The sequence below is a fragment of the Brevundimonas sp. FV1ye28 genome, from assembly GCF_058681135.1.
Window position 1 is genome coordinate 3,065,896 of the sequence record NZ_CM178731.1, and the last position, 56,763, is coordinate 3,122,658.

The window sequence follows — 56,763 nt, forward strand, 5'->3', positions numbered from 1 at the left end:
CGCTCCGTCTCGGCCTTCGCGCCGATCGCGTCCCCGACCCGCTGCGCCTGGGGCGAGAAGGCCTTCAGCGCCTACCTGGGCGACGACCGTTCCGAATGGGCGAAACACGACGCGGCCCGGCTGATCGAGTCCGGCGCGGCCCGAGGCCATTACGACGACATCCTGGTCGACCAGGGTGGCGCCGACACCTTCCTGGCCGATCAGCTCAAGCCCGAACTTCTGATCGCGGCCGGCGAGGCGGCGGGGCAGGGGATCACCGTGCGGATGCAGCCCGGCTACGACCACTCCTACTTCTTCATGGCCAGCTTCATCGCCGACCATGTCGCCTTCCATGCGGAAAGACTGAAGCGATGACCGACGCGACTGCCTACGACGACCTGTTCGCCGCCCTGTGCAGCGAGCTGGGCCACTGTCTGCATGACAAGGGTCAGAAGAAGGTCATCGCCGCCCTGCCGTCCGGCCTGGATGCCGCGGTGAAGGTGGTGCTGGAGGCGGACGGCGTTGATTTCCTGAACGCCCCCGGCAGCCTGAAGCGCGCAGTGCGCGACTGTCTCAAGGCCAACCTGCCGATCCAGGAATAAAGTCTCTGCATCGGCCTTGATCGAGCCCTCGGCCCACCCATGTCTCGTCGATGGCCCATGAAGACGTCAGATTGACCGGCGCGACTCTGTCGACTCTGTCGACTCGCTTTTTGGAGTCGCGCCTCCCAGCATGTTGTCGGGATCGCGCTTAATATTCGTCGTCGACTTGGGCGGCCGGTATTCGAATGCCGAAAGACAGGCGGCCATTATGGTGATGAATTTGACGCCATTCACAGACATCGGGGCTAGATTTCGCTCTTCGTTCTCTTTCGAGACTGGATGAAAGATTGGAATTCCTTCCCGGGATATTCCCGTTCGAAAGAACAACGGGTCACGGATACCGATGTTCCATCTTTTGTTTGCGGCGCCGTACATGACCCGGGCGATTTCGACGCCGTAAGGCTTTGGCTGCGGACGCGGGACGCCTACATGCGCGTTACGGACTCATCGATCACAAGGAGACTTCCCCATGGCCTTCACCCTGCCGCCTCTGCCCTATGCCTATGACGCGCTGGAACCCGCCATCGATCAGGAGACGATGACCTTCCACCACGACAAGCACCACCAGGCCTATGTCGACAACCTGAACAAGGCCGTGGACGCCGACGCCTCGCTGCAAGGCAAGTCGCTGGAAGAACTGTTCGCCGCCATCTCGACGGCACCCAAGGCCGTCCGCAACAACGGCGGCGGTCACTGGAACCACGCCCTGTTCTGGGAACTGCTGGCCCCGGCCGGTCAGGGCGGCGCGCCGTCGGCCGAGCTGGCCGCCGCGATCGACCGCGACCTGGGCGGTCTCGACAAGTTCAAGGAAGACTTCAACGCCGCCGGCGCCGGCCAGTTCGGTTCGGGCTGGGCCTGGCTGATCGTCCAGGACGGCAAGCTGAAGGTCACATCCACCCCGAACCAGGACAACCCTCTGATGGACGTCGCCGAACAGAAGGGCGCGGTTGTCCTGGGCGCCGACGTCTGGGAACACGCCTACTACCTGAAATACCAGAACCGCCGTCCGGAATACCTCAAGGCCTTCTGGACCGTCGTGAACTGGAACAAGGCCAACGCACTGTTCGCGGCCGCCACGGCCTGATCGCGGCCGTTCTGCAACAGGCGGCGGGCCGTGACCAGGCGTCACGGTTCGCCGTCTGGCGCTCCGTGCGCGCGGACCTATCTAAGCTGCGCCGTTCCTTCTCCCCCGAGGATTCCATGACGACCCAGTTCAAGCTCGCTGCCGCTCTGATCCTGTCCGGCCTGATCGTCGCAGGGTGCCAAAGGCCCGCCGAGAAGGCCGATGCGCCTGCCGCCCCGGCCGCCCAGCCGGTCGCCAGCGTCGACGTCTATCCCTTCACCATCGGCACGCTTCAGGCGGTCGCTCTCAAGGATGGCGATATCGTTCTGGAAAACGTCGCGGGCCAGAGCCCCTGGGCCGACAACGCCGGCGTCGCCGAGGCCCTGCGTCCGACCGGCGACGCCAAGATCCACCTGTCGATCCAGCCGCTGCTGGTCCGGGGCGACGACAAGGTCGTGCTGATCGACACCGGCGCGGGCGGCGGCATGGGCACCCAGAACAAGCTCCCGGCTTCGCTGGCCGCGGCCGGCGTCCAGCCTGCCCAGGTGACCGACATCCTCATCTCGCACGGCCACGGCGACCATGTCGGAGGCCTCGTGGCCAACGGTGCGCTCGTCTATCCCAACGCCACCATCCGCATGAGCTCTGCGGAGTGGACGGCGCTGCAGGCCGATGCCGAACTGGCGGCGCTGATCCCGGTCATCACGCCCAAGGTCGAGGCCTTCGAGCCCGGCGCCCAGGTGACGCCCTCGATCACCGCCGTCGCCCTCCAGGGCCACACACCCGGCCATACGGGCTACGAGATCGTCTCCGGCGACGCCCGGCTGCTGTATTTCGGCGACGCCCTGCACAGCTCGATCATCTCGGTCGAGCGGCCGGACTTCGTGAACGGCTGGGACAACGATTCGGACGCAGCGATCGCAACCCGCTTCGCCCTGCTGGGTCGGGGCGCGACCCAGTCTCTGCGCACCTACGGCGTCCACTTCCCCTTCCCGGGTCTGGGCACGTTCCGGCGTCAGGCCGACGGTTTCGTCTGGGTCCCGGAAGTCGCCGGATCGGTACAGGATTGACGCATCGGTAACCCTGCCTGTTGCGGGCTCGGTTAACTCTCACCCCCTAGAGGCGGTCGGCTGAAAATCGATCCCACAGGGCTGTAGCCGCGTATGCGTATTCTCGACTGCCTGACGCAAGACCACAATCTGGCTCTGGTCGCCTTGGCCGCAGTGATCTGCATCGCCGGTTCCATCGTCATCAGCCGGCTTTTCGAGCGAACCCGTCGAGGCGCCGCGCGTGACCGTCTGCCGTGGATCTTCCTGGGCGCGGTGTCCGGCGGGGCGACGATCTGGTGCACCCATTTCGTGGCCATGCTGGCTTACAAGCCCGGCGTCGAGATCGCCTACGCGCCGCTGCTGACCGGGGTCTCTCTTCTCGTGGCCATGGGCGCCTGCGGGGCCGCCACCGCGCTCGGCGCCATCCGCAGGACCTGGGCCCCGGCCGTGGGCGGAGCGGTGTTCGGGCTCGGCGTGGCGGCGATGCACTATATCGGCATGGCGGCCTTCACCGCCGAGGCCTTCGTCCATTGGGACCTGACCTATGTGGTCGGATCGGTGGTGGCGGCGGTCGTCGGTGGCGCGGCCGCTTTCAGCGTCGGATCGAGCACCAGCCTGCGTCACCGCGCCGTGGTGACCCCGCTGCTGCTTGTCCTGACCATCGTCAGTCTGCATTTCACCGGCATGGGGGCGATGACGGTGCTGCCGTTCGCCCCGTCCGAACAGGCCTGGACCCTGACCGAGGCCGAGGCCCTGCTGGCCCTGGGCGTCACGGTCGTGGGTTTCCTGATCCTGGGAACGGCCGTGGCCAGCTACGCTCTGGAGGCCCAGGCCGACCGTATCTCCCGCAATCGTCTCGCCAGCCTGATCGAGGGGAGCGTCGACGGCATGCTGGTGGAGGCGGACGGCAAGGTCGTCATGGCCAATCGCGCCTTCGCCGACCTCTGCGGCGTGGCGGATGAAGCGGTCGTCGGGCTTCCGGTGGTCGGCTGGCTGGAAGACATCGACACCATGCCGAACGGGTCACTGGTGCAGAGCCGCCTCGTCAGCGTTGACGGCTCGATCCCCGTGGAGGTCGCCGTGCGGGTCGAGGTGACGCCGGACCAGACCTTCCGGATATTCGCCGTTCGAGACCTTCGGTCTCGTGTCGCCCAGGACCGTCGCATCGCCCACCTGGCGCGGAACGACAGCCTCACGGGCCTGCCGAACCGCGCCTCCTTCCTGGAGAAGCTGGAGCGCGTGCTCGCCACGGCCGAGGGTCGGTTCGCCCTGCTGGCGATCGATCTGAACCGGTTCAAGGAGGTCAACGACCTCTATGGCCATGCCGTGGGTGATCAGCTTCTCGTCCACGTCGCGACGAACCTGAAGGCCGCCATCCTGGCCGGCGAGTTCGTGGCCCGTCTCGGCGGTGACGAGTTCGTCGCCATCATACCTGTGTCGGACCAGGATCGCGACGGTGCGCATGCCGCGGCCGAGCGGCTGCGCCAGGCGATCATCCAGCCCCTGGAGGCCGAGCATGCCGAACTGCAATGCGGCGCGGCCATCGGCATCGCCCTGTGGCCCGACGATGCGTCCGAGCCTTCGGTCCTGATCAATAACGCGGACCTGGCCATGTATCGGGCCAAGGCCTCGCTGGTGACGGACATCTGCTTCTACGAAGAGGCCATGGACGAGGCCGTGCGTCAGCGCCGCCGGGTGACCCTGGGCCTGCGCGAGGCGCTGGATAACGACCGGTTCGAGCTGCACTACCAGCTTCAGGCCTCGGTCGAGACGGGCGCGATCACGGGCTACGAGGCTCTGCTGCGCTGGCGTCAGCCGGATGGTTCCTACATCCCGCCGATCGACTTCATTCCGATCGCGGAAGAGACGGGCATGATCCTGCCGATCGGCGAGTGGGTGCTGCGCCAGGCCTGCATGGAGGCCGCATCCTGGCCGGACGCGCATCGCATCGCCGTGAACCTGTCGCCGATCCAGCTGTCGCACGTCGACCTGCCGCGCATGGTGCACCAGATCCTGATCGAGACCGGCCTGTCGCCCCATCGCCTGGAGCTGGAGATCACCGAGACCGCGATGATCTCGGACATGGAGCGGACCACCCACATCCTGCGCCAGCTCAAGCTGCTGGGGGTGTCGGTGGCGATGGACGACTTCGGCACCGGCTATTCGTCGCTGTCGACCTTGCGCGCCTTCCCGTTCGACAAAATCAAGCTGGACCGGACCTTCATGTCCGAACTGGACGGCGGACCGCAGTCGAAGGCCATCATCCGCGCCGTCCTGGCTCTGGGCGAGAGTCTGGAGATCCCGATCCTTGCCGAGGGCGTCGAGACCCAGGAGCAACTGACCTTCCTCAAGGAACAGGGCTGCGACGAGGTGCAGGGCTATCTGCTGGGCCGTCCCGCGCGGGAGGTTGCCCCGTCCGGCAAGCGCAGCAAGGCGGCCTGAGGTTGACTCCTGCCGGCCGGGAGTCGATAAGCCCCGCCTTCACGTCGCTGGCTCCGGTCCGCGGCGCGAACACACTACGGACGATGCGTGGACCGCCGTTGAGATCGTCCCTCCATTCGCGGAGGGGCCGGGCCGCATCATTTAAAAGAGAACAGAATGTCGAAGCGCCATAGCGCCAAGTATAAAATCGATCGGGCCATGGGTGAGAACCTGTGGGGCCGCGCCAAGTCGCCGGTCAACAAGCGTTCCTACGGTCCCGGCCAGCACGGCCAGCGCCGCAAGTCCAAGGTCTCCGACTTCGGCCTGCAGCTGAAGGCCAAGCAGAAGCTCAAGGGCTACTACGCCAACCTGACCGAAAAGCAGTTCCGCAAGACCTATGACGAGGCTGCGCGCCGTAAGGGCAACACCTCGGAAATCCTGATCGGCCTGCTGGAAGCCCGTCTGGACGCCACGGTCTATCGCGCCAAGTTCGTGCCGACCCCCTGGGCCGCCCGTCAGTTCGTCAACCACGGCCACGTCACCGTCAACGGCAAGAAGGTGAACATCGCTTCGTATCGCCTGCGCGTCGGCGACGTCGTCGAGGTCAAGGAAAAGTCCCGCAGCATGGCTCTGGTGCTCGAAGCCCAGCAGTCCGGCGAGCGCGACATTCCCGACTACCTGGAACTGGGCGACCGTGGTTTCTCGGTCCGCTTCGTCCGCTTCCCCGAACTGGCCGACGTGCCGTTCGCGGTGAAGATGGAGCCGAACCTGGTCGTCGAATACTACTCGTCCTGATCGTTTTCCGATCTGGACTGGAAAGGCCCCGGAGACATCCGGGGCCTTTTCTGTTTCGTGATCGCGCCTTTCGAGAAATTTACGTGCGAAAGACGCCAATTTCGGCGATCATGAATCGGCTGAACAGGATGACAGGGACATGAGGTCCATCCGCACGCTCGCTCTGACCGCGGTCGCCGCGCTCGCGACGTCCGGCTGCGCCCTGATCCAGCGGGGCGAGCCGATGCGCACGGTCGCCATGCCCGGTGAGGTCGAGCCGATCCACGCCGCCGCCATCACGCGCGATCTGGCCGTCTTCTGGGTCAGTTCGAACGGCTGCACCGTCAAGGACGACCTGCGCCCGATCGTGGATCACATCGGCGCCGACTCGACCATCACCCTGCGCCGTATCGAACAGGACGACTGCGAGACCCCCATCGCCGATGGCGTCGAGGTCATCTGGTCGTTCGAGGAGCTGGGGCTGATCCCGGGCTCGCGGGTGTCGGTCAACAACCCCTACCAGCTGCCCTCGACCATCCCTACGACCTAGAGCGTCAGCGGCGCTCGAAGGTCGGCAGCATGTCCGCCGGGATGCGGGTGGGCCGCATGGTCTTCGCATCGACCAGGCACCATTCAGAAACGCCCTGGGCGCACAGACGGCCCTCGCCGTCCTCGATCCGCACATAGCGAGCGAAGCGCGGCCCCTGCGGATCCCCGACCCAGGTGCGGGCCAGCGCGGTGGCGTCGGGCATCAGCGGGCGCAGGTAGTCGATCTCGTGGCGCAGGGCGACCCAGGACCATCTGGCGCGCGTCGCTTCGTCGAACCGGGCGTTCCAGTGGCTGGTTCCCGCCTCCTGCAGCCAGCCGACATAGACCACGTTGTTCACATGGCCGTTGTCGTCGATGTGCTCGGGACGGATGTCCAGCGGGACTTCGAAGACCTCCCGGTCCTCGCGCGGCGTCAGGGTCTGGCGCGCCACCCGGCCTATTCCTGACCGAGCGGCACGCCCTTTTCGACCATCAGGGCGGTCAGTTCGCCGGCCTGGAACATCTCGCGCACGATGTCCGAACCGCCGACGAACTCGCCCTTCACATAGAGCTGGGGGATCGTGGGCCAGTCGGTGAAGGCCTTTATGCCGTCGCGCAGACCGTCGTCCTGCAGCACGTCCACGCCGACGAACGGCGCGCCGACGTGATCGAGGATCTGGACGGCGAGCGAGGAGAAGCCGCAGCGCGGGCTGTCCGGCGTGCCCTTCATGAAAAGGACCACGTCATGCTCGGCCACGGTCTGGGCGATGAAGGCGTGGACCGGATCGGCGGCGGTATCGATAGCTTGGTCGGACACGGGGAGGGACGCCTTTCGTTGCAGGCGTCAGCTAGGGACGGCGGCGGGATGGGTCAAGGGCGGGTGCCCTCAAGCCTGCGTGTGGCCAGGCCGCGAGATCAGGCCGCGACCCGGGCCATTTCGATCTGGGCGGACAGGCCCGGAGGCATGTCTCGCTCGGGCACCGAGGCCAGCGCGTTGAGGCGTTCGGGCTCGCGGGCCGTGATCAGGACGCTAGAAATGGCGGGGTCCGTCATGGCGTGCGCCAGACAGATGGCCTCGGCCGTCCAATGCGGCGTGCGATGCAGGAAGGCGAAGGTGCCGGCGTGAGCCAGCGGGTCGTTCTTCGGCTTCGACCCGCCGAAACCAAACAGGCCCTTTTTCGGCTGGCTCAGTTCGACCGTCTTCTTCTCGGTGTCGAGTTCGGCCGGGAAATAGTCGTAGGCCAGGATGGCCATGTCCTGTTCTCGCGCGGCGCGGAGGCGCGAGCGGATCTTCCAGTCGACATTGACGTGGAACGGCGTGCCCAGCACGTCGAAGGCGCCGGTCGAGACATAGGCGTCCATCACTTCGCCCGCGCCCGAGACCCCAAGGTAGCGGACCCGCTCGGTCGCACGCAGGGCCTTCAGGGCGTTCAGGGACGACTGCGGCAGCTCATCCTCGCCGGGCTCTTCCAGCAGGGCGACGTCGATCCAGCCGAGGCCGGAGACGTGCAGGCAGCGGTCGATCGCCCCGGTCATGCCCTCGGCCGAAAAGTCGCGCGCCGAGCCCTTGCGGCCGTCCCCGGCGCCGAGCTCGAGACTGACGTTCAACAACTTCCTGTCCACGTTGGACAGAGCCTGACCGACCACCTCGGCCAGCACCGGGTCGGCGGTCTCCAGCCGGTAGGAGTTGATGCCGGCTTCCAGCGACGAATAGATCAGGTCGTTGGCGGCGGCGACGCCACGGGCCAGGTTTTCGACGCCGAGGCTCAGCGTCAGGGTCGAGATGGCGGCGCCCGTCGCGCCGAAGGGGCGATAGCGCATGCGATCAGCCTGTCGAGGAAGGGGCGGAGGTTTCCAGAGCCAGGGCGTGCAGCTCGCCGCCCATGTGACCCTTCAGCGCGGCATAGACGAGCTGATGCTGTTTCACGCGCGCAAGGCCGGCGAAGGCGGTCGAGACGATGCGCGCCTTGTAGTGGTCGCCGTCGCCCGCGAGATCGTCGATCACGATCTCGGCGTCGGGAAACGCCTCGATCAGATAGGCATGCAAGGTCTCGACGGGCATGGGCATGGCGAGGACGATAGGCCGTAAACCTTAATGCTGCGCTACGGCCTGAAAGACGGTCATCCGGTGGCGAGGGCGGGGCGCTCGAACAGGATCACCGGCACGGTTTTGTAGGTCGTGCGCGCATACTCCCGAAAACCCGTCCGCGCCGCGAGCAGGAGGGAGGGCGCATTGTGCGGGTCGATCATGCAGACGGTGCGGGGCGCCTTCAGCACGCTGTCGCACCAGCCCAGCGCGGCCAGCAGAGCCTCGATCGCCATGCCCGTTCCGTGAAAGCGCGGCGCCACGCCCCAGCCCATCTCCGGGGCATCGAAGGCGGGCTCCAGAACCCGTCTGAAATCCAGCGCGCCCACGCTGCCGACATAGTCTCCGGTATCGGCGTGCCGGACGGTCCAGTTGCCATAGCCCCTGACCGACCACTGGCCGATGTCGCGAAGCAGTCGCATCCAGACCTCTTCGGACGTCCGTCCGTCCGGGGCGATGAACCGTGTGAAGGCCTCGTTCCGCCACAGGGCGACCAGGTCGTCATAGTCCTCGATCGCGGTGGGCCTCAGGGTCAGGCGCGGGGTGGTCAGACGGTTCATGACGCCATCCTAGAGATCAGGCCGGGTCGGGGAACAGAGCGTCGGCCCGCTCGATCCGGGTCCGGCCCGCCGTGTCGGTGACCGCATAGGTGAAGCCGGGAAGCAGGGCGAAGCCCCCGACCCGCCCGCTGACGTCCAGGGCCAGCAGGGCGACCTGATGTCCGGCCAGTGCCGTGCCGCGCAGACGGGCCAGCCGCTCCAGGACCTGACGGCAGGCCTCGGTCGGGCTCGCGCCCCCACGCATCAGTTCGACCACGGAATGGGAGCCGGCGACGCGAACCACGTCCTCGCCGACGCCGGTGGCCGTCGCCGCCCCCACGCCCGGCTCGACCCACAGACCCGCGCCGGCCAGTGGGCTGTCGCCGACCCGGCCGCGCATCTTGAAGGCCATGCCCGAGGTGGTGCAGGCGCCGCCCAGACGGCCCTCGGCGTCGATGGCCAGGATGCCGATGGTGTCGTGGTTACCCGCGCTGCCCGGCGTCGAGCGCCAGTCGGTGTTTTCGCTGTTGGCGCGGGGCCCATAGTCGGCGGTGACCAGCCATTCGCGCCACGCCGCCTCGGCCTCCGGCGTCAGCAGGTTCGTCGTCTCGAAACCCTGGTCGATGGCGAAGGCCCGCGCCCCGGCCCCGACCAGCATGGTGTGCGGCGTCCTTTCCATCACCGCGCGGGCGACCGAGACGGCGTGGACGATGTCCTCCAGCGCGCAGACGGCACCGACATTGCCAAACTGGTCCATGATGACGGCATCCAGGGTGACGTGGCCATCGCGGTCGGGATAGCCGCCATAGCCGACGGAATGGTTGGTCGGATCGGCCTCCGGCACGCGGGCGCCGGCCTCGACCATGTCCACGGCCGTATCACCGGCTTGGCGCGCGGCGAAGGCCTTGGCATTGGCGGCCGCACCGAAGTCCCAGGTCGAGACGACGCAGGCCGGTGCGGAGCCCTGAGCCGTCGCCGGAACAGAAGCGGTCGCGGCCACGCCCGCGCCGATCAGCAGGGTCCGTCTGGACGGCATCACATCAATCCCAGTTGCTTGAAGCTGGTCACGCCCTCGCGGCCGACGATCAGGTGATCGTGGACCTCGACGCTGAGGGATTTGGCCGCCTGGACGATCTGTCTGGTCATGTCGATGTCGGCGCGGCTGGGCGTCGGATCTCCGGACGGATGGTTGTGGACCAGGATCATGGCGGCGGCGGAAACCTCGAGCCCCCGCCGCACGACCTCGCGCGGATAGACGGGAGCATGATCGACCGTGCCGCGATTCTGGATTTCGTCCAGGATCAGCTGGTTCTTCTTGTCGAGATAGAGGACGCGAAACTGCTCGCGCGGCTCATGCTGAAGCGCGACACGGACATAGGCCAGCAGCGCCGTCCACGACGAGATGACCTGACGTCTGACCGCCGGCTCCTTGGCCACCCGCTGTGCCACCTCGTGCAGGGCCGCCAGATCGAGGGCGGTCTCGGGGCCGACCGCCTTGGTGCGGCCCTTGGTGTCTTCGGTACGGACGGTCATCAGGTCCTCGACCGAGGCGGCCAGGACGGCGGCCAGCGAGCCGAACCGTGACAGCAGGGCCTTGGCGATCGGCTTCACATCGCCGTGCGGCTGACTGCGGAACAGAAACAGCTCCAGCAGTTCATAGTCCGGCAGATGCGTCAGACCCGCTGTCCGCACGCGCTGGCGCAGCCGTTCGCGATGACCCGCGTGGTGGGGCGCGACCTTGCGGGCCGCCTTCGGTTCATCGTCCTGATCCGTCACGCCGTTCCCCGCAGCCACCCTCGCAAGCTAACTCGCAGCGGCTGTGGTTCAAGCGGTTTACGAGTTCGGGTTGAACAGGCCGGCCGGGCTGGCGGTGAAGATCTCGCAGCCGTCCTCGGTCACGCCGACTGTGTGTTCGCACTGGGCCGACAGGGACTTGTCGCGCGTCACGGCGGTCCAGCCGTCGGACAGCACCTTCACGTGCGGCTTGCCCAGGTTCACCATCGGCTCGATCGTGAAGAACATGCCGGGCTTCAGCACCGCACCCTCGCCCTTCCGCCCATAGTGCAGGACGTTGGGGCTGTCGTGGAACAGGCGACCGATGCCGTGGCCGCAGAAGTCGCGCACGACCGACATGCGGGCCGCCTCGACGTGGCGCTGGATGACGAAGCCGATGTCGCCGAACGTATTGCCGGGCTTCACCTGCTCCAGGCCGAGGGCGAGCGATTCATAGGTGACGTCGATCAGCTTCTTCACGCGCGGCGCGACATTGCCGACCGCATACATGCGGCTGGAATCGCCGTGCCAGCCGTCGACGATGACGGTGTGATCGATGTTGACGATGTCGCCGTCCTTCAACACCCGGTCGCCCGGAATGCCATGGCACACCACGTGATTGATCGAGGTGCAGACCGTCTTCATGTAACCCTTGTACCCGAGGCAAGCCGGCAGGCCGCCCTTGTCCAGGGTGAACTGGCGGATGCGGTCGTCGATCTCCTGGGTCGTCACGCCGGGCACGACGAACTCGGTGATCATGTCGAGCGCCTCGGCGACCAGACGCCCGGCGACCCGCATGCCCTCGAAATCTTCGGGCTCATACAGACGGATGGCGCTGGTGCGGGTGAAGGTCTCGGCGTCCAGCTCGGGCGTTTCGTACATCGTCAGGGTCTCGGGCGGTCCATCCGGACCTCGTCCGGTTGCAGATGGCGATCCTAGCACAGAAGCTCAAGCCGTTTTAGGGCAGGATCGCCTTGCAGCGACGTGTTTGGGGCATAGGTTCACCTCATGACCACACACCCGTCCCAGCGCCCACCAACGGCCGCCGTCCTGATCATCGGCGACGAGATCCTGTCGGGGCGCACGATGGACACCAATCTGAACACGATCGCGCGGTTCCTGGGCGCGCTGGGCATCGATCTCCTCGAAGCCAGGACCGTGGGCGACAGGCCGGATCAGATCATCAAGGCGCTGAACGCGCTGAGAGCAGGGCACGACTACGTCTTCACGACCGGCGGCATCGGGCCGACACATGACGACATCACCGCCGACTGCGTGGCACGGGCTTTCGGCGTGAGCATCGATGAGCGAGCGGATGCCCTGGCGATCCTCGAGCGACGCTACGGCGACGAGTTGAACGCAGCGCGTCGGCGCATGGCGCGAATTCCGGACGGAGGCATACTGATCGCCAATCCGGTCAGCGACGCGCCGGGTTTCCAGATCGGCAACGTCTTCGTGATGGCGGGCGTGCCCCGGATCATGACGGCGATGCTGGAGGACGTGGCTCCGCGCCTGCGGACCGGCGCCGTGGTTCACGCCAGAACCCTCCGGGTCGTCGGCGTGGGGGAGGGAGCGATCGCCAGACCCCTGGCCGAAGCGGCGGCCGCGAACCGAGGGCTTTCGTTCGGCAGCTACCCGTTCGGCGCCGGGTCGGACGGCGAAATAGGAACCAATCTCGTCGTGCGCGGACGGGATGCGCCCGGCGTCGACGCCGCCCTGGACCTGCTGGCTCGAACCCTGGCGGCCGAAGGCGTAGAAACGGTCGTTATTGCCTAGCTCAGCCTCCCCGGCAGGCTATCGAAGGTAGGTGATCGTCGATACGTCAGAAAATTAATCCGCTGAGACCGATTACGTTGCAACGTTTGACCGCTGAGCGCACTTGAGGGTTATCGAGGCCTCCCCGCCTCTGACTCCCCGAACGCACGCGGCGGCGCCCGACAGGACGCGCCCGATAAGGATGCTCCCATGTCTGCACGCCCGACCCTCGCCGGCGGTCTTCGCCTCGCCGTCTGCGCCGCCGCTCTCGCGGCCGTCGCCACCCCCTCGTTCGCCGAGACCTTCTATCTGAAGGAACAGTCGGTCCGCGGCGCGGGCCGGGCCTATTCGGGCGAGACGGCCGACACCGGCGTCTCCTCCCTGTGGTGGAACCCCGCCTCGATCGCCCGCAGCGGGCGTGAGGTCTACGTCGGCCTGCATGGCCTGCTGCTCGATTCCGAAGTCGACAACGCGGGTTCGTCGATCGTCTATCCCGGCGGGACGGTCGTCCCGGTGAATGGCCCGCTCGGCAACGGTCATGAGATCGATCCGATCGAAAGCGGCCTCGTGCCGAACTTCGCCTTCGCCATGCCGATCGGCGATCGCTTCGCCGTCGGCGTCAGCGTCGCGGCCCCCTATAACTTCACCACCAAGTACGAGCCGGGATCCTTCACCCGCTACGACGCCCTGACCTCGGAGCTGCGCTCGGGCAACGTCGGCCTGACGGCGGCCATGCAGGTCAACGACTGGCTGGACGTCGGCGCGGGCGTGGACATCCAGTATGTCGAGGCCTTCCTCAGCTCCAGCCTGCCCAGCCTGTCGCCCCTGCTGCCCGACGGCCGCAACACCCTGGAAGGCGACGGCATCGATTACGGCTGGAACGTCGGCGCCCAGGTGCACAAGGGCGCGTGGGACCTCGGCGTCAGCTACCGTTCGGCGATCGAGCACGAGTTGGACGGCGACGTGAACATCTCCGGCCTGCTGGGCCCCATCGCGGCCGGCAATGTCTCGACCGGCGGAACCGCGACCTTCTCGACCCCGTGGTTCGCCTCGGTCTCGGCGCGCTATGCGGTCAACGATCGCCTGACCCTGAACGGCCAGGTCAACCGCGTCGGCTGGTCCGAGTTCGACGCCATCCGCGTCAACTATGGAACGGGCGGGGACGTCATCGTCCAGGACTACAAGGACGTGACCGGCGGCTCGGTCGGCTTCGACTATGTCGTCAACGATCGCGTCACCGCGCGCGGCGGCGTGGCCTACGACCCGACCCCGACCCAGGACGGCGAGCGCACCGCCCGCATTCCCGACGGCGACCGCATGCTCTATTCGGGCGGCCTGTCGATCAAGGCGACGGACTCGGTCACGGTCGACACGGCCCTGACCTATATCGCGCTGGACGATTCCGACATCGCGGTGGACCGCACCTTCTATGCGGGCACCGCCGCGGCGACGACCAGCCGTCTGCGCGGCACGGCGTCGGGTTCGGGCATCGCCGCCTCGATCGGCGCGCGCTGGGCCTTCTGATCCTGCCGTCTGCAAGTGAAGCCGGCCCTTCCAGGCCGGCTTTTTTGCTCGAACAAAGACTGTGGTAGGCTGGCGTCAGGAGACATCCATGGACGACGCCAGCCCCATCACCGCCAAGGACCCTGTCCTGACGGCCGCGATCCAGAAGATGGACGCCAACGACGGCTTCGCGACCCTGATGCATGAGGGTCGTGAACTGGTCCTGATGTCAGCCGAGACGTTCGAGGATTGGGAAGATGCGGTCGACCACGCCCGCATCCGGGCCAGCCTTCTCGTTTCCGATTCCGAACCGCGCATCACCCTGGACGAACTCCGGGCCAAGTACGACATCCCCGCTCCGGCCAAATAGGTGTCGCTTTCCGCATTGCGGCGTTTGAAGCCGTGTCCCGATGCGCCGCAAGGATGCTCGGAGCGATGATGTGGACCGTGGAGTTCGAAAAGAAGGCCGAGAAGGCCATCGGCGTCATGCACCCCACAATGCGACGCCGCATCTCTGACGCCATCGATGCATTGCGGGTCGATCCGTTCAAGTCTCCGAACGTCAAGGCGCTGAAGGGGAATGACGGCTACCGGCTGCGCGTCGGCGAGTGGCGCGTCATCTACAGGCTCGAGAAGGACCGGATCGTCGTCGTGGTGATCGATGTCGGTCCGAGGGGCAGCATCTACTGAAAAAGGCCGACCCTGGTGGGGCCGGCCTTCGTTCTTTTCAGATAGCCGAGCGACTTGGCTTAAGCCGCGTAGCCCTTGCCGCCGTTGGATGGGCGACGGCCACGGGGACGGCGCTTGATCTCGCCGTCCGGCTTGGTCTCCCCGACCGGGCGGGCGGCGATCGCCGCCGAACGGGCACGGTCGGCCGCCAGCGGATCGAACGGCTGGGTCGAGGCCAGCGGACGGTCGCCGCCACGATCGGCGTGGTTGGTGCGGTCGCCCTGGCCGCCGCGTTGGCCGCCCTTGCCGCGAACGCGATGCGGCTGGCCGCCGTGCTCCTTCTTCACGCCGTCGCGGCGCGGGTTGCGAGGACCGCGCTGCTGCTGGCGATCGCCACGACCGTCGTCAGGCATCGAGGCCTTGGACCCGACGCCGGCGGCCATGATCGACTGATCCAGCAGACCCAGCGACTTGTCGTTGCGACGGTCGGTGGCCGGGATCTTCTGGCGCGTGACCTTCTCGATGTCGCGCAGCAGCTTCATCTCGTCCCCGGCCACGAAGCTGACCGCCGAGCCGTCCTTGCCCGCGCGGGCCGTCCGGCCGATGCGGTGGACGTAGGCTTCCGGCACGAAGGGCAGTTCGAAGTTCACGACGTGCGAGACGCCGTCCACGTCGATGCCGCGCGCGGCGATGTCGGTGGCGACCAGGACGCGCAGCTTGCCGGCCTTGAAGGCGGCCAGGGTGCGCTCACGTTGCGGCTGGGACTTGTTGCCGTGGATCGCGCCGGCCTGGACGCCGCCGGCTTCCAGATAGGCCGCGACCTTGTCGGCGCCGTGCTTGGTCTTCGTGAAGACCAGGCAGCGGGTGTAGTTGTCGTCGGCGAACATCTCGGTCAGCAGGGCGCGCTTGCGGCCCTGTTCGACGTGGACGACCGACTGGTTGATGCGCTCGACCGTGGTCGACTGCGGCGTGACCTGGACCTTGACGGGCTCCTTCAGAAGCTCGCCGGCCAGCTTGCCGATCTCGGTCGGCATGGTGGCGGAGAAGAACAGGTTCTGGCGCTTTGCCGGGATGCGCGACACGATCTGGCGGATCGGCTTGACGAAGCCCAGGTCCAGCATCTGGTCGGCTTCGTCCAGGACGAAGATCTCGGTCGACGACAGGTCCAGCGTCTTCTGCTGCATGTGGTCCAGCAGACGGCCGGGGGTCGCGACCAGGACGTCGAGGCCGGCCTGGATGGCGCGTTCCTGGGGTCCGTATTTCACGCCGCCGAAGACGACGGCGACCTTGAAGCCGAGGTGGCGGCCATAGGCCTTGAAGCTGTCGGCGATCTGGCTGGCCAGTTCGCGCGTCGGCGACAGGATCAGACAGCGCGTGGTGCGGGGCAGGGGCGCGACGCGGTTCTCGGCCAGACGATGCAGGATCGGCAGGGCGAAGGCCGCGGTCTTGCCGGTGCCGGTCTGGGCGATGCCCAGCAGGTCCTTGCCGAGCATGACCGAAGGAATGGCCTGGGCCTGGATCGGCGTCGGGATGGTGTAGCCCTCGGTGGTGAGGGCCTGCAGCAGGGCCTTGTTGAGGCCGAAGGATTCGAAGGTGGTGGTGCTCATCGAGCCAGGTTCTTTCGCGTAAGCGGCGACGCGCATCAGCCATGGCTCAACGCCAAAAGGGCCGCGCACCGCCAGTCCCGAACGAGCCTCTGGATGAGGCCGGCGGGGTGGATCGGGCGCCGCCCCGCGTGTCCGGGCAGCGAATGAAACTTGAGGGCCGGCCGCTGCTACAGTCAGGTCTTCGTAGGGGAGTGAAGACCCACACGCGCTGGAGCGCACCGGGGATCGCAATTGTGCGACGCAGCGCAAATGGGCGATGACTGCGGCAAAGTCAAGGCGGAGCGAGGTGAAAGCCTCAGCAGGCGCCTGATCAAAGCGGCCGTCGGCCCATCAGGTTCCGGGCTGGACGTAGGGAATGGGGGCGAACAGACGCCGCTCGCCGCCGCGCGGATCGTCCTCCATCCGGGCGGGTTCGTCCATGATCATCGTCTGGCGCCGCGTCAGGTCGTAGCGCTCCCAGGTCGGCAGACCGGCATGGTTGGGATCGCCGTCGCGGGCCAGGGCGACGAAGGCCTTCGACAGACGCTCGGCCATCAGCTGCGCCTGCGGCCCCTGTGCCCGGCTGCCGGTCGCCCCCACATTGTCCAGCGCCAGCGGGATGTCGTCGGTGTGCATGGCGCCGCGCCGCCCGCCGTCGATCGGCGACCTCCAGTCCAGCTGATAAACCCAGGCCGGGGTGCCGGCCGCCGCCCGCGCCTCCGCCTCGATCACCGCCCCGCGCCAGCTCCGCGCCGCCGTGGTCGCGGCGAAGAAAACGTCGGACGGTGAGTAGTCGGGGTACATCGCGCGATACGCGGCGATGACCGGCTCGGGCGCCACGTCGATGCGAAACTCGCGGTCGGTCATCTTGCCGGGCAGATCGTCCCAGCTCAGCGCGAAGTTCGCCGGATCGCCGCCGAGGAAGGCCCGCGTCTCGTCGTGGGTGTTACCGATGATCATGGGGATGGACGCCGACTGGGCGGGCGCATCCGGATAGAAGGGATGTCGCATCAGCGTCCGGCTATCCAGCACCGGCCCCCAGTAGAGCCCGCCGAACCCCAGCACCGGATCGGTCGTCTCGGATGCCTTCAACAGGGTTTCGACCGGCATGGTCGCCGCCTCCGCCGCCCTGTCCTTGGCCAGACCCAGCGCCTCCAGCCAGGCCTCGGCCCGCCGCGTCGCATTCCACGGCCCCGATGCCGTGACCTGCTGTCCGCTCATGGTCGCAGCCCGGTGGAACAGGCCGGCGGCCGAGGGCGTCGCCATCATGGTCGCGATCTTGGCCCCGCCGCCCGACTGGCCGAAGACCATGACGCGGCCCGGGTCGCCGCCGAAGTTGCCGATATTGTCCCGCACCCACTCCAGCGCGAGATGCAGATCCAGCTGACCCGCATTGCCACTGTCGAGGAAGGGCGCGCCCGCGATCCGCTGCAGATAGGCGTATCCAAACAGGTTCAGCCGGTGGTTCACCGTCACCACCACCACGTCGTTCCGTCTGGCCAGCCGCGTCCCGTCGTACAGCGGACTTGACCCGGACCCGTTCGAATAGGCGCCCCCGTGGATATAGACCATCACCGGCCGCCGCTCCCGGTCCAGCCCCGGCGACCAGACGTTCAGGAACAGACAGTCCTCGGACTGATTGGCCTCGTTCGACCCCTGAGGGCTTGCCGCCCCATAGCCGAAGGCCTCGGCCGGCGCGGTCCAGGCGGTGGGCCGGAGGGGCGGCTGAAAACGGCGCGGGCCGGTGTCGGCGCCGTAGCGCAGGCCCTTGAACACGGCGACGCCCGCATCGGTCTGGCCGCGCACCGGACCGTTGGTGGTGGCGACGACGGGATGGTCGGATTGGGCCCGAGCGAAAGACGGGGCCGCCGCCAGGGCGAGGCCTGTGGCTAGGAGGGAGCGTCGCCGCATCATCATTCTCCGTGCACCCCGGCGAAGGCCGGGGTCCGGATCACGAACGCTGGCGGCTGGGATCGGGCGTCGGCCTTGCTGATCATCTGACGGTGTCTTCCATCTGGACCCCGGCCTCCGCCGGGGTGCGCGGAGGGTAGGGTAAGGCGCGGACGGCCAGTCTGTCACCGGTGTCAATCGAAACCCCCCTTGCGGCGCCGCAAAGCCTCGTATTCAGTGCGATCACGCATTGTTACAGGCCGCCTCCCCAGCCGGCCTGCGCTGGAGATCCGCATGACCCACCACGACCGCGCCGGCCTGTCCGTGGCCGCCGAACTGGCGAGCTTCATCGAAGACGAGGTCCTGCCGGGGCTCGGCATCGGGGCGGACAGCTTCTGGACGGGGGTGGCGGACGTGTTTGCGCGGTTCACGCCCGAGAACCGCAAACTGCTGGCGCGGCGGGACCACCTTCAGGCGCGGATCGACGCCTGGCATGCCGAGCGCAAGGGTCAGCCGCACGACCCTGCCGCGACCGAAGGCTTCCTGCGCGACATCGGCTATCTGGTCGACGAGCCGACGCCCTTCTCGGTGACGACGGAAAAGGTGGACGACGAGCTGGCGCGGCTGGCCGGCCCGCAACTGGTGGTGCCGATCCTCAACGCCCGCTTCCTGCTGAACGCGGCGAACGCCCGCTGGGGCAGTCTCTACGACGCCTTCTACGGCACCGATGCGCTGGGGGACCTGCCGCCGAAGGGCCCCTACGACACCGCCCGCGGCGCCCGGGTCGTCTCCCGCGCCAAGGCCTTCCTGGATGTGGCCGCGCCCCTCGAAATCGGCTCCTACTCCCAGGTCTCGGGCTGGTCGGTCGAGGCCGGCAAGCTGAGACCCGGCCTGAAAAATCCGGCCCAGTTCGTCGGCTATCTCGGCGAGCCGTCCGCCCCGACCTCGATCCTTCTGGCCAACAACGGCCTCCACATCGAACTGGTCATCGACCGGTCCAGCGCCATCGGCGCGAGCGATCCGGCCGGCCTCTCCGACGTCGTGCTGGAGAGCGCCCTGTCCACCATCTGCGACCTGGAGGACTCGGTCGCGGCCGTGGATGCGCAGGACAAGACCGCCGCCTACCGCAACTGGCTCGGCCTGATGAAGGGCGACCTCGCCGCCAGCTTCCAGAAGGGCGGCCAGACCCTGAACCGCACCCTGGAGCCCGATCGGACCTTCACCGCCCCGACAGGCGGGGCCGTCACTCTGAAGGGCCGGTCGCTGCTCTTCGTCCGCAACGTCGGCCACCTGATGACCAACCCGGCCATCCATCTGTCCGACGGGACCGAGGCGCCCGAAGGCATCCTCGACGCCATCGTGACCTCGCTGATTGCGATGTATGACCTCGAGGGGCTCGGGGCCTTCACCAACTCCGGCGCCGGCTCGGTCTATATCGTGAAGCCGAAGATGCACGGGCCGGACGAGGCGGCCTTCACCAACCGCCTGTTCGACGCGGTCGAGGACCTGCTGGGCCTCGCGCGTCACACGATCAAGGTCGGGGTGATGGACGAGGAGCGCCGGACCTCGGCCAACCTGGCGGCCTGCATCCATGCGGTGAAGGACCGGATCGTCTTCATCAATACGGGCTTCCTCGACCGCACGGGCGACGAGATCCACACGGCCATGCAGGCCGGGCCGGTGGTCCGTAAGGCCGAGATCAAGAGCGCGAAATGGATCGCCGCCTATGAGGCGCGCAACGTCGCCATCGGCCTGGCGTGCGGCCTTTCGGGCCGGGCCCAGATCGGCAAGGGCATGTGGGCCGCGCCCGACCGCATGGCGGATATGCTGGAACAGAAGATCGACCACCCGAGAACCGGCGCCAACACGGCCTGGACCCCGTCGCCGACCGCCGCCACCCTTCACGCGCTCCACTATCACGCCGTCGATGTCTTCGCGGTCCAGAAGGACGTCGCCGGCCGTCCGACGCCAGGCCTGGAAGGCCTGCTGACCCCGCCCCTGGCCAACGGTGCCAACTGGTCGGAGCAGGAGGTCCGCGACGAGCTCGACAACAACGCTCAAGGCATCCTCGGCTATGTCGTCCGCTGGATCGACCAAGGCGTCGGCTGTTCCAAGGTGCCCGACATCCACGACGTCGGCCTGATGGAGGACCGGGCGACGCTGCGGATTTCGTCCCAGCACATCGCCAACTGGCTGCTGCACGGCGTCTGCACAGCGGCACAGGTTGACGCCGCCTTCCTGCGCATGGCCGCCAAGGTCGACGCCCAGAACGCGGGCGATCCCCTCTACCGGCCGATGGCGCCCGACCCCGACGGGTCGGTCGCCTACCAGGCGGCGCGGGCCCTTGTGTTCGAAGGTGTGGACCAGCCGAACGGCTACACCGAGCCCTTGCTCCACGCGTATCGACTGCGGGTGAAGGCCAGGGCCTGACCTTCCTTCTCTTTCGTCTCCAGTGGGCGAAGACCCGGCAAGGACCAAGGCCACGCGCCTCCCTTGTCATCCCGGACGAAGCGAAGCGAAGATCCGGGACGGAGCCTATTCTTCAGCCATGAGGTCCGGGCAGCGATCCGGACCAAGGGCAGGCCTCAGATCAACTGGCTCCCGGTTCAGCCCTTCGGACCGACCGGGAGAGAGCGACGAAGCCTCTCCGTCCCCGATCTCCGCTTCGCTACGTCGGGGATGACAAGAGCACGATCTCCGCTTCGCTGCGTCGGGGCTGACAAGGCCTTGCCTCCGCCCCGATCGCGGCGGAAGCTTTCGACATGAGGAGCCTCCATCGTGACCCAGCCCACAGTCTCGCCCTCGTCGCCGCGGCCATCCTCGTGACCGGCTGCGCCCCCGCGCCCGCATCGTCCGAACCTCAAGGCTCGGCCCTGCCGGTGGATCAGGTCGCGGGCTTCTGGTCGCTGCGCGGTCCCGACGGCGCCCGGTGCCAGGTCTCCCTCGCCAACCTTCTCATCGATGGCGTCCGTCCGGTCCTCGCGGAGGCCTGCGCCATCCCCGATGCGGCCAAGGCGAAGACCTGGCGCGCGACGGCCAACGGGTTCGAGATGCTGGCCGCCGACGGGTCGGTCGTCATGGCCTTCCGTCGCACGGGCGAAGATGAGTTCGCCGCCACGTCGGGGGGCTACGTCCTGGTCCGCGCCCCGACCTGAAGTCCTCGGCTGTCTTGGCCGCCTCTGCCGATAAACGGCGGAAGTCTGCATAGTCATGCTCGTCGAAATCGTTTGAATTCAGCAGTTTAAGCCTAGTCGAAATCGCTGCGAACTATCCGGCCTGCGTTAGATGACGCATTTCCGGCCAACCCTGACTCATTCGTAACTTGCCCCGACCCCTTGCGACGTGACAAGTTCGCTTGACTGTCAGAGGGGGCCCTCATGCTTACGATCAAGAATCTCGTCCACGTCTACGGCAACGGAACCCGGGCGCTCGACGACGTCTCTCTGAGCGTTCCGAACGGCATGTTCGGCCTCTTGGGGCCCAATGGCGCGGGCAAATCCACCCTGATGCGCTCGATCGCGACGCTCCAGACCCCGACCTCTGGCTCCATCGATTTCGACGGCATCGACGTCATCAAGGACCCCGAAAAGCTGCGCCGGACCCTCGGCTACCTGCCCCAGGATTTCGGCGTCTATCCCCGCGTCTCGGCCTACGACATGCTCGATCACATGGCGGTGCTGAAAGGCATTGCCTCGGGCAAGGACCGCAAACAGACGGTCGAGACCCTGTTGCAGCAGACCAATCTCTGGTCCGTCCGCAACAAGGCCATCGCCGGCTTCTCGGGCGGCATGCGCCAGCGCTTCGGCATCGCCCAGGCCCTGATCGGCAACCCGAAACTGATCATCGTCGATGAGCCCACGGCGGGCCTCGATCCCGAGGAACGCAACCGTTTCCTCAACCTGCTTGCCGAGATTGCGGACAACGTCGTCATCATCCTGTCGACCCATATCGTCGAGGACGTCGCCGACCTCTGCCCCCGCATGGCGGTGCTGGCCGGCGGCAAGATCCAGCTCGAAGGCGCTCCCGCACACCTGATGGACCAGCTGAACGGCCGGGTCTGGAAGAAGACCATCGACAAGGAGGCGCTGGACGATCACCGCGCCAAACACGAGGTCATCTCGACCCGCCTGTTCGCCGGCAGGACCGTGATCCACGTCCTCGCCGACCGTCGTCCGGGCGAGGGTTTCGAACCCGTTCCGGGCGGGCTGGAGGACGTCTATTTCTCGACCCTGTCGGCCTCGCGCAAAGTCGCGGCGTAAGACGATGTTCGGAAAAATCGCCGCCTTCGAGTTCCGCTACCAGCTGCGCCAGCCGGCCTTCTGGGTCATCGCCATCATCTTCGGCCTGATGGGCTTCGGCCTGGTCGCCGCGTCGGACAACATCTCCATCGGGGCGGGCGGCAACGTCCACAAGAACGCCCCCTACGCCCTGGCCGCCATCAACTCGGTCATGTCGATGTTCTTCATGCTTGCGACCACGGCCATCGTCGCCAACGTCGTCGTGCGCGATGTCCAGACCGGCTTCGGGCCCATGGTCCTGTCCACGCGGATTACGAAGTTCGACTACCTCTACGGCCGGTTTGCGGGCGCGTTCGCCGCGACGGCCCTGTGCTTCGGGGTCATCACCCTGGGCCTGATCGCCGGGACGCTGGCGCCCTGGGTGGACAAGGAAACCATCGGCGCCTTCCGGCCCTGGGACTACATCTACAACTACCTGGTGCTGGGCCTGCCGGGCGTCTTCCTGACCTCGGCCCTGTTCTTCGCCCTGGCGACCGTGACCCGGTCGATGATGGCGACCTATGTCGGAGCGGTCGGCATCTTCATCGCCAACCTGGTCGCCTCCGGGGTGCTGGGCTCCAGGCCGGAGTTCGAGCGGGTCATGGCCTGGGCCGAACCCTTCGGCGCCGCCGCCTACGGGCTGGTCACCAAATACTGGACGGCGGCGGAGCGGAACACGCTGAACGTGCCGCTGGAAGGTGTCTTCCTATGGAACCGGTTGATCTGGCTGGGCATCAGCGTCGCCATCCTGGCCTCCGCCTATTTCCTGTTCCGTCCTTCGATCCGCGGCGCCAAGGCCGGAAAGACCGACACCCTGAGGAAGCTCGCCGAGGCCGCCGCGCCCGCGGTCCCCGCGAACCGGCCGCTTCCGTCGCCGACCGAGGGTTTCCTCGCCGGCTGGACGCGGCTGGCCTCGCGCACCGCCTTCGAGATGAGCCTGGTGTTCAAGAGCCCGGCCTATGTCGTCCTGATGCTGCTCGGCTTCACCTTCGCCATCACGACCCTGCTGTTCATCGGCGAGATCTACGGCGCGCCGCTGTTGCTGGTGACCCGCGTGGTCATCAACGGCCTGCAGGGGGCCTTCGGCCTCATCGCCATGATCGTGGCCATCTACTACTCCGGCGAGCTCGTCTGGCGCGACCGCGAGCGCAAGGTGCACGAGATCATCGACGCCTCGTCTACGCCCGACTGGACCTTCCTGATCCCCAAGACCCTGGCGCTGATCCTGGTCCTGGCGTCCATCCTTCTCGCGGGCGTCCTGGCCGGCGTCGCGGTGCAGATCTTCAAGGGCCACACCGACTTCGAGTTCGGCAAATACCTCGTGTGGTACGTCCTGCCGGGCACGATCAACTTCGCCCTTCTGGCTGTGCTGGCGATCTTCGTTCAGTCGCTCTCGCCCAACAAGTTCGTCGGCTGGGCCATCATGGTGGTCTATCTGATCTCTACGTTGGTGGCCCGGAATTTGGGCTTCGACCATGTCCTGTATCGCTACGGCGCCGGTATCGGCGTGCCGCTGTCGGACATGAACGGCCGGGGTGACTTCGCCGGCTTCGCGGCCTGGCTGGACCTCTACTGGTCGATGGCCGCCATCGTCCTGCTGACGCTCGGCTATGCCTTGTGGCGGCGGGGGACCGAGACCCGGCTGATGCCTCGCCTGAAGCGTCTTCCGCACCGGCTGATGGGTCCCGCAGGCGTCATCGGCGCCCTGGCCCTGACCGCCTTCATCGGACTGGGCGGCTTCATCTACGTCAACACCAACGTCTGGAACGAGTACCGGAACAACACCGCAGAGGAGCGGCTGCAGGCAGACTATGAAAAGACCCTTCTCCGGTTTGAGAACACGCCCCAGCCCACCTTGGTGGACGTCAAGCTGAACCTGAACCTGCATCCTCGCGCGCCGCGCCTGGAGACGACCGGGACCTATACGATCGAGAACCGTACCGGAGCGCCTCTGTCCGAGATGCACCTGCGCTGGACGCCGGACGTCGAGATGCAGGCTCTCACCGTCCAGGGCGCGAAGATGGTGCGCGAGTGGCCGGAGTTCGACTATCGCATCTACCGCTTCGACACCCCGATGGCACCGGGCGAACGCCGCACGGTCCAGTTCGAAACCCTGGTCGAACAGCGTGGCTTCAAGGTCAGCGGCAACACGACCCGGATCGTCGACAATGGGACCTTCATCACCAACGGAGAGTTCGCGCCGATCATCGGAATGAGCCGCTCGGGCACGCTCCAAGACCGCGCCAAGCGCCGGAAGTATGGCCTGCCGGCCGAACTGCGTCCCGCCAAGCTGGAAGACCTCAGCGCCACGGGCCGCAACTATATCGGGGCCGACTGGGTTACCGCCGACGTGACGGTCACCACCGACGCCGACCAGACTCCTCTGGCGCCCGGCCAGGTGCGTAGCGACACCACGGCCAATGGCCGCCGCACCATGCGCTTCGTCACGGAATCGCCCGTGCTCTACTTCCTGTCGGTGCAGTCGGCTCGTTACGAGATCGCGCGCCAGATGCACGGCGGTGTGGAAATGGTCGTCTTCCACGACCCTCAGCACGAAACCAATGTGCCGCGCATGATGACGGCGCTCGAGACATCGCTCGATTATTTCCAGGCGAACTTCTCACCGTATCAGTTCAGTCAGGCGCGGATCAGCGAGTTCCCCGACTACGCCAGCTACGCCCAGTCCTTCCCCAACACCTTCGCCTGGTCCGAAGGCCTCGGCTTCATCGCCGACCTGCGGGACGACACCAAGATCGACTACGTCACCTACATCGGGGCGCACGAGTTCGCGCACCAGTGGTGGGCCCACCAGGTGGTCGGGGCGGACATGCAGGGTGCGACCCTCATGTCCGAAACTCTGGCCCAGTATTCGGCCCTCATGGTGATGCGGGAGATGTACGGACCGGACAAGATCCGCCGCTTCCTGAAGTTCGAGCTCGACAACTACCTGCGTTCGCGCGGCACGGAGCTGATCGAAGAACTGCCGCTGAACAGGATGGAGAACCAGCAGTATATCCACTACCGCAAGGGCGCGGTGGTCATGTACCTGCTGGCCGACCAGATCGGCGAGGCCAACGTGAACCGGGCGCTGTCGCAGTTCTTGGCCCAGCACGCCTTCAAAGGCGCGCCCTATCCGCGATCGACCGACCTGATCGCCCTGTTCCGGGCCAACGCTCCCGCCGACAAACAGGCCCTGATCACCGACCTGTTCGAGAAAATCACCCTCTATGACGTCAAGACCACGGAGGCCACGGCCACCCAACGTCGCGACGGCCGCTGGGATGTGACGGTCACGGTCGAGGCGCGAAAACTCTATGCCGACGGCAAGGGCGACGAGACGGAGAGCCCGCTGAACGAGACCTTCGACATCGGGCTGTTCTCGGCCGAACCGGGCAAGGGCGCTTTTGATGCCGGCAATGTGCTGCTGTTCGAACGGCGTCCGTTGCGGTCGGGCGTTCAGACGTTCCGCTTCACCACGGCGCAGAAACCTGCCTTCGCCGGGGCCGACCCGTACAACAAGTGGATCGACCGGAACTCCGACGACAACCTGCGCAAGCTGGATTGAGGGCCGCCCCTTTCCCCTCGCACCAAGGTCGGATCAGGTCTTCATCACTTCGCCCGATCGCATCAGTATGGGCGACGACGATGCTTAACGACCGAGACCGATGAGGTGGAACAGGGGCGAAACGAATCAGGACCGAATCGGTGACATGGCGCAATTCGGGGTTTGTTCACCCCAAGATATTGTATCTAAACGTCGATTAACCACAAACGCGGACGGCGATGCCGAGCTTGGCGACCCGGTCCGGGTTTACGTCGCCCTGTGCGACCCGCTAGGGACTGCGTGCGTGACCCCGTAGCTCAGCCGGATAGAGCAAGGCTTTCCTAAAGCAGAGGTCGGGGGTTCGAGTCCCTCCGGGGTCGCCAACCTACCGCCTGCCGCGCGGTCCGAAGCCATCACCGTGGCCGCCGACGCTTTCCCACTCGGGCGGGGCGGCCTTGTGGACGTACTGCTCGGACACCAGCCAGCCCTTGAACGGCCTCAGCACCCAGGTGCAGGCCAGGGCGATCAGGGGGAAGGTGAAGGCGAAGTGGACCCAGATGGGCGGGTGGACGGTGAACTCGAAAGCCATGAAGGCCATCATTCCGACGATGCCGATGGCGGACATTGCGAAGAAGGCCGGGCCGTCCGCCGGATCGGCGAAGCCGTAGTCCAGGCCGCAGGCCGGGCAGTTCTCCCGGATGGTCAGGAAGCCCTTCAGTAGCGGCCCTTGTCCACACCGCGGGCAGCGGCAGCGCAGGCCGGTCGAGAGGGTCGACAGGCGGGGATATTCGGCGTCTTCGGGGGTGGTCATGGGCGCTCCTGACCCGATCCAGATCGGCCCTTTGCGGCCCCCTCGCAAGGGGGCCTTCGGTCACACCCCATTAACCGCGTCTAAAGGGCGTTCGCGCGAGTGTACGCGCGACCATGGCAGGCCCGCGCACCACGACCGCGATCGGACGGACCACGGCGGCGCTCGGCGTCGTCGGGACGATCGCGCTTGCCCCGATCGCGGTGTCCGTCGTTCCTGCCTTCGCCCAGGAGGCCGCCAACGCCGCTCTGGACCCCATCACCATTCGGATCGGCGCGAACGACGGTTTCACCCGGGTCGAGTTCGCGGGCGTCGTGGGCTCGCGGGCGAGGGTGCGCAAGGACGGCCGGACGATCATCGTGCGGATCGGCTCGACCGCAGCCCCCGACGTCAGCCGTCTGAAAGTCGATCCGCCTCCGGGCGTGGAGAAGGTCGAGACCCGCGCGGCGCTGGACGCCACCGAACTGGTCATCACCCTGAAAGAGGGCGCGGACGCCCGCACGGGATCGGCGGACGGGGCGGTCTGGCTGAACCTCTATCCGGCCGGTGAAGTGCCGGCTGCGCCCGCCGGCGCCGCCGTGCCCGCAGGCGGCCTGGTGCCCGTGGTCGCGACCAAGGCCGATGATCGGGTCACCCTGTCTTTTGCATGGGGCGCGCCGGTGGGGGCTGCGATCTTCAGGCGCGGCGACGCGGTCTGGGTCGTGTTCGACACCGCCGCCCGCATGGACATGACCAAGGCGCGCGACCTGGGCGTCGCCGGCGACGCCCGCTGGGCCGTCGGGCCGGACTACACCGCCATCCGCATCGCCGCGCCCGGAGCCCTGCCGGTCTCGGCGGTGGGCGAGGGGGCGACCTGGACAGTGACAATAGGCGGGTCGCCGTCGGCCTCGCAGAGCGTCGAGATCGATCGTGACGACAGCTCCGACGCCGTCCTTGTCGCGCGCATGGCCGGCGCGACCAAGACCGTCTGGCTGACCGACCCGATGGTCGGGGACCGGTTCGCGGCCGTCACCGCCCTGGCACCCGGCAAGGGGTTCGCCGACGAGCGCCGCACGGTCGATCTGACCCTTCTGCCGACTGCCCAGGGGCTGGCGATCGAGACGCCGACCGACAATCTGTCGATCAAGGCCGAAGGCGATCTGGTCACCCTGTCGCGTCCCGGCGGCCTGATCCTGTCGCCGCCGTCGATGGCGCTGGAGGCGGCCGCGCCGCCGCAGGATCACGCGCCCCGCAAGGCCGAGTTCCCCGCCCTGATCCTGAGCGAATGGGCCGATCCGGGCGAGGAGGGCTTCTCCGCCCGCTATCGCAAGCTTCAGGACGCGGCGGCGCTGGAATCGATCGCCGCCTCCGACAATCCGCGCAGCCCGATCGAGGATCGTTTGGCCCTGATCCGGTTCCTGGTGGGATCGGGTCTCGGCTTCGAGGCGGTGGGCGTGGTCAACGCCATGTTCGCTCAGACGCCCTCCCTGCAAGGCGAGCCGGAACTGCGTGGCCTTCGCGGCGCGGCCCGAGCCTCTATCGGTCGAGTGGAAGAGGCGGAACTGGACTTCTCATCCGGCGCCCTGGCCGGAGATCCCTCGACCAAGGTGTGGCAGGGCTGGCTGGCCGCCGAGCAGGGCGACTGGGCCGCCGCACGTCAGGCCTTCGCCGGCGGTGCCGCGGCCATCGACGAGTTCCCGCCGGTCTGGCGTGCCCGCTTCGGAGCGGCTCATGCGATGGCGGCCTTGTCCACCGGAGACCTCAACGCCGCCAAGACCCTGCTGGCCTACAGCTTCTCCCAGAATGCGCCCGCTGCGGATCAGCTCACCGCTCGGCTGGTGCAGGCGCGGCTGTTCGAGCAGGAGGGCGCAACCGACCGGGCGCTGGCGGTCTACAAGGCCATCGGTCGGGCGCCGCTGGACGGCATCGCCACCCCGGCCAAGCTGGGCGTCATCCGCATCGAACTGGCCAAGGGAACGATGACGGCGACCGAGGCCGCCGCCCAGCTCGAAACGCTGAAATGGCGCTGGCGTGGGGATGCGACCGAGCTGTCTGTCATTCGCACCCTGGGCGGCCTCTATCTGTCGCAGGGTCGTTATCGCGAGGCGCTCGACACGCTGCGTGGGGCGGGCAAGCGGCTGGGTGATCTGCCGGGCGCGGTGGAGCTGCAGACCGATCTGTCGAACGCCTTCCGCGCCCTGTTCCTGGACGGCGCGGCCGACGGGTTGCAGCCTGTGCAGGCCCTGGCCCTCTTCTACGATTTCCGCGACCTGACGCCGGTCGGCGCCGACGGGGACGAGATGGTGCGGCGGCTGGCTCGTCGTCTGGTCGACGTCGATCTCCTGGATCAGGCGGCCGAGCTGCTGAAATACCAGGTCGACAACCGGCTGGAGGGGGTCGCCAAGGCCCAGGTCGCGACGACCCTGGCGACGGTCCTCTTGATGGATCGCCAGCCGGAGCCGGCCTTGCAGGCAATCTGGTCGTCGCGCTCGACGCTTCTGCCTACCGCATTGAACGCTCAGCGGCGGGCGCTGGAGGCGCGGGCCCTGATGGACTTGGGTCGCTACGACCACGCGTTGGAGACGCTCGACACCGATCGTAGCCCCGAGGCGCAACAGGTCCGCGCCGACATCTTCTGGAAGCAGGAAAACTGGGCCGGTGCGGCTGCGCTGTATGAGGCGCGACTGGGCGAGCGGTTCAAGGACACGGCGACGGCCCTGACGCCGGACCAGGAGAGCGCGGTCATCCGGGCGGGCGTCGGCTACTCGCTGGCGCGCGATGCGGCCTCCCTTGGCCGAATGTCCCGGAACTACGAGCCATTCAAGGCACGCGCCAGGTCGGGGGCGGCGATGCGCATCGCGCTCGACGGCCTGAACGGACTGGATGGGGCGGCGAATGCTCAGGACTTCGCCGGTCTGACGGCGGGGGCCGATACCTTCACCGGCTGGGTCGGTCAGATGAAGACCCAGCTCAGAGAACAGACGGGCGGGAATCGCACTGCTGCGACGCCCGCCCGTCCAACGCCTCCAGCCGCCGCGGCTCCCGCAGGCGGCTAAAAGCCTTCAGGTCTTACTTGTTGACCGCATCCTTGAGCGGCTTCGACACGCGGAAGCGCACGGCCTTCGAGGCGGCGATGTTGATGGTCGCGCCCGTGGCCGGGTTGCGGCCTTCGCGAGCGGCGCGGGCGGCGGTGTCGAAAACACCCAGGTTGGAGATGCGCACGTCGCCACCGTCGGTCAGCGACGAGTGGATGTTCTTGACGATGGCTTCCAGCACGCGGCCGGCATCAGCCTGCGAAACACCAGCGTCCTTGGCGACGGCGGCGATGAGTTCAGCTTGAGTGGTCATTATGGGTCGTTTCCCGAAAAGCTCGCCCGTGATTCCGGGCGACGACGGGGGGATCAACACGCCTTTTGGGCGACTTGGCAAGCGCCAATGGCTCGCAAAGCCTGTCAGGGTGGGGATCTAGCCCGCCCCGGAGGCCTGTCGGAAGCTCTCGACGAGGCTTCCGGCGACCAATCTCCAGCCGTCCACCAGCACGAAAAAGATCAACTTGAACGGGAGCGAAATCACCACCGGCGGCAGCATCATCATGCCCATCGACATGAGCACGCTGGCGACCACCAGATCGATCACAAGGAACGGAACGAAAAGGAGAAATCCGATTTCGAAGGCCTTCTTCAGCTCCGAGATCATGAAGCTTGGCACGATGACCCGAAGGGGCAGTTCGGCGGCCGTTGTGGGGACCTCCAGACGGCTGAGACGAGTGAACAGGGCGAGGTCGCCCTGGTCCACCTGGGCGAGCATGAAAGTCTTCACAGGCTCCGACGCCAGATCGAAGGCCTGAGGCAGCTCCATCTGCTGGTCCATCAGGGGCCGGATGCCCGAATCATAGGCGTCCTGCCACGTCGGAGCCATGACGATGGCGCTGAGGAACAGGGCGAGGGACACCAGAACCGCGTTGGGCGGCGACTGCTGCATGCCCAGCGCGGTGCGCAGCAGGCTCAGCACCACGATGATGCGCACGAAGCTGGTGGTCATGATCACGATCGACGGCGCCAGCGACAGGACGGTCATCAGACCGACCAGCTGGACCACCCGCTCGGTCAGGCCGGCGCCAGTGCCGAGATCGACATTGATCGCCGCGCCTGCGCCACCGGCAGCGGCCGCGTCCTGGGCGAAGGCGGCTAGCGGCCACATCAGGCAGAGTAGGGTGGTGAGGGCCGAAAGCTTGAGCGCGTTCATGAACTCCGCGCGGGTGGGAACGGCGAAGATGCGGTTTCTCCCTCCCCCTCGGGGGAGGGGGGTCACGCAGCGACCGGGTGGGGGCGGCAAGGCTGAATGGCGACGGTCCAAGGGGGGCTTGCCTTGCCCACCCCACCCGGCTTCGCTTTGCTCAGCCACCCTCCCCCGAGGGGGAGGGAGAATTTCCGGGCGGCTCATTGCACCGGTCCTCGCGGCTCGATCAACTCGCGGCCTTCGCCCAGCAGCAGCAACCTTTCCTCGTCGTCGATCTGGACAAGGACGAGGCGGCGGGCGGGGTCCAGGACCAGGGTCTCGACCACCTTCAGCCTGCGCTCGCCGCGATCGGCGTTCAGCTTCGCCATCAGCTGCGGCGCATAGCGACGCGCCGCCCAGGCCGCCAGGCCGATCAGACCCAGGGTGAAGGCGAGGCCGAAAACAGCGCGCGCGAGATCGAGGAAGTTCATACTGAAAGGGCCCCGGCAGACATGGGCACCTTTAACCAACGTGGTTAACGCCTCGTTTAGATAAGGCCTCGTTAACCATGCAGGCGGCATTTTATGCCTATCGATTAAGGATACGATCCCGATGGGCGTCGCCGACATCCCCCTTCTGAGCCAGATCAAGGGCCGCATGACGTGGCTCGACGAGCGTCAGCGCCTGATCGCCCAGAACGTCGCCAACTCCGATACGCCCGGCTACGTCGGTCGCGATCTGAGGGCGCCGACCGACTTCGCGGCTGCGATGCGGGACGGTGGTGGTTTGCGGATGGTGCAGACCTCCTCGGGCCACATGCCGGTCGGCGGTCCGAACGGGGCGCCGGTGGCGCGTTTCACCTCGGAGAAGGCCCCGGACTCCGAGACCACCCTCGACGGCAATGCGGTGGTGGTCGAGGAGCAGATGCTGAAGATGGCCGAGAGCCGCATGGCTTACGACGCCGCGATCGGCCTCTACACCAAGTCGATGGCCATGATCGGCCTGGCCGCCAAGGTCCCGGGCCGATGAGCCGTAAGGACAAAGCAAAATGACCGACCCCATCAACGGCCGCAACGGCGGCCCGCGCAACTCGGCCATGGCGGTCGCCGCCTCCGCCCTGACTGCGCAGCAGTCACGCATGCGGATCATCGCCGAGAACATCGCCAATGCGGAATCGACAGCCCCTACCGCCGGCGGCCAGCCCTATCGCCGCCAGATTCCCGTCTTCGAGGCGCGCGGCATCGACGGTGCGACCGGGGTGTCGCTGGCCGAGGTGCGGCCGGACCAGAGTGATTTCCGCCGCGAATACGATCCGACCCATCCGGCGGCGGACGGGGAGGGCTATGTCCTTCGGCCCAACGTCGACACCCTGATCGAGGCCATGGACATGCGCGAGGCGCAGCGGGCCTACGAGGCCAACCTCAACGTCATCGAGACGGCGCGGTCGATGGACTCGCGCACCCTCGACATCCTCAAGCGATAGGACGCTAGGCCATGAATCCTTTGATGGCGGCGCGCGCCTATGCCCAGGCGCAAGGAACCGGCGGGGCGACCGCCGGCGCGGCGGTGGCCGGCGGGCCGGAGTTCTCCCAACTGCTGAACAACGTCATGACCGACATGACGCAGCAGACCCGCACCGCCGAGACCAACATGACCCAGGCGATCCAGGGCCAGGGCTCGATGATCGACGTGGTGACCTCCATCTCCAGCGCCGAAGCCTCCCTGCAAACCGTCATCGCGGTGCGGGACCAGGTGATCTCGGCGTATCAAGAGATCATGCGGATGCCCATTTAGGTAGGGCGCTATCGCTCGCCGCGCGGCGGCTCGCTGCTTGAGCGCGGGAGGGAAGCGCGGCTATCTCGGCTGCACGTCGAAGGCGACGGTCAGGCGTTCTCCGCCGCCGGTAAACGGCTCCGTGCCGTGCCACATCCACGAAGGGAAGAGGGCGACGCGGCCGGGCTTCGGCTCGATCCAGTGTTCGGGTGGCAGCTCCAGACCGACGCCGAGGCGACAGGCGCCGAAACGCAACCAGCCCGCCTTCGGTTGATCCGGCGACGGCTCTGGCGTCTCGACATAGAGGGCCGAAGAGACCCAGCCGTTCGGGTGAATGTGGTCGCTGTGGTGACCGCCCGCTCTCAGCCGCACCGACCAGGCTCCGACGATCTCGAACCCTGAACCGGCGCGGCGGCTCATGGAATCGTTACGACCCGCCATGGATCCGACGAAGGCGCTGATCGGCTCGGACAGGGCCGCGAAGACCGCGTCGATGGCGGGCGCGTCGGCGAAACGCGGATCCAGGGCCGCCTGGGCACCGGATCGGATCGACTGGCTGAAGGGTTGGGCATTGAAGGGATGGAGGGATCTGAGTGCGCTCGCCGCCTGATCCAGCCAGGCGGCCCCATCGACGCCCGGAGGCGGGACCAGGTCGAACGGGGCGGTCAAGCGTCGGTAGTCCTCGGCAGACAGGGCGCGGGCATCGCCCAGCACCCGCCAGGCGACATAGCGTAGCGCCAGGGCGTACTGGTCGCCGGGAGTGGTCTCCAGATGTCCGTCCAGTCCGGCCAGGGCCTCCGTCGTGCGCCCGCAGGCCAACAGGGCTGCGAAATGGGCGAGGCGGGCCTCGACGTCATCCGGGGCGGCTTCGGCGGCCGAGGCTGCGTATCTCAGCGCAAGCGCGGGGTCGAAACCCGCTGCGGCGGCCGAGGCGATCAGGTCGAGGGAATAGGGGTGGGCGGTCCTCAGCCAGGGCTCCAGGTCGCGGTGTGCCACTTCATCGCCGATGATCTCCCGCGCGATGGCGGCACGCAAACCCACGAGAGCGAGGGATGAAGGCGACGCGGCGAGACGGGCGTCGAGCGGGGCCAAGGCGGCCTTGGCATCCCCACCCTGCATCCAGATCAACTGAGCCTGATCCCGCAGGGCGTCGGCATAGTCGGGGCGACGCTTCAACGCCTCGCGCAGGGCTGATGCAGCCTCCTCGAGGCGGCTCAAGGACACCAGGGCGCGAGCCAGCACCAGCCAGGTTTCCGGCGCGTCCCCGCCCTTGGCCTGGGCCCGCTGGACCGCCGCCAGGGCGCCGGCCGCATCCCCGATGTCGCCCAGCGCGGCCGCCAGGTTGTGCTCGGCGACAACGCTGGTCGGGCGCAGTTCCACGAGACGTTTCAACGGCGCGAGCGCTTCTCGATGACGCGCCTGGGCCCTCAGGTTCGCCGCCTGCTCCTGCAGGGCCGGGATCGACGTGGCCGATTCGGACAAGGCTGGCTCCGGGATCAGCGTTCGCGTCGCGCGCGCACCGACCGCGAGCCGCCGACGCTCAGAAGATAGCTGCCGACCGCGCCCTGGCGGATTCGCACCGGGACGCCGGCGGAGGTGCGGGCGGTGACACGCTCGTTGTCGATCTGACGCCAGATCGATCCGTCCGCGAGGACGAAGGTCCATTGCCCCCGGCCGTCCTGGCGGGCGCTGGTCAGCGTCGTCTCGATCGCATCGACTGGGTCATCCTGTCGCAGGCGGCCGAAGAGGTTGGCGTTGTCGAGGTCCAGACCGAACAGGCGCGTCCGTGTTTCCCGTGCCCGAGCCCGGTCGATGACGGTCACTTCGCCTTGCTGTTCGGCGGTGTCGAAAGCGGCCGCAGCAGCGTCGAAACAGGCCAGTCGAGCGTCGGTCGCCGCGATCTCCCGACAAACCAGCAGGCTTTCCAGAAGCGCCGGTCTGCTTGGGTTTCCTGCCTGCGCCAGACTGGCCGTCGGGATCGCGAACAGCGCCGAAGATACCCCCGCGGCCGCCAGGATCAGAAACGTCGATTTCTTGCTCATATCGTCACCGCCCAAGAACAACTAACTCCCACGTCTTAGGCGATATTTCAGCCATTGCGGCAATGGGGGTCATGGCGTGGTCTCAATGTGACATTCTTTCACGAAAGCGTCGCGTTTTGGCCATTGTCGTTGACCCGCCGGCGGTCTCCGGTAACGCTTTGGCTCAAGCTCCAAAGTTGCGTTCGCGGCACTGGAGCGGGCGAGCCGGCAGGTTCGACCTCAAAAACAGACTGCTCATGGAGAAGCCCCTTTGACCGACACCACCTATCGTCGCCGACTTCTCGGCACCTCAATGTTCGCAGGCGCCGCTCTCGTCGCCGCCGCCTCGCTGATGGCCGCGCCGGCCATGGCCCAGGACGCGCAGGATGATCAGGACTCGGTTGACGACATCGTCGTCACGGGTTCGCGCATCGTCCGCCAGGACTATGTCGCCAACTCGCCGATCGTCACCGTCAGCCAGGAAGACTTCCAGGCCACGGGTTCGGTCAACGTCGACACCCTGATCAACGAACTGCCGCAGTTCACGCCTGCCGCCAACGCCTCCTCGAACAACCCTTCGGCCGGCGGCCAGGCCAACGTGCAGCTGCGCGGTCTCGGCACCGGCCGCACGCTGGTGCTGCTGAACGGCCGCCGCGTGATCTCGTCGAACGCCTCGTCGGTCGTCGACCTGAACATCCTGCCGACCTCGCTGATCTCGTCGATCGAGACGATCACGGGCGGCGCCTCGTCGACCTACGGCTCGGACGCCGTCGCCGGCGTGCTGAACTTCCTGCTGAACAACGACTTCGAAGGCGTTCAGATCGACCTGCAATACGGCGAGTCGGACCGTAACGACGCCGGCACCGACTCGGTCAACCTGACCATCGGCGGCGACATCGCCGACGGCCGCGGTCACGCCGTTCTGTCGTTCGACTATTCGAACCGTGAACTGCTGTACAACGCCGACCGCGACTTCGCCTCGATCTCGGGCTTCTCGGGCACCTCGCCTCTGGGGTCGACCCTGTTCGAAGGCACCAACCTGCCGTCGGCCGCTGCCGTGAGCGCGATTATCGCGGGCGGTCTGCCGGCCAACACCTTCGGCTTCAACAACAACGGCACCCTGTTCACCTACCAAGGCGCTCGCGACTTCGTCTCGCCAGGTTCGATCGACTACGAGGGCTTCCGTACTCCTGGCCCGCTGCAGCAGACCGACTTCTCGTACAACACCGGTCCGCTGAACTACATGATCCTGCCGCAGACGCGGTACAACGTGTTCGGCGCCGCCAACTACGAGATCAACCCCTCGGCCGAAGTCTATACCGAGTTCCTGTTCTCGCAGTATGAGAGCGCGAACGTTCTGGCCGCCACGCCGGCCGCGACCGGCACGGGCTTCCGCGTCCCTTCGACCAACCCGTTCATCACGCCTGAGCTGCGTTCGCTGCTGAACAGCCGCCCGAACCCCGCCGCCAACTTCCAGCTGAACAAGCGCTTCAACGCGCTCGGTCCGCGCATGGGCGCCGAGAACTACACCGTCTACCAGATCACCACGGGTCTCCGCGGCGACCTGCCGATGACGCGCGACTGGACCTACGACGCCTACCTGTCCTACGGCCGCGTCGACAACACCACCAGCCAGTCGGGCAACGTGTCCCGCTCGGCCGTTCAGCGTCTGCTGGACGCCTCGGACGGCGGCGCCTCGCTGTGCGCCGGCGGCTTCAACCCGTTCGGTGAATCGGCTCTCAGCTCGGCCTGCGCCTCCTACATCGGCCGTCTGTCGAAGAACACGACCGTCAACGACATGCGCATCTTCGAAATCAACCTGCAGGGCGGTCTGTTCGACCTGCCGGCCGGTGAAGTTCGCGCTGCCTTCGGTGGCAGCTGGCGCGAGCAGGACTACCGCTTCCTGGCGGACTCCTCGCTGTCAGCCACGGCCCTGCTGCCGACCGCGTCGGGCGCCCTGACCAGCCAGTTCGACATCGCTGGCTTCAACGCCGGCCAGTCGCTGACAGGTAACGACCAGGTCGCCGAAGCCTACGGCGAACTGCTGATCCCGCTGCTGGCAGATCTGCCGTTCATCCGCAGCCTGGAAACCAACCTCGGTTACCGGATCTCGGACTACCAGTCGGTTGGCAGCGTCGAGTCCTACAAGGCCGACGTGAACTGGGAGATCGTCGAGGGCCTCCGGGTTCGTGGCGGCATCCAACGCGCCGTTCGTGCGCCGTCGATCGGCGAACTGTTCGGCCCTCAGAACGTCAACTTCCCGTCAATCGGTTCGCCAGCCTCCAGCGCCGGTGTTCCGCAACTGTCGGGCGATCCCTGCGACATCCGCTCGGCCTATCGTTCGACCTCTGGTTCGAACCTGGCCGCTTCGACCAACGCCGCCGTTCGCGCGCTCTGCATCACGCAAGGCGTACCGGTGCAGATCGTCGACACCTACACCAACCCGAACAACCAGACGCAGGGCCTGACCGGCGGCAACCCTTTGCTGACGGAAGAAAGCGCCGACTCGTTCACCTACGGTATCGTGTGGCAGTCGCCGTTCTCGAACCCCTGGCTCTCGAACCTCTCGGGCTCGGTCGACTACTACAAGATCGAGATCGAGGACGTGGTCGGCACCGTGTCGGTCACCGAGCAGCTGCGTCGTTGCTTCAACTTCGACGGATCCTCGAACACGGCCTATTCGAACGCCAACACCTACTGCCAGCTGTTCGCTCGCGATCGCGGCACCGGCGCTCTGAACAACACGTTCGAGACCAACTCCAACCTGGGCACTCTGCGGACCTCGGGCATCGACTTCCAGGTCGATTGGCGCGCCGCTCTGGCCGACATCGGCGCACCGGACTGGGGCCAACTGGCTCTGAACTTCACCGGCACCTGGCTCGAAAACTGGGAACGCCAGGACCTGCCGGGCAGCGTCTTCACCGAACGTACGGGCACGATCTCGAACTCGTTCGGCCTGACCCTGCCGGAATGGAAGTTCCTGACCTCGCTGAACTGGAACCAAGGTCCTGTCGGCATCGGCGTGCGGTGGCGCTACCAGGGCTCGGTTGAAAACTTCAACAACCGCGCTCAGGTCATCGACGCCATCGACTACTTCGATCTGAACGCCTCGTGGGCGGTCAACGATACGGTGTCGCTGCGCGCCGGTGTGAACAACCTCACCGACGAGCTGGCTCCGGTCTACACCCCGTCGATCGCGTCCAATACCGATCCGTCCAGCTACGATCTGCTGGGCCGTCGTTACTACGTCGGTCTGACCGCCCGCTTCTAAGGCGCGTGTACGGCTAAAAGTCAGGGGCGGCCGATCGCATCGGCCGCCCCTTTCGTTTGCGCGAAATCCCGGCCGCGGCGGACGCCGCCGGCATCGTCAAACCGATCAGTCGACGTCGGTCAAAATCGCCAACATCGCGAAACTCGCCAGCCAGTGCTCGCCCATATAGTCGCCCGTCACATGGGGCAGGGCAGCGTCGAGGTGATCTTCCGCCGCCTCAAGCGCCACGGCCCGACGTGGGTCCGATACCGGCAGAGCCGAAGCGATCCCCCTCCAGCACCAGGCGCGCGAGAGGTTCAGCCCATCCAGGTGAGCGATCTTGCCGTCCGAGCGATCGCTGACCGTGGCGGGGGCGAACAGGGTCATGGGCTCGCGACCTCCGAGGCGGGGCAGATAGAGATCGAACCAGGCCGGGAAGTCTCCATCCGGCATCACACGCCGCATGAGTTCCGATACCATCAGGGTCGGCGACAGGAACTCGTCCTGGGATGGCTCCCAGGCCTGGCAGTCGCGATCGGCCGAATACCAGCGCAGGGCGGCGGCGCGGCACAGATCAGTCAACTCCGTGTCTCCGGCGCTCTCGGCATAGTCCAGCGCCAGACGCAGGGCGAAGGCGGTGTTGTAGTGGGTCCCGGTTCGTACCGGGTAGGTCGAGATCTGCAGGAAGGCCTTGAACCGGTCGGCGAAGGCCTCGGCCAGCGGGCGCAGAGTCTCGGCCCAGACCCGGCCCCGTGGATCGGCGTGGCGCTGGAGCTCCGCCTGCAGCATCAACAGCCAAGCCCAGCCATAGGGGCGTTCGAACCCTCGGCTGGAGGGTCGCGCCAGATAGGCGACCTCGACGGCGACGTTCGCCGACGTGAACAACTCGTCCGCCAGATCGGCGATGGCGGCCGCTTCGGGCGCCACGGGATAGAGGCGGCGCAGGGTGAACAGCGTCCACCAGCCGTGGACACAGGAGTGCCAGTCGAAACTGCCGAAGAAGATCGGATGCAGGGCGCGTGGGCCCAGCGCGTCTCCGGGTCCGTTCAGGACGTGGTCCAGCTTGTTCGGATACTCCTTCGTCACATGGCCGAGCGCGGCCTGGGCGAAGCGGGCAGCCGTGGCGGCGTCGAGGGCGTGGGTCATGTCAGAACCGGAATGCGAGGGCGTACATGAGGGCGATGTTGACCAGAAGCAGGATCAGGGCGGTCGGGGCCTGGGCGCGGATCACGCCGTTGAAGGCCGCGTTTCGATCGGGCAGTTCCAGCAGGTTTGCCGGCACGACGTTGAAGTTGGCGGCCATGGGCGTCAGCAGGGTGCCGCAGAAGCCGGCCAGCATACCGATGGCGCAGACGATGGCCGGATCGCCGCCGAACTGATGCACCACGAAGGGCAGGCCGATGGCGGCGGTCATGACCGGGAAGGCGGCAAAGGCATTGCCCATGATGACGGTGAACAGGGCCATGCCGAGGCAGTAGGCGACGACGGCGACCAGGGGCGAACTCATCGGCACGGCCTGGGTCACGACCTCCCCGACCACGCCGCCGACGTTGGAGGCGAGGAAGATGGCGCCTAGAGCGGCCAGCATCTGGGGCAACAGGACGGCCCAGCCGATGGAATCGATCAGTCGGCGGCCTTCGTGAAGGGGGGCGGTCGCCGGCGGGCGGAACCAGGCGATGGCGGCGGCGAGCGCGATGAGGCAACCGAGCGCGAGGGCGATCAGGGTGGTCTGGGTCGAGGACAACAGGGCCGCGCCCCATTCCGTGTGCTTGGCCGCGAGTGTCCCGCCGACGGCGACGACCGGCACGATCAGGGCGGGCAGGAAAAGGGCGTTGCCGTGCCGGACGGCGCTGTCACGACGCTCTTCCGGCATGGTGGTCTCCGGCTTGCCGACGCCGAGCTTGGACAGTCCGCCCAGGGCGACGAGGGCCACGACCAGAAGGCCGTTGCCGAGGCCGCCGAGATACGAGCCGAACAGCATGGAGCCGGCGAGAAGGCCCCAGAACAGGGCGCTGCGTATCCGCGTCGGATGGGCGGCGTCGCGCAAGGTCAGGATGGCGAAGGCCAGGAACATCAGCCCGACGAGGATGTAGACCTGATCCAGGGTGATCATTGGCTGGCCTCCGAGGGGGCGGCAGAGATCGCCTTGCGGACCTCACGGTCGAACATCAGCAGACGCGCGCCGTGGACGAGGAATGCGGCGATGGCGGTGGGGATGGCCCAGACCGACAGCTGAAGCGGCTCGACGATAATGCCTGCCTGTTCGAGGAAGCCGACCATCAGGATGATCGAGCCGATGGCGATGAAGATGTCCTCGCCGAAGAACAGGCCGATGTTGTCGGTCGCGGCCGACATGCCCCGGATGCGGTAGCGCGCGTCGTCGGGCAGGGTGCCGCCTGCCTCGATCTCGGCGGCCCCCTCGGCCATGGGAGCGACGAGGGGACGGACCATCTGGGGATGGCCCCCGAGCGAGGTCAGGCCCAGCGCCGAGGTGGCCTGGCGAATGAAGAGATAGACGACCAGCAGGCGACCGGCGGAGGCGGCCTTGACCCTGGCGATCAGCATGCGGGCGCGTTCCTGCAAGCCCGCGCGTTCCAGCAGGCCGATGACCGGCAGGATCAGCCAGACGACATGGAAATAACGGTTGTCGTTGAAGGCCTCGCCGAAGGCGGCGAGGGTGGCGGCGGCGGCCTGCCACAGGGCGAAGAGGCTGACGCCCGGGGTTATGGCGGCGCAGACGCCGGTGACGAGGGCGGCGGCCAGGATGACCAGCAGCGGATTGATCCGGGCCACGAAGCCCGCGACCACGACCAGTATTCCGAGCAGTACGAGCATTTGAGTCCCTCCGAGTCCGGGACGATGCACCATTGTGCTTCCCTCTCCCAGAGGGAGAGGGCTTGAGGCTCGCAGAGCGGAGCGATGCGTCTTCAGCCGAAAGGGTGAGGGGTTTTGCCCTTACCGGTTGGCGACATTACCCCTCACCCTTTCGCGCCAGAACGACGGCTATCGCCGCCGTGCGCTCAAGCCCTCTCCCTCCGGGAGAAGGTTAGGCTTTGCCGAACCCGCCGCCGCCGGGAGTGTGGATAACGAAGACATCGCCGGGGCTCATGGGCCCCTCCGAAGTCCAGCCCTGCGGTTCGACCGCCCCGTACGCACGTTCGATGCTGTTCGATCCGACCTCGCCCGCCTCGCCGCCCGCCGCGCCGAACGGCGCGATCCTGCGGTGGCCGGAGAGGATCGCGGCCGTCATGGGTTCTAGGAATCGCACCCGCCGCGTCGCACCGTCGCCGCCCTTGGCAGCGCCCGAGCCGCCGGAGCCTCGGCGGATGGAGAACTCCTCCAGCAGGACGGGGAAGCGGGTTTCCAGCACCTCGGGGTCGGTCAGGCGGCTGTTGGTCATGTGGCTCTGGACGGCGCTGGCGCCCGGAGCATTCGGTCCCGCGCCCGCCCCGCCGGCGATGGTCTCGTAGTACTGGCGGGTCGCGTCGCCGAAGGTGAAATTGTTCATCGTCCCCTGGCTGGCGGCCAGGATTCCGAGGGCGCCGTAGAGGGTGTCGACCACCGCCTGGCTGGTCTCGACATTGCCGGCGACGACGGCCGCCGGATAGCGGGGGTTCAGCATCGATCCCTCCGGCACGATAAGGGTGATGGGCTTCATGCAGCCCTCGTTCAGCGGGATGGCGTCGTCCACCAGGGTGCGGAAAACATAGAGGGTCGCCGCGCGGGTGATCGACAGAGGGGCGTTGAAGTTGGTCGGGCGCTGGTCGCTGGTTCCCGTGAAATCGACGACGGCGGTGCGGGCGTCGGGGTCTACCTCGATGCGGACGCGGATGACGGCACCGTCGTCCATCTCATAGGCGAACGAACCGGGCTTCAGGGCGGCGATGGCGCGGCGGACGGCTTCCTCGGCGTTGGACTGGACATGGGCCATATAGGCCTCGACGACCGGGCGGCCGAATTCGGCGACCATGCGGTTGAGCTCGTCCGCGCCGCGCTGGCAGGAGGCGACCTGGGCCTTCAGGTCGGCCATGTTCTGATCGACGTTTCGGGAAGGGTAGGCTCCCGAGGCGAACAGGGCGCGGGTTTCGGCGTCGCGCAGGCGGCCGGCCTCGACCAGCAGGAAGTCGTCGATCAGGACGCCCTCCTGTTCGACGGTGGTCGAGGAGGCGGGCATGGAGCCGGGCGTGATGCCGCCGACGTCGGCGTGGTGGCCCCGTGCGGCGACGAAGAAGGCGGGCGTCGTCTCCTGGCCCAGGAAGACCGGCATGATGACGGTGATGTCGGGCAGGTGGGTGCCGCCGTTGTAGGGGGCGTTGAGCATGACTACGTCGCCGGGCTGCATGCTCTGGCCGCGCGAGGCGAGGACGACGCGGATGCTCTCGCCCATGGATCCGAGGTGGACCGGGATATGCGGGGCGTTGGCGATCAGGGCGCCCGAGCCGTCGAAGATGGCGCAGGAGAAGTCGAGCCGCTCCTTGATGTTCACTGAATAGGCGGTGGCGCGCAGGGCCTCTCCCATCTGTTCGGCGCAGGCCATGAAGCGGCTGTTGAACACCTCCAGCAGGATGGGGTCGGCATGGGTTCCAATCGGGGCGCGGCCGGCGAGTGGGGTGGTGCGTTCGAGGATCAGGTTGGCACAGGCGTCGACGCGGGCGGTCCAGCCGGGCTCGACGACGGTGGTGCCGGTGGATTCCAGGATGAGGGCGGGGCCGGTGACGGTGGCGTCGGCGGGCAGGGCGTCGCGGTGGTGGACGGGGGTGGCGTGGTCCATGCCGGCGAGGCGGACGGGGACGCACACAGATTCTCCCTCCCCCTCGGGGGAGGGTGGTCGCGCAGCGACCGGGTGGGGAGGGCCAGGCGACGTGGCGACAGACTGTGGGGCCTTGCCTTGCCGCCCCCACCCGGTCTCCGCTTCGCTCCGACCACCCTCCCCCGAGGGGGAGGGAGAGCTGATCGCCTCGACTTCCAGAGTCTCGACAACTAGCGCCTTGTCCTCCGCGAAGAAGCCGAAGCGTTGGCGGTGGAGGGTCTCGAAGGCGGCGGCCATGTCGGCGGCGAGGCCGAATGGGACGGTCAGGGGGGTGTCGCTGCCGGCGAACTTGATCTCGGCGCGGGCCTCGGTGGTTATGGTGGCGACGGGGAGCTCCTGGGCCAGGAGATCGGCGCGGGCCTCAACGTCGAGGGCGGTGACGCGGTCGGCGAAGCCGGCGTCGGATGCGGCGGCGAGAGGGGCGGCGACGGTCGTCTGGCGGATGGTGCGGACCGAGGCGAGGCCCATTCCGTAGGCGGACAGGACCCCCGCGAAGGGGTGGAGCATGACCGTCGTCATGCCCAGCGCATCGGCGACGAGACAGGCATGCTGGCCGCCGGCGCCGCCGAAACAGTTCAGCACATAGCCGGTCAGGTCTTGGCCGCGCTGGATGGAAATGGACTTGATCGCCTCGGCCATGTTCTGGACGGCGATGGCGACGAAGCCCTCGGCGAGGTCGAGCGGATCGGTCGGACGGCCGGTGGCGGTGGCGGTGGCGACCTCGGCGGCGAGGGCGTCGAACTTCTGCGCGACGGCGGCGCGGTCGAGCGGCTGGTCGCCGTTCGGGCCGAAGACGGCGGGGAAGAACTCCGGCCGCAGCTTGCCGAGCAGGACGTTGCAGTCGGTCACGGTCACGGGCCCGCCGCGACGATAGGCGGCGGGACCGGGCACGGCGCCGGCGCTCTCTGGCCCGACGCGCAGGCGCGAGCCGTCGAAGCGGCAGATGGAGCCGCCGCCGGCCGCCACCGTGTGGATCGACAGCATGGGGGCGCGCAGGCGAACGCCCGCGACCACGGCGTCGGAGGTGCGCTCGAAACTGCCGGAATAGTGGGAGACGTCGGTCGAGGTGCCGCCCATGTCGAAGCCGATGACGCGGTCGAAGCCGGCGGCCTCGGCGGTCGCGGCCATGCCGACAACGCCCCCGGCCGGTCCGGACAGGATGGCGTCCTTGCCCCGGAAGGCGCTCGGGCTGGCGAGGCCGCCCGACGACTGCATGAACATCAAAGGCGTGTCGGGGCCGAGCGCGCGACCGACGCGGGCGACATAGGCGTCGAGCACCGGCGACAGATAGGCGTCGGCCACGGTGGTGTCGCCGCGCCCGATCAGCTTGATCAGGGCGCCGACCTCGTGGCTGACCGAGATCTGGGTGAAGCCGATCTCGCGGGCGAGGGCGGCCAGACGGGTCTCGTGATCGGTGAAGCGCCAGCCGTGGACGAGGACGATGGCCAGGGCGCGATAGCCCTCGGCGAAGGCGACCGTCAGATCGGCGCGGGCTGCGACCTCGTCGAGGGGGCGGTCGATCGCCCCGTCGGCGCGGACGCGTTCGTCGATCTCGATGACCCGGTCATGCAGGGGCTCGGGCAGGACGACGTGGCGGGCGAAGATGTCGGGGCGGGCCTGCCAGCCGATGCGCAGCGCGTCGCCGAATCCTCGGGTGATGGCCAGGACGGTGGGCTCGCCCTTGCGTTCCAGCAGGGCGTTGGTGGCGACCGTCGTGCCCATGCGGATGTCGGCGACGAGACCGGCGGGCAGAGGGCCGGGACCGGCACCCAGGATGCGGCGGACGCCCTCGACGGCGGCGTCCTCGTACTGGTCCGGGTTGTCGGACAGCAGTTTGGCGGTCGTCAGGGCACCATCCGGGGCGCGGGCGACGATGTCGGTGAAGGTGCCGCCCCGGTCGATCCAGAACCGCCAGCCATCGTGCGCCGTCTCGCTCATGCCAGCTCCGGTCCCCCGGTGGGGTCGCGCGGATCGAGCGGCAGGCCCGCTTCCTGCCTCGCCTTCAGCACCCGCAGCCAGCCGTGCATGGCTTCGCAATCGAGCCCGTGCATCATCAGCCGGAAGCCCGCCTGAAGCGTCGACAGGGTTACCAGCGGGTGGCCGTTCTTGACGAAATGCATGTGGTAGTCGGTCCCCAGGATGCGCCCGATATAGATGCCGACGATCTCGTCCAGCTGCAGCGAGTGGCTGGCGCGCATGAAATCGGCGCGCGGCAGCATCAGGGCATAGAGGGGCGTGTAGAACTCCACCGCCGTCTGGATGTCGATGCGGTTCAGCGCGCCTGTGGGGAAGGTTTCGAACGGGGGGTCGATGTCAGTCAGCATCGAGAAATCGACCCGATCCTTCGGCGTGATTTCCTTGCCCGCCTGACGCAGCGCCAGGTTCAGCTCGATGATGAAGTTGAAGATGTTCAGGTCGTGCTGGAGGAAGACATTGTCCTCCAGCGCCTTCAGCGTCAGGGGGCGCAAGGGGACGGTCTGCACCAGGGCCGGATCGACGCCGGCGTTGGCCTTGATGAAGGCGATCAGCTCCGTCCCGATGTGGAAGTGGCGCAGGATCAGCGTGTTGCACTCAGGGCTGCCAAAGGTGCGCAGGCCCCAGTGAATGGACTTGTGCAAGAGGCCGTTCAGGTTCGGATAACGGGGCGAGATGGCCCGCAGCACCTTCACCAGGCAGAAGAACAGGAAGACCGCAGGCCGCGAGACCGGGAACAGCCAGCGCCGCGACCACGACCGTGCGCCGAGCAAGAGCGCGCGCTTGGCCTGCGGGTCGATCGGCAAGGAGTGGTCGAGATAGAGCGCCAGCCATGGGTCCGGATCGGCCGGATCGTAGCGGCCCGCGTCGAACGGGTCCGCCTTGGTCGTCGTCGCGCCGTCCGACAGGCTCACGCGGCGATCTCCTCGATCTGCAGGGCGTAGAGGCGGGCGGTGACCTTTGCGGTCATCACGATGCGTTCGGCGACGGCGCGCCCAGAGTCGTCATTGCGCAGGACCATGCGCAGCATCTCCTCGAACTCCTGCATGTGCTCGGCGTCGTTCTCGCCGTGGTAGAGCAGGAAGCGGACCGCCTCGTCGGGCAGGTTCAGCCGTTCCTTGACCAGCCGGCCCCAGGGCGCGGCCTTGATGGAGCCCAGCCCCTCGATGATGAACATGGCGCCCAGCAGGCCGAAGGGATCGGGCTTCGACGCCTCATGGAACATCCAGGCCGAGATGGCCTCGGAGCCGACGTTCTTGGGCGCCGAGCGGATGACCTCGACCTCGCCGCCGGAACAGACGAAATCGGCCTCCAGCAGGCGGAAGTCGCGGTGTTCGGTTACGGCATGGCGCATCAGGGTCGAGCGCAGTTCGAGGTGGCTCTCGCCGACGTTCGAGGCCGCGCGGCTCATCCACAACGCCCCGTCCTTCACCTGCTGGCGCAGGTTGATGAGGAACAGCTGATAGTCGGCCAGTTCGAACCGGCCGCGCGTCAGCTTGCGGATCAGGGGCGTCGCCTCCAGCCGCTGTTCGAAGTCGGCGAAGACCACCGCGAGCTTCCGCAGCGTATCGGCGACCTGATCGTCAACCCGCGTTCCGTCCGCCATCACACCACCTCGCACATCATGAACCCGACCATGGCCCGTCCGCTTTCGGGCACGATCAGCAGGACCTTCTCGCCCTTTTTGGCCCGCCCAGACTTCATGAACTCGTCCAGCATGACCCAGATCGACGCCGCGCCGATGTTGCCCACGGTCGGCAGGTTCGAGAACCACTTTTCCTCGGGGATCATGGCGGCGGTGCTTTTGAGGACCGACACGATCTCTTCCCGTAGAGACCGCGCCGAATAGTGACACAGCAGGTGGTCCACGTCGTCGGGGACGATCCGGCCCTGATCGACCTTCTCCAGCCAGACCCCGATCCAGGCGCGGATGACGATCTTCAAGAGCTCGAAATCCTGCACCAGGGCGACCGACCCGGAGGCATGGGCCGCGACCGGCCCGGAGTGGCTCCAGGCGCTCTTCATGTCCGCCCGGTCGGCGAAGGTCGAGCCCGCCCACATGCAGGGATCGAACCGTCCCGCCAGCGAAGTCAGGTCGATCCATTCGACCTTCAGCGACAGGCCGTCGCGCTTGGGCGCCGGCTCCATCACGACCGCGCCGGCGCCGTCCGAAAGGGTGAAACGCAGGAAGTCCGCCTCGACCCGCGCCCGGCCCTTTGCATCGACCAGGGTCGTGCCCTCGTAGAAGTCCGGCCGGAACCAGCGGGACGAGAACTCGCCCGCCGCCGCCGCCGCGACGTCCGCTTCTCCGGCCCGGACCTGAAGCCAGGCGCCCTTGGCCGCCATCAGGGCGGAGGCACAGACGGACTGGTAGCTGGCGATCTCGATAGGGCCGGCGCCGAGTTCGGCGTGCACCGCGCTGGCGTGGCCGGGGACGATGTAGTCGCCCTGGGTCGTCGCGGTGGCCAGGTGATTGAGGTCGCCGACCGACAGCCCGGCATCGTCTAGCGCCGCCTGCGTCGCCGCCGCCGTCATCGAGGCGTTCGAGTGCAGCGGGCGGCCATCTGGCGTTAGGGCGTAGTGGCGCGTCTCGACCCCGTTCCAGCGCAGGGCGCGGCGGCCGACCGCCGAACTGCGGCCGGAGATTCGGCCGATGTAATCCTCCATGGCGTCGCGGCCGACCGGCTCGCCGGGAAGGAAGGCACCGGTTCCGGTGATGTAGACGTCGCGAAGCGCACTCGGTGACATGGCCTTCAATGCGCACGATTGCCCTGCAGGCCGCAAGCGGACGAAGTCTGACGGCTTTGCCTCCGTGCATCCCGGCGAAGGCCGGGATCCAGATCACAGACTAGGTCCGTGGGATCTCGCACCGTACTCGCCATCTGGACCCCGGCCTTTGGCTGGGGTGCACGGAAAGGGGAACGGGTTGATCGTCCGGCACGCTTTCCCCGCACATCAAAGGGAGACGACCATGCTGAAGGACAAGGACTCCGCCGCCATCGTCGGCGTGAAGGATCTGGATCGAGCCAAGGCCTTCTACGGCGAGACGCTCGGCCTCGAACGCGATCCGAAGTCGGGTGACGACGTCGCCCTGTACAGGACCGGCGGGACGGTGATCTGTCTCTACGTGTCGGAGTTCGCCGGGACCAACAAGGCCAATTCCGTCGTCTGGGGCGTGGGCGACGAGATCGAAGCCATCGTCTCGGACCTGGCCGCGAAGGGCGTGAGCTTCGAGAAATACGACATGCCGGACACGACCTATGCGAACGGCATCCACGAGTCCGGCGGGTTCAGGATGGTCTGGTTCAAAGACCCCGACGGCAACATTCTGCACATGAACTCGGGCGACTAAATCCTCCCCCATCGGGGGAGGGGGACCACGAAGTGGTGGAGGGGCCACCCGCAAACACCGCGTCTGAAGCGAGCCCCCTCCGTCTCTACGCTTCGCTTCGAGCCACCTCCCCCAGTGGGGGAGGATTAGCCAGCCTAACCCTCGATCGAGACCACTGCGCCCTGTTCGACGGGGCGGCGGCGAGTCTTGCCTCGCGCCAGCCAGCGCTTGATCTGCGTCTGCATCGGGTCGTCGATCACCGCGTGGAAGGCGAAGGCGAAGCCGACGGCGGCCAGGACGCCCGCGCCCCAGATGACCCACTGGGCTTCCGTCGACAGGGCGTATTTCGCGATCAGCACATTGGCGACGCCGAACCAGGCAATGCGGACCACCTCGTTGGTGATGAACATCGAGAAGGAGACGACGCTGGCCCGCTCGATCAGCTTGGATGGCTTCAGCACCGGGATGGCGCCGGCCGCGATGATGATCAGCGAGATGAAGGTCAGGCTGATCAGGGCGTTCTTGCCGTACCACTGGACGACGGCCAGACCGACGGCGGCCGAGATGCCGACGATCCGGGCCAGACGCGGGGCGACGAACACCTTTTCAGAAAACACCGCCAGACCCATGCCCAGGATGAACAGCGGCAGGGCGCGCAGGAAGCCGAACTTCAGCGGCATCTGGTAGACGGGATAGCCCAGGAAGGCTTGGCAGGCCTCGTTGGCGACCAGGTACAGCAGGATCACCCCCGCCGCCGCGCCCCAGGGCCCCATCGTCTTCAGCGCGCGCAGGATATAGGGGAACAGGACGTAGCAGCCGATCAGGGCCGAGACCGACCAGCTCGGCGCGTTCCAGCCCAGGCCGCCGTGAACGCCGAAGGCCTGGGTCAGGGTCAGCTGCGCCGGCAGCTGGTCCCAGGCGAACCATTCGGGATTACGGGGCGCCACGCCGAACGCAGCGCTCAGCAGCACCAGCGACACCAGCGCCAGCCCCATCAGCAGGTGGGCCGGATAGACGCGCAGGAAACGCTTGATGAAGAACTCGCCCGGCGACATCGCACCGCGCCCGACCGCCCCGCCATAGACCCGCATCAGCACATAGCCGCTGTCGATCAGGAAGAAGTTGGTCAGCAGGAACCCGCCCCGCTCGAAAACCGGATGCAGACTCTCGGCCAGAGGCACGGGGCCGGCGGCCTGGAAATGGTGAAGGATGATCATGGAGGCCACAATGAAACGCAGGGCGTCCAGCCACCCGCCGCGTGCAATCGGCGGTGTCTCGTTTCGGGTCGAAATTGCAGTCCAAGCCATCGGAAACCTTCCTTCGAAGGTCTGGACCGCAAGGAGCGGGCCGCTTGGCCCTTTGCTACGGGCGCGCGTGGAGAGCTACGCCTCCACCGTCCTGGCCGCCATATAAGCGCGAACCGTCTCGGGGTCGGGGGCGACGGCTTCGACGGTAACCTGGGCCAGACGGGCCCGCAGCATCTGCTCGGCGTCGCCCAGCGTCTCCGTCATCGCGGCATTGACCGCCCGTTCGATCAGGCAGGCCGGGTCGTCGTCCGACAGACCGATGGCGAACAGTTTCGGGTTCCCCAGCGCCTCGTGGATGTCCAGCAGGGTGATCCGGTCCAGCGCCCTTGCCAGCGTCCAGCCGCCTCCGTGTCCCTTCACGGACGAGACGTAGCCGGCGGCCTTCAGCCCGGCCATGGTCCGGCGCACCACCACCGGATTGGTGCCCAGCATCCCGGCGATGGCTTCTGACGTCAGTGGCCCCCCGTGCCGATCCATATGGATCAGGACGTGAAGCATTCGGGACAGTCGGCTGTCGGTCGGCATGGAGCCAAACATACACCAAAGGCATCACGACACAAAACAAGTTGCGTGAGATGCATAGTCAGCCTATCTCGTAACTCATGAAGCTACATGAAGGAGGCCGTGTGGGCTATGACGCAACCATCGTGGGCGGCAGTTTCGCCGGCCTGTCCGCCGCCATGCAGTTGGCGAGGGCGCGTCGGAAGATACTGCTGGTGGATGCGGGCGAGCCCCGGAACCGCTTCGCCCCGGCGTCGCATGGTTTCCTGGGACAGGACGGCGTCGCGCCTGCGGAGATCATGCGCCTGGGCCTGGCCCAGTTGTCGGCCTACCCGACCTTCGATTTCTTCCACGGCCGAGCCGAGAGCGTCGAGGCGACCGAGGAAGGCTTTCGGCTACGGCTGAGCGACGGGTGCGACGTGGCGGGTCGTAGGTTGGTTCTGGCCACCGGCGTCGCCGACGAACTGCCTTTGGCGTCGATGCAGCCGCGCTGGGGCGTCAGCGTCCTGCACTGTCCCTATTGCCATGGTTACGAGGTGCGCGACCGGCCGATCGCCGTCATCGCCAACCACCCCATGGCCGCCCATCAGGGCCTGCTGCTGCCCGACTGGGGACCGACGACCTATTTCACACAAGGGGTCTTCGAACCCACGGCGGAGGAGGCCGCGCAGCTGACCGCGCGTGGGGTGACGATCGAACGAACACCTGTCGTCGAATTGCTCGGCGAAGGACTGGCGACACGGGCGCTCCGCCTCGCCGACGGGCGCGAACTCGCGATCGAGGCCGTCTTCACCGCGCCGAAGACGCGCATTGCCGGTCCCCTGGCCGAACAGCTGGGCTGCGGCTTGGCCGAGGGGATGACCGGTCTGCATATCCAGGTCGATGCCATGCAGGCGACGACGGTCGCGGGCGTCTTCGCCGCCGGCGATGCGGCCCAGCCGATGCACAACGCGACACTGGCTTCGGCTGCGGGCGTCCTGGCCGGGGTCGCAGCCCACCGATCGCTGATCGCAGAGGAGGCGGCGTGACGGCGCCCCGGCAAGGCCTATCCGATGCCGCATCGGTCGCGAACCCGGTCGATCGGCGGACCTGAATCCGGCGACGCTAACGCCCCGTTAACCACGCTCCCGGCATTTTCTGCCGAGTAGTTCTAGGGCCGGCCTCAAGTAGGCCGAAGGCCGATAGGCCAACGGAGTAGGCATGAGCGGCGCGGAAGTTCTGGATGTGGGTCGCGACGCCCTGTGGCTGACGATCCAGCTGTGCGCGCCGATCCTGATCGTCGGCCTGGTCGTCGGCGTGGGCATCGGCCTGTTCCAGGCCCTGACACAGATCCAGGAACAGAGCCTGGTCTATGCGCCCAAGATCATCGCCATCTTCATCTCGCTCCTGCTGTTCCTGCCGCTGATGGGTGGCCTGCTGGGGGCCTTCATGCGGACCATCGCGGCGCGCATTTCGGGCATGTAGCGGCGAACCATGGAGCCCTATGCCACCGCCGATCAGGTCTGGGCCGGCGGGCTGATCTTCGCCCGCATCGGAGCCATGATCCTGACCCTGCCGGGCATCGGCGAGACCTATGTGCCGCCGCGCATCCGGCTGTCCCTGGCCCTGATGGTCTCGCTCTGCCTCTGGCCGGTGGTCGGGGGAACCCTGCCGGCGCTTCCCGACAGTCTGGGCGCCACCGTGGGCTGGGTGCTTAGGGAAGTGATCACCGGCCTGATGATCGGCGTCATCCTGCGCATCTTCACCAGCGCCCTGTCGACGGCGGGCGAGATCGTCTCGCTGCAGACCACCCTCAGCTTCGCCCAGACGGCCAACCCGCTTCTGGGCGGCCAGAATACGACCATCGCCGCCTTCCTGATGCTGTTCGGCACGGTGCTGATCTTTGCGACCAACACCCATCACCTGTTCATCGCGGGCTTCGTCGGGTCCTACGAACTGATCGCCCCAGCCCGACCGTTGATCGCCGCCGACTTTACCGAACTGGCCATCCGGACGCTCGGGGACAGTTTCATGCTGGGCATCCAGCTGTCGGCGCCGGTGATCGTCTTCGCCCTGATCTTCAACCTGGCGGCCGGTCTCGTCGGGCGGGTGATGCCGGCCTTCCAGATCTTCTTCGCCGCGGCCCCGCTCAGCATCATCCTGGGCCTGTCGATCTTCGCCCTGTCCCTGGGCGTCTTGGGAACGGTCTTCATCGACCGCTACCGCGCCTTGGCCAACCTGTTCGTTTCGGGAGGGACCCTTGGCTGACGACAAGGATCCCGAGTCCAAAACAGAAGAGGCGACACCCCACAAACTCGAGGAGGCGCGAAAAAAGGGTGACGTCGCAAAATCCGCCGACGTCGCCCCGGCTCTCAGTCTGCTTGGCGCGACCGCCGTCATCGTGATGGGCGGCAGCTATTTCGCGACCACCATCGGCGAGGCGCTTCTGCCCTTCATCGCCGCCCCCCATCAGATGATCGGCGGGCTCGAGGCCGGCGCCGGGGTCGAGATCGGCACGCGCGCGCTCTGGGCCATTACGCCCTTCCTCGGCGCCGTCATGCTGGCGACCATCATCGGCGGCGTGGGGGGCAATGTCCTCCAGTCCGGTCTTCTGTTCTCCGCCGAGAAGATGAAGCCGAAATGGGAGAAGGTCAGTCCCATGGCGGGCCTGAAACGCATCTTCGGCCCCGACGGCCTGATGCAGTTCGCCCAGACCTTCGCCAAGCTGATCGCCGTCTCGTTCATCTGCTGGATGGTGCTCAAGCCCCATGCCCGCGAGTTCGAGACCATGGCGGCGATGTCGCCCCTCACCATCCTGCCGCTCGCCCGCGACCTGATGGTCGCCCTGATGGGTTCGACGATCGTCTTTCTGGTGCTGGGCGCCGGCGCCGACTTCATCTGGCAGAAGATGCGCTTCGCCAAGCGCCAGCGGATGACCAAGGAAGAGCTGAAGGAGGAGTTCAAGAACTCGGAGGGTGATCCGCACGTCAAGGCCAAGCTGAAGCAGATCCGCATGCAGAAGAGCCGCCAGCGGATGATGGCCAACGTCCCCAAGGCCACGGTCATCGTGACCAACCCGACCCACTATTCGGTCGCTCTGCGCTACGAGCCGGACCAGGGCGACGCCGCCCCCATCTGTGTCGCCAAGGGCGTCGACGCCATCGCCCTGCGCATCCGGGAGGTGGCCAAGGAGCACGACGTGCCGATCGTGGAGAACGTACCCCTGGCCCGCGCCCTCTACGCCGCCGTCGATATCGACGAGACCATCCCGCGCGAACACTTCGAAGCCGCCGCCAAGGTCATCGGCTTCGTCATGCAGAAGCGCAAACGCCGTTAGGCTGTATGATCAGCCCACTGATTCGCAGGGGCGACATGCCATGACCGTCTCCAGCGCGCCGTCGGCGCCGAAATTCGACCTCACCGTCATCCTGATGGCGATCGGTTTCGCGGTGGCTATCGCGGCCCTGGCCTGGCCGGCGTTTCAGGCCGGACCCATGACGACGCCGCACATGATCCTGATGGTGACGATCGCGGCCGTCTCCCTGATGGGGCTGTTCGCCTTCAACCGCATCGAGACCAACAGGCCGGCCCGTCCCGCCGGCGACGTGGCCGTCGAGATGCTGGACGCCATGGCCGAGCCCGCCGCCCTGGTCTTCGCCTCGGGCGCGGTGCTCGCCTACAACGGCGCCTGGGCATCCCAGAACGGCGCCACCGTCAACCTGCCGAAGGGCAAGTCGGCCCAGGCCCTCTACATGGCCTTCGCCCAGGCGCGTCAGGGCCATCAGGGCCGCGCCATCGTCCTGATCGGCGACCGGGAGATCGAGGTCCTGATCGGTCTGGCCGGAGACGGGCGCTACCTGGTCCGCGAGGCGCCCGAGGCGACCCTCAGCAGCACCCCGGCCCCCGCGGTCGCGCCCGCCTATTCCGCCTCGGCCGGCGACGCCCGCGCCATGGCCGCCGGCGCACCGTTCGGTTCGGCCGTGATCGATGGCGACGACATCTTCGCGGGCCGGGCCGAGGATCCCAACCCGGCGCTGGCCACCCTGACGGGGCCGGCCGCGGCCCGCAACGCCGCCTTCGGCCACCTGTTCGACCCCACTGGCGTGACCGAGGCCCGCGACCGCATCGCCGCCGGATCGACCGGTCCGATCGAGCTGATCGCCCGCGCCTATCCCGACAAGATGCTGCATCTCTATGTGGCCCCAGAAGGCGGCAAGCGTCGCGTCTGGCTGTTCGATGTCTCGGCCCAGAAGTCTATGGAGCTGCAGCTGTCGCAGGCCCAGAAGATGCAGGCCGTGGGCCAGCTCGCCGGCGGCGTGGCCCACGATTTCAACAACCTGCTGACCGCGATCCAGCTGCAGCTGTCCGAACTGCTGGAGCGGCATCCGGTCGGCGATCCCTCCTATGACGGCCTGAACCAGATCCGCCAGACGGGCATCCGCGCTGCCGACCTGGTGCGCAAGTTGCTGGCCTTCTCGAGGAAGTCCACGGTGCGTCGCGAGCGGCTCGATCTGGGCGAACTGGTCGGAGAGTTCGCGGTCCTGCTGCGTCGCCTGCTGCGCGAGGACGTGCGGCTGGAAACCGACTACGGCCGTGACCTCCCCGTCGTCCTGGCCGACAAGTCCCAGCTGGAGACGGCGGTCATGAACCTGGCCGTCAACGCCCGCGACGCCATGCGCGGCGTGGTCGAGCCGGGCGCCGGCGTCGTCACCATCACCACGCGGCGCCTGACGCAAGACCAGGCCCACGCCATGGGCTGGCGCGACGCTCCCGTCGGCGAGAGCGCCCTGATCGAGGTCTCCGACACCGGCCCCGGCGTGCCGCCCGAACTGCTCGACAAGATCTTCGAACCCTTCTTCACCACCAAGGCGGTCAACGAGGGCACGGGCATGGGGCTGGCCACCGTCTACGGCATCGTCCAGCAGGCCGGCGGCCATATCGGCGTGACCAATCTGGAAGGCGGCCCCTCTGGCGTTTCTGGCGCCGCCTTCCGCATCTTCCTGCCCGCCGCCTCGGAACAGGAACTGATCGAGGCCGGTCCCGTCGAGGCCAAGGTCAAGGCCGCCCCGCGCGACCTGTCGGGCAACGGCCGTATCCTGTTCGTCGAGGACGAGGCCGCCGTGCGCGGCATCGCCGCCAAGCTGCTGCGCCAGCGCGGCTACGAGGTCATCGAGGCCGCCGACGGCGAAGAGGCCCTGATCCTGGCCGAGGAATGGGCCGGCCAGATCGACATGATGATCTCGGACGTGATCATGCCGGGTCTCGACGGTCCGAGCCTGCTCAAGAAGGCGCGCCAATACCTCGGCGACGCGCCTGTCATGTTCATCTCCGGCTATGCCGAGAGCGACTTCTCCGACCTGCTCCAGGACGAGGCCGGCGTGTCCTTCCTGCCCAAGCCCCTGGACATCAAGACGCTGGCCGAACGAGTGAAGCAGGAACTGCGGCCGGGGTGAGTTCCCCTCTCCCTCCCACTTGGGGGAGGGTGGTCGGAGCGCAGCGGAGACCGGGTGGGGGCGGCAAGGCAAGACACCACAGACCCGTCTCCGCATCACCGGCCGTTCCCACCCCGTCGATGCAAGCGCATCGACGACCGTCCCCCGAGGGGGAGGGAGAGCAAGCCGCCCCTTGCCACACCGCCCGGCTTCCTCCCCTATGCGCCGTCGCTGTTCCGGAGTTCCCATGCGCCCTCTGATGCTGTCCGCCGCCTTCGCCGCCCTCATGGCCGGTGCCGCCCAGGCCCAGGAATACCAGGTCAGCTTCGACAACGCCGTCCACCACGAAGCCCGCATCAGCGTCACCTATCGCGACGTCGGCGCCGCCCCTGTGCGGTTCCAGATGTCGCGCTCGTCCCCCGGTCGCTACGCGATCCACGAGTTCGCCAAGAACGTCTATTCGGTCTCAGCCGTCGATGGGCAGGGCCGTGCCCTCAGCGTGGAGCGGACAGATCCCTACGGCTGGACCGTCCCCGGCCACGACGGCACGGTGACCTTCTCCTACACCCTGTTCGGCGACCGGTCGGACGGGACCTATTCGCAGATCGACGCCACCCACGCCCACCTGAACATGCCCGCGACCCTGGCCTGGGCGACCGGCTACGACGACCGCCCGGTCGAGATCACCTTCAAGCCCTTAGACGAGAGCTGGCAGGTCGCGACCCAGCTGGAACCGGGCCCCGACGCCTACACCTTCGCCGCGCCCAACCTTCAATACCTGATGGACTCGCCGACGGAGCTCAGCGCCCACATGACGCGCCAGTGGACGATCGACGACAACGGAACGCCGCGCACCATCCGCATCGCCGCCCACCACGGCGGGACCGAGGCCGAGATGGATCGGTTCGCCGAGATGGCCAAGAAGGTCGTGGACGCCCAGATTGCCGTCTTCGGCGACGCGCCCGACTTCGATTTCGGGACCTACACCTTCATTGCCGACTACCTGCCCTATGTGAACGGCGACGGGATGGAGCATCGCAACTCCACCATCCTCAACGATACCCGATCCTTCGCCCAGGCGGAGTTCGACCAGATCGGCACCCTGAGCCACGAGTTCTTCCACGCCTGGAATGTCGAGCGCATCCGCCCGGCCGAGCTGGAGCCGTTCGACTTCACACGCGCCAACCCCACGCCGTCCCTGTGGTTCGCCGAGGGGTTCACCAGCTACTACGGGCCACTGGCCATCCGCCGCGCCGGGGTGGCGAACGTCGACGCCTTCCTCGGCGAGATGGGCGCCCAGCTGAACTTCGTCCAGAACGCCCCGGGCCGTCGCTTCGGTTCG

52 protein-coding genes and 1 tRNA gene (2 of these 53 cut by a window edge) are annotated in these 56,763 nt (G+C 67.2%); 28 read left to right on the plus strand and 25 right to left on the minus strand.

Annotated features, from left to right (window positions below; all coding sequences use genetic code 11):
* The 7 genes from fghA to ACW171_RS15135 all read left to right on the plus strand — a co-directional run.
* A protein-coding gene (gene fghA / locus ACW171_RS15105; RefSeq protein WP_492094400.1) for an S-formylglutathione hydrolase crosses the window boundary here: on the plus strand, positions 1–354 show its 3' end. 480 nt of this gene lie to the left of the window's left edge; 354 of the gene's 834 nt are visible here — the last part of the coding sequence; its start codon lies beyond the left edge, outside the window; the stop codon is at positions 352–354.
* Entirely contained in the window at positions 351–581 is a 231-nt protein-coding gene (locus ACW171_RS15110) for a hypothetical protein (protein WP_492094402.1), read from the plus strand. The genes fghA and ACW171_RS15110 overlap by 4 nt, the downstream gene beginning before the upstream one ends.
* A gap of 469 nt (positions 582–1,050) precedes the next feature.
* A complete protein-coding gene (locus ACW171_RS15115) occupies positions 1,051–1,665 on the plus strand; it encodes a superoxide dismutase (RefSeq protein WP_492094404.1) in 615 nt (204 codons plus the stop codon).
* A 116-nt stretch (positions 1,666–1,781) separates the two neighbouring features.
* Positions 1,782–2,714: an MBL fold metallo-hydrolase gene (locus tag ACW171_RS15120; protein ID WP_492094406.1), complete on the plus strand. Its 933-nt coding sequence runs from the start codon at positions 1,782–1,784 to the stop codon at positions 2,712–2,714.
* Between the two features lie 93 nt (positions 2,715–2,807).
* The gene (locus ACW171_RS15125) at positions 2,808–5,135 is read left to right on the plus strand and encodes a bifunctional diguanylate cyclase/phosphodiesterase (RefSeq protein WP_492094407.1); all 2,328 of its coding nucleotides are present in this window, start codon (positions 2,808–2,810) and stop codon (positions 5,133–5,135) included.
* 156 nt (positions 5,136–5,291) lie between these two features.
* Positions 5,292–5,909, plus strand: a complete 618-nt coding sequence (gene rpsD, locus ACW171_RS15130) for a 30S ribosomal protein S4 (RefSeq protein ID WP_492094409.1) — start codon at positions 5,292–5,294, stop codon at positions 5,907–5,909.
* 139 nt (positions 5,910–6,048) lie between these two features.
* Positions 6,049–6,438, plus strand: a complete 390-nt coding sequence (locus tag ACW171_RS15135; protein WP_492094411.1) for a hypothetical protein — start codon at positions 6,049–6,051, stop codon at positions 6,436–6,438.
* 4 nt (positions 6,439–6,442) lie between these two features.
* Here ACW171_RS15135 and ACW171_RS15140 read toward each other — a convergent pair whose 3' ends face one another.
* From ACW171_RS15140 to map, 8 genes are all read right to left on the minus strand, one after another.
* The gene (locus ACW171_RS15140; RefSeq protein ID WP_492094413.1) at positions 6,443–6,868 is read right to left on the minus strand and encodes an acyl-CoA thioesterase; all 426 of its coding nucleotides are present in this window, start codon (positions 6,866–6,868) and stop codon (positions 6,443–6,445) included.
* A gap of 5 nt (positions 6,869–6,873) precedes the next feature.
* On the minus strand, positions 6,874–7,233 hold the full coding sequence (gene grxD, locus ACW171_RS15145) for a Grx4 family monothiol glutaredoxin (RefSeq protein WP_492094415.1): 360 nt from the start codon (positions 7,231–7,233) through the stop codon (positions 6,874–6,876).
* A 98-nt stretch (positions 7,234–7,331) separates the two neighbouring features.
* A complete protein-coding gene (locus tag ACW171_RS15150) occupies positions 7,332–8,237 on the minus strand; it encodes an aldo-keto reductase family protein (protein ID WP_492094416.1) in 906 nt (301 codons plus the stop codon).
* Between the two features lie 4 nt (positions 8,238–8,241).
* A complete protein-coding gene (locus tag ACW171_RS15155) occupies positions 8,242–8,484 on the minus strand; it encodes a BolA/IbaG family iron-sulfur metabolism protein (protein WP_492094418.1) in 243 nt (80 codons plus the stop codon).
* A 53-nt stretch (positions 8,485–8,537) separates the two neighbouring features.
* Entirely contained in the window at positions 8,538–9,062 is a 525-nt protein-coding gene (locus tag ACW171_RS15160; protein WP_492094420.1) for a GNAT family N-acetyltransferase, read from the minus strand.
* 16 nt (positions 9,063–9,078) lie between these two features.
* On the minus strand, positions 9,079–10,077 hold the full coding sequence (locus ACW171_RS15165; protein WP_492094422.1) for a glycosylasparaginase: 999 nt from the start codon (positions 10,075–10,077) through the stop codon (positions 9,079–9,081).
* A complete protein-coding gene (radC, locus tag ACW171_RS15170) occupies positions 10,077–10,817 on the minus strand; it encodes a RadC family protein (protein ID WP_492094424.1) in 741 nt (246 codons plus the stop codon). The genes ACW171_RS15165 and radC overlap by 1 nt, the downstream gene beginning before the upstream one ends.
* A 57-nt stretch (positions 10,818–10,874) precedes the next feature.
* Complete coding sequence (gene map / locus ACW171_RS15175) at positions 10,875–11,696, minus strand: type I methionyl aminopeptidase (RefSeq protein WP_492094426.1); 822 nt, start codon at positions 11,694–11,696, stop codon at positions 10,875–10,877.
* Positions 11,697–11,822: 126 nt separating this feature from the next.
* Between map and ACW171_RS15180 the strand changes: the two genes are divergently transcribed.
* The 4 genes from ACW171_RS15180 (at position 11,823) to ACW171_RS15195 (ending at position 14,762) form a co-directional block, all read left to right on the plus strand.
* Positions 11,823–12,590, plus strand: coding sequence for a competence/damage-inducible protein A (locus ACW171_RS15180; RefSeq protein WP_492094428.1), 768 nt, complete (start codon positions 11,823–11,825; stop codon positions 12,588–12,590).
* Positions 12,591–12,779: 189 nt separating this feature from the next.
* Entirely contained in the window at positions 12,780–14,093 is a 1,314-nt protein-coding gene (locus ACW171_RS15185) for an OmpP1/FadL family transporter (RefSeq protein WP_492094430.1), read from the plus strand.
* 88 nt (positions 14,094–14,181) lie between these two features.
* Positions 14,182–14,442 carry a hypothetical protein gene (locus ACW171_RS15190; RefSeq protein WP_492094432.1) on the plus strand — a complete coding sequence of 87 codons (261 nt, stop codon included), beginning with the start codon at positions 14,182–14,184 and terminating at the stop codon, positions 14,440–14,442.
* Between the two features lie 65 nt (positions 14,443–14,507).
* Entirely contained in the window at positions 14,508–14,762 is a 255-nt protein-coding gene (locus ACW171_RS15195) for a type II toxin-antitoxin system RelE family toxin (RefSeq protein WP_492094434.1), read from the plus strand.
* A gap of 59 nt (positions 14,763–14,821) precedes the next feature.
* On the opposite strand, the gene ACW171_RS15200 is transcribed toward ACW171_RS15195, so the two are convergent.
* Entirely contained in the window at positions 14,822–16,348 is a 1,527-nt protein-coding gene (locus ACW171_RS15200; protein WP_492094436.1) for a DEAD/DEAH box helicase, read from the minus strand.
* Between the two features lie 330 nt (positions 16,349–16,678).
* Complete coding sequence (locus tag ACW171_RS15205) at positions 16,679–18,244, minus strand: carboxylesterase/lipase family protein (RefSeq protein ID WP_492094438.1); 1,566 nt, start codon at positions 18,242–18,244, stop codon at positions 16,679–16,681.
* A 267-nt stretch (positions 18,245–18,511) separates the two neighbouring features.
* Between ACW171_RS15205 and ACW171_RS15210 the strand changes: the two genes are divergently transcribed.
* From ACW171_RS15210 to ACW171_RS15230, 5 genes are all read left to right on the plus strand, one after another.
* Positions 18,512–20,647, plus strand: coding sequence for a malate synthase G (locus ACW171_RS15210; RefSeq protein WP_492094440.1), 2,136 nt, complete (start codon positions 18,512–18,514; stop codon positions 20,645–20,647).
* Positions 20,648–20,979: 332 nt separating this feature from the next.
* Positions 20,980–21,372, plus strand: coding sequence for an AprI/Inh family metalloprotease inhibitor (locus ACW171_RS15215; RefSeq protein WP_492094442.1), 393 nt, complete (start codon positions 20,980–20,982; stop codon positions 21,370–21,372).
* Positions 21,373–21,594: 222 nt separating this feature from the next.
* Positions 21,595–22,476, plus strand: coding sequence for an ABC transporter ATP-binding protein (locus ACW171_RS15220; RefSeq protein WP_492094444.1), 882 nt, complete (start codon positions 21,595–21,597; stop codon positions 22,474–22,476).
* Positions 22,477–22,480: 4 nt separating this feature from the next.
* Positions 22,481–26,059 carry a M1 family aminopeptidase gene (locus ACW171_RS15225; protein WP_492094446.1) on the plus strand — a complete coding sequence of 1,193 codons (3,579 nt, stop codon included), beginning with the start codon at positions 22,481–22,483 and terminating at the stop codon, positions 26,057–26,059.
* A 285-nt stretch (positions 26,060–26,344) separates the two neighbouring features.
* Positions 26,345–26,421, plus strand: a tRNA-Arg gene (locus ACW171_RS15230).
* Positions 26,422–26,423: 2 nt separating this feature from the next.
* Here ACW171_RS15230 and ACW171_RS15235 read toward each other — a convergent pair.
* Positions 26,424–26,849 (minus strand): DUF983 domain-containing protein, encoded by a 426-nt coding sequence (locus ACW171_RS15235; protein WP_492094448.1) that lies wholly within the window; start codon positions 26,847–26,849, stop codon positions 26,424–26,426.
* Positions 26,850–26,962: 113 nt separating this feature from the next.
* On the opposite strand from ACW171_RS15235, the gene ACW171_RS15240 reads away from it, so the two are divergent.
* Entirely contained in the window at positions 26,963–29,881 is a 2,919-nt protein-coding gene (locus ACW171_RS15240; RefSeq protein ID WP_492094449.1) for a tetratricopeptide repeat protein, read from the plus strand.
* A gap of 13 nt (positions 29,882–29,894) precedes the next feature.
* On the opposite strand, the gene ACW171_RS15245 is transcribed toward ACW171_RS15240, so the two are convergent.
* The 3 genes from ACW171_RS15245 to ACW171_RS15255 all read right to left on the minus strand — a co-directional run bounded on the left by ACW171_RS15245 (position 29,895) and on the right by ACW171_RS15255 (position 31,534).
* Positions 29,895–30,173, minus strand: a complete 279-nt coding sequence (locus ACW171_RS15245; protein WP_421729677.1) for an HU family DNA-binding protein — start codon at positions 30,171–30,173, stop codon at positions 29,895–29,897.
* Between the two features lie 117 nt (positions 30,174–30,290).
* Positions 30,291–31,070 (minus strand): flagellar type III secretion system pore protein FliP, encoded by a 780-nt coding sequence (gene fliP, locus ACW171_RS15250; RefSeq protein WP_492094451.1) that lies wholly within the window; start codon positions 31,068–31,070, stop codon positions 30,291–30,293.
* Positions 31,071–31,264: 194 nt separating this feature from the next.
* A complete protein-coding gene (locus ACW171_RS15255; RefSeq protein WP_492094453.1) occupies positions 31,265–31,534 on the minus strand; it encodes a flagellar biosynthetic protein FliO in 270 nt (89 codons plus the stop codon).
* Between the two features lie 121 nt (positions 31,535–31,655).
* Between ACW171_RS15255 and ACW171_RS15260 the strand changes: the two genes are divergently transcribed.
* From ACW171_RS15260 to fliE, 3 genes are read left to right on the plus strand one after another with little or no spacing between them, the layout of a single operon-like run.
* Positions 31,656–32,072, plus strand: a complete 417-nt coding sequence (locus tag ACW171_RS15260) for a flagellar basal body rod protein FlgB (RefSeq protein WP_492094455.1) — start codon at positions 31,656–31,658, stop codon at positions 32,070–32,072.
* Positions 32,073–32,091: 19 nt separating this feature from the next.
* Positions 32,092–32,526: a flagellar basal body rod protein FlgC gene (flgC, locus tag ACW171_RS15265; RefSeq protein ID WP_492094457.1), complete on the plus strand. Its 435-nt coding sequence runs from the start codon at positions 32,092–32,094 to the stop codon at positions 32,524–32,526.
* Positions 32,527–32,537: 11 nt separating this feature from the next.
* A complete protein-coding gene (gene fliE / locus ACW171_RS15270) occupies positions 32,538–32,837 on the plus strand; it encodes a flagellar hook-basal body complex protein FliE (RefSeq protein ID WP_492094459.1) in 300 nt (99 codons plus the stop codon).
* A 60-nt stretch (positions 32,838–32,897) separates the two neighbouring features.
* Here the strand turns inward: fliE and ACW171_RS15275 are convergent, their stop codons facing one another.
* A complete protein-coding gene (locus tag ACW171_RS15275) occupies positions 32,898–34,298 on the minus strand; it encodes a 2OG-Fe(II) oxygenase family protein (protein WP_492094461.1) in 1,401 nt (466 codons plus the stop codon).
* A 14-nt stretch (positions 34,299–34,312) separates the two neighbouring features.
* A complete protein-coding gene (locus ACW171_RS15280) occupies positions 34,313–34,858 on the minus strand; it encodes a hypothetical protein (protein WP_492094463.1) in 546 nt (181 codons plus the stop codon).
* Between the two features lie 250 nt (positions 34,859–35,108).
* Between ACW171_RS15280 and ACW171_RS15285 the strand changes: the two genes are divergently transcribed.
* Positions 35,109–38,108, plus strand: coding sequence for a TonB-dependent receptor domain-containing protein (locus ACW171_RS15285; protein ID WP_492094465.1), 3,000 nt, complete (start codon positions 35,109–35,111; stop codon positions 38,106–38,108).
* A gap of 105 nt (positions 38,109–38,213) precedes the next feature.
* Here ACW171_RS15285 and ACW171_RS15290 read toward each other — a convergent pair whose 3' ends face one another.
* The 7 genes from ACW171_RS15290 to ACW171_RS15320 all read right to left on the minus strand — a co-directional run bounded on the left by ACW171_RS15290 (position 38,214) and on the right by ACW171_RS15320 (position 47,619).
* Positions 38,214–39,233: a DUF2891 domain-containing protein gene (locus ACW171_RS15290; RefSeq protein WP_492094466.1), complete on the minus strand. Its 1,020-nt coding sequence runs from the start codon at positions 39,231–39,233 to the stop codon at positions 38,214–38,216.
* A gap of 1 nt (position 39,234) precedes the next feature.
* Positions 39,235–40,200, minus strand: a complete 966-nt coding sequence (locus ACW171_RS15295; protein WP_492094468.1) for a DUF979 domain-containing protein — start codon at positions 40,198–40,200, stop codon at positions 39,235–39,237.
* A complete protein-coding gene (locus ACW171_RS15300) occupies positions 40,197–40,922 on the minus strand; it encodes a DUF969 domain-containing protein (protein ID WP_492094470.1) in 726 nt (241 codons plus the stop codon). Before ACW171_RS15300 ends, ACW171_RS15295 begins: the two co-directional genes overlap by 4 nt.
* A gap of 211 nt (positions 40,923–41,133) precedes the next feature.
* Positions 41,134–44,835, minus strand: coding sequence for a hydantoinase B/oxoprolinase family protein (locus ACW171_RS15305; protein ID WP_492094472.1), 3,702 nt, complete (start codon positions 44,833–44,835; stop codon positions 41,134–41,136).
* Positions 44,832–45,785, minus strand: a complete 954-nt coding sequence (locus ACW171_RS15310) for a DUF6999 family protein (protein WP_492094474.1) — start codon at positions 45,783–45,785, stop codon at positions 44,832–44,834. Before ACW171_RS15310 ends, ACW171_RS15305 begins: the two co-directional genes overlap by 4 nt.
* Complete coding sequence (locus ACW171_RS15315; protein ID WP_492094476.1) at positions 45,782–46,477, minus strand: iron-containing redox enzyme family protein; 696 nt, start codon at positions 46,475–46,477, stop codon at positions 45,782–45,784. Before ACW171_RS15315 ends, ACW171_RS15310 begins: the two co-directional genes overlap by 4 nt.
* Positions 46,477–47,619: a beta-ketoacyl-ACP synthase III gene (locus ACW171_RS15320; RefSeq protein WP_492094478.1), complete on the minus strand. Its 1,143-nt coding sequence runs from the start codon at positions 47,617–47,619 to the stop codon at positions 46,477–46,479. Before ACW171_RS15320 ends, ACW171_RS15315 begins: the two co-directional genes overlap by 1 nt.
* A 223-nt stretch (positions 47,620–47,842) precedes the next feature.
* Between ACW171_RS15320 and ACW171_RS15325 the strand changes: the two genes are divergently transcribed.
* Positions 47,843–48,223 carry a VOC family protein gene (locus ACW171_RS15325; RefSeq protein WP_492094480.1) on the plus strand — a complete coding sequence of 127 codons (381 nt, stop codon included), beginning with the start codon at positions 47,843–47,845 and terminating at the stop codon, positions 48,221–48,223.
* A gap of 134 nt (positions 48,224–48,357) precedes the next feature.
* Here the strand turns inward: ACW171_RS15325 and ACW171_RS15330 are convergent, their stop codons facing one another.
* Complete coding sequence (locus ACW171_RS15330; protein ID WP_492094482.1) at positions 48,358–49,509, minus strand: acyltransferase family protein; 1,152 nt, start codon at positions 49,507–49,509, stop codon at positions 48,358–48,360.
* 75 nt (positions 49,510–49,584) lie between these two features.
* Complete coding sequence (locus ACW171_RS15335) at positions 49,585–50,046, minus strand: Rrf2 family transcriptional regulator (protein WP_492094483.1); 462 nt, start codon at positions 50,044–50,046, stop codon at positions 49,585–49,587.
* Between the two features lie 89 nt (positions 50,047–50,135).
* Between ACW171_RS15335 and ACW171_RS15340 the strand changes: the two genes are divergently transcribed.
* The 6 genes from ACW171_RS15340 to ACW171_RS15365 all read left to right on the plus strand — a co-directional run.
* Positions 50,136–51,038, plus strand: a complete 903-nt coding sequence (locus ACW171_RS15340; RefSeq protein WP_492094484.1) for an NAD(P)/FAD-dependent oxidoreductase — start codon at positions 50,136–50,138, stop codon at positions 51,036–51,038.
* 172 nt (positions 51,039–51,210) lie between these two features.
* On the plus strand, positions 51,211–51,474 hold the full coding sequence (gene fliQ / locus ACW171_RS15345; RefSeq protein ID WP_492094485.1) for a flagellar biosynthesis protein FliQ: 264 nt from the start codon (positions 51,211–51,213) through the stop codon (positions 51,472–51,474).
* A gap of 9 nt (positions 51,475–51,483) precedes the next feature.
* A complete protein-coding gene (gene fliR / locus ACW171_RS15350) occupies positions 51,484–52,257 on the plus strand; it encodes a flagellar biosynthetic protein FliR (protein ID WP_492094487.1) in 774 nt (257 codons plus the stop codon).
* On the plus strand, positions 52,250–53,326 hold the full coding sequence (gene flhB / locus ACW171_RS15355) for a flagellar biosynthesis protein FlhB (RefSeq protein ID WP_492094489.1): 1,077 nt from the start codon (positions 52,250–52,252) through the stop codon (positions 53,324–53,326). The genes fliR and flhB overlap by 8 nt, the downstream gene beginning before the upstream one ends.
* A 40-nt stretch (positions 53,327–53,366) precedes the next feature.
* Positions 53,367–55,442, plus strand: a complete 2,076-nt coding sequence (cckA, locus tag ACW171_RS15360) for a cell cycle histidine kinase CckA (protein WP_492094491.1) — start codon at positions 53,367–53,369, stop codon at positions 55,440–55,442.
* A gap of 226 nt (positions 55,443–55,668) precedes the next feature.
* A protein-coding gene (locus ACW171_RS15365) for a M61 family metallopeptidase (protein ID WP_492094493.1) crosses the window boundary here: on the plus strand, positions 55,669–56,763 show its 5' portion. 720 nt of this gene lie beyond the right edge of the window; 1,095 of the gene's 1,815 nt are visible here — the first part of the coding sequence; the start codon lies at positions 55,669–55,671; its stop codon lies off the right edge, out of view.

What these genes read in the sequence shown, in the direction of transcription:
- ACW171_RS15255 (WP_492094453.1), bottom strand. Translation starts at nt 31,534, where the DNA reads ATGAACTTCCTCGATCTCGCGCGCGCTGTTTTCGGCCTCGCCTTCACC.
- ACW171_RS15165 (WP_492094422.1), bottom strand. Translation starts at nt 10,077, where the DNA reads ATGCCGTCCAGACGGACCCTGCTGATCGGCGCGGGCGTGGCCGCGACC.
- ACW171_RS15125 (WP_492094407.1), top strand. Translation starts at nt 2,808, where the DNA reads ATGCGTATTCTCGACTGCCTGACGCAAGACCACAATCTGGCTCTGGTC.
- ACW171_RS15295 (WP_492094468.1), bottom strand. Translation starts at nt 40,200, where the DNA reads ATGATCACCCTGGATCAGGTCTACATCCTCGTCGGGCTGATGTTCCTG.
- ACW171_RS15280 (WP_492094463.1), bottom strand. Translation starts at nt 34,858, where the DNA reads ATGAGCAAGAAATCGACGTTTCTGATCCTGGCGGCCGCGGGGGTATCT.
- ACW171_RS15200 (WP_492094436.1), bottom strand. Translation starts at nt 16,348, where the DNA reads ATGAGCACCACCACCTTCGAATCCTTCGGCCTCAACAAGGCCCTGCTG.
- ACW171_RS15245 (WP_421729677.1), bottom strand. Translation starts at nt 30,173, where the DNA reads ATGACCACTCAAGCTGAACTCATCGCCGCCGTCGCCAAGGACGCTGGT.
- fliR (WP_492094487.1), top strand. Translation starts at nt 51,484, where the DNA reads ATGGAGCCCTATGCCACCGCCGATCAGGTCTGGGCCGGCGGGCTGATC.
- ACW171_RS15190 (WP_492094432.1), top strand. Translation starts at nt 14,182, where the DNA reads ATGGACGACGCCAGCCCCATCACCGCCAAGGACCCTGTCCTGACGGCC.
- fliQ (WP_492094485.1), top strand. Translation starts at nt 51,211, where the DNA reads ATGAGCGGCGCGGAAGTTCTGGATGTGGGTCGCGACGCCCTGTGGCTG.
- ACW171_RS15160 (WP_492094420.1), bottom strand. Translation starts at nt 9,062, where the DNA reads ATGAACCGTCTGACCACCCCGCGCCTGACCCTGAGGCCCACCGCGATC.
- ACW171_RS15215 (WP_492094442.1), top strand. Translation starts at nt 20,980, where the DNA reads ATGAGGAGCCTCCATCGTGACCCAGCCCACAGTCTCGCCCTCGTCGCC.
- ACW171_RS15320 (WP_492094478.1), bottom strand. Translation starts at nt 47,619, where the DNA reads ATGTCACCGAGTGCGCTTCGCGACGTCTACATCACCGGAACCGGTGCC.
- ACW171_RS15185 (WP_492094430.1), top strand. Translation starts at nt 12,780, where the DNA reads ATGTCTGCACGCCCGACCCTCGCCGGCGGTCTTCGCCTCGCCGTCTGC.
- ACW171_RS15110 (WP_492094402.1), top strand. Translation starts at nt 351, where the DNA reads ATGACCGACGCGACTGCCTACGACGACCTGTTCGCCGCCCTGTGCAGC.
- cckA (WP_492094491.1), top strand. Translation starts at nt 53,367, where the DNA reads ATGACCGTCTCCAGCGCGCCGTCGGCGCCGAAATTCGACCTCACCGTC.
- ACW171_RS15330 (WP_492094482.1), bottom strand. Translation starts at nt 49,509, where the DNA reads ATGGCTTGGACTGCAATTTCGACCCGAAACGAGACACCGCCGATTGCA.
- ACW171_RS15305 (WP_492094472.1), bottom strand. Translation starts at nt 44,835, where the DNA reads ATGAGCGAGACGGCGCACGATGGCTGGCGGTTCTGGATCGACCGGGGC.
- flgC (WP_492094457.1), top strand. Translation starts at nt 32,092, where the DNA reads ATGACCGACCCCATCAACGGCCGCAACGGCGGCCCGCGCAACTCGGCC.
- ACW171_RS15150 (WP_492094416.1), bottom strand. Translation starts at nt 8,237, where the DNA reads ATGCGCTATCGCCCCTTCGGCGCGACGGGCGCCGCCATCTCGACCCTG.
- ACW171_RS15225 (WP_492094446.1), top strand. Translation starts at nt 22,481, where the DNA reads ATGTTCGGAAAAATCGCCGCCTTCGAGTTCCGCTACCAGCTGCGCCAG.
- ACW171_RS15195 (WP_492094434.1), top strand. Translation starts at nt 14,508, where the DNA reads ATGATGTGGACCGTGGAGTTCGAAAAGAAGGCCGAGAAGGCCATCGGC.
- ACW171_RS15115 (WP_492094404.1), top strand. Translation starts at nt 1,051, where the DNA reads ATGGCCTTCACCCTGCCGCCTCTGCCCTATGCCTATGACGCGCTGGAA.
- ACW171_RS15290 (WP_492094466.1), bottom strand. Translation starts at nt 39,233, where the DNA reads ATGACCCACGCCCTCGACGCCGCCACGGCTGCCCGCTTCGCCCAGGCC.
- ACW171_RS15180 (WP_492094428.1), top strand. Translation starts at nt 11,823, where the DNA reads ATGACCACACACCCGTCCCAGCGCCCACCAACGGCCGCCGTCCTGATC.
- ACW171_RS15235 (WP_492094448.1), bottom strand. Translation starts at nt 26,849, where the DNA reads ATGACCACCCCCGAAGACGCCGAATATCCCCGCCTGTCGACCCTCTCG.
- ACW171_RS15315 (WP_492094476.1), bottom strand. Translation starts at nt 46,477, where the DNA reads ATGGCGGACGGAACGCGGGTTGACGATCAGGTCGCCGATACGCTGCGG.
- map (WP_492094426.1), bottom strand. Translation starts at nt 11,696, where the DNA reads ATGTACGAAACGCCCGAGCTGGACGCCGAGACCTTCACCCGCACCAGC.
- ACW171_RS15300 (WP_492094470.1), bottom strand. Translation starts at nt 40,922, where the DNA reads ATGCTCGTACTGCTCGGAATACTGGTCGTGGTCGCGGGCTTCGTGGCC.
- fliE (WP_492094459.1), top strand. Translation starts at nt 32,538, where the DNA reads ATGAATCCTTTGATGGCGGCGCGCGCCTATGCCCAGGCGCAAGGAACC.
- ACW171_RS15205 (WP_492094438.1), bottom strand. Translation starts at nt 18,244, where the DNA reads ATGATGATGCGGCGACGCTCCCTCCTAGCCACAGGCCTCGCCCTGGCG.
- ACW171_RS15240 (WP_492094449.1), top strand. Translation starts at nt 26,963, where the DNA reads ATGGCAGGCCCGCGCACCACGACCGCGATCGGACGGACCACGGCGGCG.
- ACW171_RS15135 (WP_492094411.1), top strand. Translation starts at nt 6,049, where the DNA reads ATGAGGTCCATCCGCACGCTCGCTCTGACCGCGGTCGCCGCGCTCGCG.
- rpsD (WP_492094409.1), top strand. Translation starts at nt 5,292, where the DNA reads ATGTCGAAGCGCCATAGCGCCAAGTATAAAATCGATCGGGCCATGGGT.
- fliP (WP_492094451.1), bottom strand. Translation starts at nt 31,070, where the DNA reads ATGAACGCGCTCAAGCTTTCGGCCCTCACCACCCTACTCTGCCTGATG.
- ACW171_RS15210 (WP_492094440.1), top strand. Translation starts at nt 18,512, where the DNA reads ATGACCCACCACGACCGCGCCGGCCTGTCCGTGGCCGCCGAACTGGCG.
- ACW171_RS15220 (WP_492094444.1), top strand. Translation starts at nt 21,595, where the DNA reads ATGCTTACGATCAAGAATCTCGTCCACGTCTACGGCAACGGAACCCGG.
- ACW171_RS15155 (WP_492094418.1), bottom strand. Translation starts at nt 8,484, where the DNA reads ATGCCCATGCCCGTCGAGACCTTGCATGCCTATCTGATCGAGGCGTTT.
- ACW171_RS15325 (WP_492094480.1), top strand. Translation starts at nt 47,843, where the DNA reads ATGCTGAAGGACAAGGACTCCGCCGCCATCGTCGGCGTGAAGGATCTG.
- ACW171_RS15335 (WP_492094483.1), bottom strand. Translation starts at nt 50,046, where the DNA reads ATGTTTGGCTCCATGCCGACCGACAGCCGACTGTCCCGAATGCTTCAC.
- ACW171_RS15260 (WP_492094455.1), top strand. Translation starts at nt 31,656, where the DNA reads ATGGGCGTCGCCGACATCCCCCTTCTGAGCCAGATCAAGGGCCGCATG.
- ACW171_RS15120 (WP_492094406.1), top strand. Translation starts at nt 1,782, where the DNA reads ATGACGACCCAGTTCAAGCTCGCTGCCGCTCTGATCCTGTCCGGCCTG.